This is a genomic window from Futiania mangrovi (genome assembly GCF_024158125.1).
In the GTDB taxonomy this organism is placed as follows: Bacteria; Pseudomonadota; Alphaproteobacteria; order Futianiales; family Futianiaceae; genus Futiania; species Futiania mangrovi.
Genome location: NZ_JAMZFT010000001.1, coordinates 1,406,302 through 1,448,022 on the forward strand (window position 1 = coordinate 1,406,302; position 41,721 = coordinate 1,448,022).

Annotated in this window: 43 protein-coding genes (1 of these 43 only partly in view); 18 read left to right on the forward strand and 25 right to left on the reverse strand. The window is 68.3% G+C overall.

Annotated features, from left to right (window positions below; translation table 11 throughout):
* Positions 1–126, forward strand: partial view of a hypothetical protein gene (locus NJQ99_RS06700; protein WP_269332003.1) — the 3' portion only. It extends 24 nt beyond the left edge of the window; the window shows 126 of its 150 coding nt (coding positions 25–150); the start codon falls outside the window, past its left edge; it ends in the stop codon at positions 124–126.
* A gap of 3 nt (positions 127–129) precedes the next feature.
* Here NJQ99_RS06700 and NJQ99_RS06705 read toward each other — a convergent pair whose 3' ends face one another.
* Positions 130–1,188, reverse strand: coding sequence for an enoyl-CoA hydratase/isomerase family protein (locus NJQ99_RS06705; protein ID WP_269332004.1), 1,059 nt, complete (start codon positions 1,186–1,188; stop codon positions 130–132).
* Between the two features lie 170 nt (positions 1,189–1,358).
* Between NJQ99_RS06705 and NJQ99_RS06710 the strand changes: the two genes are divergently transcribed.
* Entirely contained in the window at positions 1,359–1,589 is a 231-nt protein-coding gene (locus tag NJQ99_RS06710) for a hypothetical protein (RefSeq protein ID WP_269332005.1), read from the forward strand.
* On the opposite strand, the gene NJQ99_RS06715 is transcribed toward NJQ99_RS06710, so the two are convergent.
* Positions 1,586–2,734, reverse strand: coding sequence for an isobutyryl-CoA dehydrogenase (locus NJQ99_RS06715; RefSeq protein ID WP_269332006.1), 1,149 nt, complete (start codon positions 2,732–2,734; stop codon positions 1,586–1,588). The genes NJQ99_RS06710 and NJQ99_RS06715 overlap by 4 nt on opposite strands.
* Before the next feature lie 155 nt (positions 2,735–2,889).
* Between NJQ99_RS06715 and hemB the strand changes: the two genes are divergently transcribed.
* Positions 2,890–3,894: a porphobilinogen synthase gene (gene hemB / locus NJQ99_RS06720; protein WP_269332007.1), complete on the forward strand. Its 1,005-nt coding sequence runs from the start codon at positions 2,890–2,892 to the stop codon at positions 3,892–3,894.
* A 215-nt stretch (positions 3,895–4,109) separates the two neighbouring features.
* Positions 4,110–4,271, forward strand: a complete 162-nt coding sequence (locus tag NJQ99_RS06725; protein WP_269332008.1) for a DUF1328 domain-containing protein — start codon at positions 4,110–4,112, stop codon at positions 4,269–4,271.
* 22 nt (positions 4,272–4,293) lie between these two features.
* On the opposite strand, the gene NJQ99_RS06730 is transcribed toward NJQ99_RS06725, so the two are convergent.
* Complete coding sequence (locus NJQ99_RS06730; protein WP_269332009.1) at positions 4,294–5,187, reverse strand: NAD(P)-dependent oxidoreductase; 894 nt, start codon at positions 5,185–5,187, stop codon at positions 4,294–4,296.
* 118 nt (positions 5,188–5,305) lie between these two features.
* Here NJQ99_RS06730 and NJQ99_RS06735 point away from each other — a divergent pair, with 118 nt between their 5' ends.
* Positions 5,306–7,753 carry a penicillin acylase family protein gene (locus NJQ99_RS06735; RefSeq protein ID WP_269332010.1) on the forward strand — a complete coding sequence of 816 codons (2,448 nt, stop codon included), beginning with the start codon at positions 5,306–5,308 and terminating at the stop codon, positions 7,751–7,753.
* Between the two features lie 19 nt (positions 7,754–7,772).
* On the opposite strand, the gene NJQ99_RS06740 is transcribed toward NJQ99_RS06735, so the two are convergent.
* The gene (locus NJQ99_RS06740; RefSeq protein WP_269332011.1) at positions 7,773–8,255 is read right to left on the reverse strand and encodes a flavin reductase family protein; all 483 of its coding nucleotides are present in this window, start codon (positions 8,253–8,255) and stop codon (positions 7,773–7,775) included.
* A gap of 246 nt (positions 8,256–8,501) precedes the next feature.
* On the opposite strand from NJQ99_RS06740, the gene motA reads away from it, so the two are divergent.
* From motA to NJQ99_RS06755, 3 genes are read left to right on the forward strand one after another with little or no spacing between them, the layout of a single operon-like run.
* Positions 8,502–9,362 (forward strand): flagellar motor stator protein MotA, encoded by an 861-nt coding sequence (motA, locus tag NJQ99_RS06745; RefSeq protein WP_269332012.1) that lies wholly within the window; start codon positions 8,502–8,504, stop codon positions 9,360–9,362.
* Positions 9,359–10,228: a flagellar motor protein MotB gene (locus NJQ99_RS06750; protein WP_269332013.1), complete on the forward strand. Its 870-nt coding sequence runs from the start codon at positions 9,359–9,361 to the stop codon at positions 10,226–10,228. Before motA ends, NJQ99_RS06750 begins: the two co-directional genes overlap by 4 nt.
* A gap of 58 nt (positions 10,229–10,286) precedes the next feature.
* Positions 10,287–10,787 (forward strand): RDD family protein, encoded by a 501-nt coding sequence (locus tag NJQ99_RS06755; RefSeq protein WP_269332014.1) that lies wholly within the window; start codon positions 10,287–10,289, stop codon positions 10,785–10,787.
* A 3-nt stretch (positions 10,788–10,790) separates the two neighbouring features.
* On the opposite strand, the gene NJQ99_RS06760 is transcribed toward NJQ99_RS06755, so the two are convergent.
* A complete protein-coding gene (locus NJQ99_RS06760) occupies positions 10,791–12,074 on the reverse strand; it encodes an NAD(P)/FAD-dependent oxidoreductase (RefSeq protein WP_269332015.1) in 1,284 nt (427 codons plus the stop codon).
* A gap of 96 nt (positions 12,075–12,170) precedes the next feature.
* Here NJQ99_RS06760 and NJQ99_RS06765 point away from each other — a divergent pair, with 96 nt between their 5' ends.
* Both NJQ99_RS06765 and NJQ99_RS06770 read left to right on the forward strand, forming a co-directional pair.
* Positions 12,171–14,015, forward strand: coding sequence for an SLC13 family permease (locus NJQ99_RS06765; protein WP_269332097.1), 1,845 nt, complete (start codon positions 12,171–12,173; stop codon positions 14,013–14,015).
* 7 nt (positions 14,016–14,022) lie between these two features.
* Positions 14,023–14,781, forward strand: coding sequence for an arginyltransferase (locus NJQ99_RS06770; RefSeq protein ID WP_269332016.1), 759 nt, complete (start codon positions 14,023–14,025; stop codon positions 14,779–14,781).
* A 7-nt stretch (positions 14,782–14,788) separates the two neighbouring features.
* Here NJQ99_RS06770 and NJQ99_RS06775 read toward each other — a convergent pair whose 3' ends face one another.
* The 13 genes from NJQ99_RS06775 to folK all read right to left on the reverse strand — a co-directional run bounded on the left by NJQ99_RS06775 (position 14,789) and on the right by folK (position 27,007).
* Positions 14,789–15,565 (reverse strand): 2-keto-4-pentenoate hydratase, encoded by a 777-nt coding sequence (locus NJQ99_RS06775; RefSeq protein WP_269332017.1) that lies wholly within the window; start codon positions 15,563–15,565, stop codon positions 14,789–14,791.
* Between the two features lie 124 nt (positions 15,566–15,689).
* On the reverse strand, positions 15,690–17,918 hold the full coding sequence (parC, locus tag NJQ99_RS06780; protein ID WP_269332018.1) for a DNA topoisomerase IV subunit A: 2,229 nt from the start codon (positions 17,916–17,918) through the stop codon (positions 15,690–15,692).
* Positions 17,915–18,658: a DNA repair protein RecO gene (gene recO / locus NJQ99_RS06785; RefSeq protein WP_269332019.1), complete on the reverse strand. Its 744-nt coding sequence runs from the start codon at positions 18,656–18,658 to the stop codon at positions 17,915–17,917. Before recO ends, parC begins: the two co-directional genes overlap by 4 nt.
* A gap of 16 nt (positions 18,659–18,674) precedes the next feature.
* Positions 18,675–19,595 (reverse strand): GTPase Era, encoded by a 921-nt coding sequence (gene era / locus NJQ99_RS06790; protein ID WP_269332020.1) that lies wholly within the window; start codon positions 19,593–19,595, stop codon positions 18,675–18,677.
* Positions 19,592–20,299, reverse strand: coding sequence for a ribonuclease III (rnc, locus tag NJQ99_RS06795; RefSeq protein WP_269332021.1), 708 nt, complete (start codon positions 20,297–20,299; stop codon positions 19,592–19,594). Before rnc ends, era begins: the two co-directional genes overlap by 4 nt.
* Positions 20,296–21,093, reverse strand: coding sequence for a signal peptidase I (gene lepB, locus NJQ99_RS06800; protein ID WP_269332022.1), 798 nt, complete (start codon positions 21,091–21,093; stop codon positions 20,296–20,298). The genes rnc and lepB overlap by 4 nt, the downstream gene beginning before the upstream one ends.
* 70 nt (positions 21,094–21,163) lie before the next feature.
* On the reverse strand, positions 21,164–21,577 hold the full coding sequence (gene acpS / locus NJQ99_RS06805) for a holo-ACP synthase (protein WP_269332098.1): 414 nt from the start codon (positions 21,575–21,577) through the stop codon (positions 21,164–21,166).
* An 8-nt stretch (positions 21,578–21,585) separates the two neighbouring features.
* Entirely contained in the window at positions 21,586–22,359 is a 774-nt protein-coding gene (locus NJQ99_RS06810; RefSeq protein ID WP_269332023.1) for a pyridoxine 5'-phosphate synthase, read from the reverse strand.
* A gap of 66 nt (positions 22,360–22,425) precedes the next feature.
* Entirely contained in the window at positions 22,426–22,920 is a 495-nt protein-coding gene (locus tag NJQ99_RS06815; RefSeq protein ID WP_269332024.1) for a DUF2062 domain-containing protein, read from the reverse strand.
* 88 nt (positions 22,921–23,008) lie between these two features.
* A complete protein-coding gene (pyrE, locus tag NJQ99_RS06820) occupies positions 23,009–23,593 on the reverse strand; it encodes an orotate phosphoribosyltransferase (RefSeq protein WP_269332025.1) in 585 nt (194 codons plus the stop codon).
* On the reverse strand, positions 23,590–25,788 hold the full coding sequence (locus NJQ99_RS06825; protein WP_269332026.1) for a RelA/SpoT family protein: 2,199 nt from the start codon (positions 25,786–25,788) through the stop codon (positions 23,590–23,592). The genes pyrE and NJQ99_RS06825 overlap by 4 nt, the downstream gene beginning before the upstream one ends.
* Positions 25,789–25,872: 84 nt before the next feature.
* A complete protein-coding gene (gene rpoZ, locus NJQ99_RS16360) occupies positions 25,873–26,298 on the reverse strand; it encodes a DNA-directed RNA polymerase subunit omega (protein WP_269332027.1) in 426 nt (141 codons plus the stop codon).
* A 106-nt stretch (positions 26,299–26,404) separates the two neighbouring features.
* Positions 26,405–27,007 (reverse strand): 2-amino-4-hydroxy-6-hydroxymethyldihydropteridine diphosphokinase, encoded by a 603-nt coding sequence (folK, locus tag NJQ99_RS06835; RefSeq protein WP_269332028.1) that lies wholly within the window; start codon positions 27,005–27,007, stop codon positions 26,405–26,407.
* A 99-nt stretch (positions 27,008–27,106) separates the two neighbouring features.
* Here folK and NJQ99_RS06840 point away from each other — a divergent pair, with 99 nt between their 5' ends.
* Together NJQ99_RS06840 and NJQ99_RS06845 are read left to right on the forward strand one after the other, a co-directional pair.
* Complete coding sequence (locus NJQ99_RS06840) at positions 27,107–27,733, forward strand: LabA-like NYN domain-containing protein (RefSeq protein ID WP_269332029.1); 627 nt, start codon at positions 27,107–27,109, stop codon at positions 27,731–27,733.
* Positions 27,733–28,389, forward strand: a complete 657-nt coding sequence (locus NJQ99_RS06845) for a uracil-DNA glycosylase (RefSeq protein ID WP_269332030.1) — start codon at positions 27,733–27,735, stop codon at positions 28,387–28,389. The genes NJQ99_RS06840 and NJQ99_RS06845 overlap by 1 nt, the downstream gene beginning before the upstream one ends.
* On the opposite strand, the gene NJQ99_RS06850 is transcribed toward NJQ99_RS06845, so the two are convergent.
* From NJQ99_RS06850 to dapA, 3 genes are read right to left on the reverse strand one after another with little or no spacing between them, the layout of a single operon-like run.
* Positions 28,379–29,149 carry a GNAT family N-acetyltransferase gene (locus NJQ99_RS06850; protein ID WP_269332031.1) on the reverse strand — a complete coding sequence of 257 codons (771 nt, stop codon included), beginning with the start codon at positions 29,147–29,149 and terminating at the stop codon, positions 28,379–28,381. The genes NJQ99_RS06845 and NJQ99_RS06850 overlap by 11 nt on opposite strands.
* A 10-nt stretch (positions 29,150–29,159) precedes the next feature.
* Positions 29,160–29,633, reverse strand: a complete 474-nt coding sequence (gene smpB / locus NJQ99_RS06855) for an SsrA-binding protein SmpB (protein WP_269332032.1) — start codon at positions 29,631–29,633, stop codon at positions 29,160–29,162.
* A 4-nt stretch (positions 29,634–29,637) separates the two neighbouring features.
* A complete protein-coding gene (dapA, locus tag NJQ99_RS06860) occupies positions 29,638–30,546 on the reverse strand; it encodes a 4-hydroxy-tetrahydrodipicolinate synthase (RefSeq protein WP_269332033.1) in 909 nt (302 codons plus the stop codon).
* A gap of 219 nt (positions 30,547–30,765) precedes the next feature.
* On the opposite strand from dapA, the gene NJQ99_RS06865 reads away from it, so the two are divergent.
* From NJQ99_RS06865 to NJQ99_RS06880, 4 genes are read left to right on the forward strand one after another with little or no spacing between them, the layout of a single operon-like run.
* The gene (locus NJQ99_RS06865; RefSeq protein WP_269332034.1) at positions 30,766–32,793 is read left to right on the forward strand and encodes a lytic transglycosylase domain-containing protein; all 2,028 of its coding nucleotides are present in this window, start codon (positions 30,766–30,768) and stop codon (positions 32,791–32,793) included.
* A 20-nt stretch (positions 32,794–32,813) separates the two neighbouring features.
* Complete coding sequence (locus NJQ99_RS06870) at positions 32,814–33,530, forward strand: haloacid dehalogenase type II (protein ID WP_407933349.1); 717 nt, start codon at positions 32,814–32,816, stop codon at positions 33,528–33,530.
* Positions 33,527–34,390 (forward strand): alpha/beta fold hydrolase, encoded by an 864-nt coding sequence (locus NJQ99_RS06875; protein ID WP_269332036.1) that lies wholly within the window; start codon positions 33,527–33,529, stop codon positions 34,388–34,390. The genes NJQ99_RS06870 and NJQ99_RS06875 overlap by 4 nt, the downstream gene beginning before the upstream one ends.
* 1 nt (position 34,391) lies before the next feature.
* Positions 34,392–35,390, forward strand: coding sequence for a threonine ammonia-lyase (locus NJQ99_RS06880; RefSeq protein ID WP_269332037.1), 999 nt, complete (start codon positions 34,392–34,394; stop codon positions 35,388–35,390).
* A 52-nt stretch (positions 35,391–35,442) separates the two neighbouring features.
* On the opposite strand, the gene NJQ99_RS06885 is transcribed toward NJQ99_RS06880, so the two are convergent.
* Positions 35,443–36,675 carry an acyl-CoA dehydrogenase gene (locus NJQ99_RS06885; RefSeq protein ID WP_269332038.1) on the reverse strand — a complete coding sequence of 411 codons (1,233 nt, stop codon included), beginning with the start codon at positions 36,673–36,675 and terminating at the stop codon, positions 35,443–35,445.
* A 206-nt stretch (positions 36,676–36,881) separates the two neighbouring features.
* On the opposite strand from NJQ99_RS06885, the gene NJQ99_RS06890 reads away from it, so the two are divergent.
* Complete coding sequence (locus tag NJQ99_RS06890; RefSeq protein WP_269332039.1) at positions 36,882–37,940, forward strand: NAD-dependent epimerase; 1,059 nt, start codon at positions 36,882–36,884, stop codon at positions 37,938–37,940.
* A 100-nt stretch (positions 37,941–38,040) separates the two neighbouring features.
* Entirely contained in the window at positions 38,041–38,727 is a 687-nt protein-coding gene (locus NJQ99_RS06895; protein ID WP_269332040.1) for a fumarylacetoacetate hydrolase family protein, read from the forward strand.
* Positions 38,728–38,739: 12 nt separating this feature from the next.
* Here the strand turns inward: NJQ99_RS06895 and metF are convergent, their stop codons facing one another.
* From metF to NJQ99_RS06910, 3 genes are all read right to left on the reverse strand, one after another.
* Complete coding sequence (gene metF / locus NJQ99_RS06900) at positions 38,740–39,699, reverse strand: methylenetetrahydrofolate reductase [NAD(P)H] (RefSeq protein WP_269332041.1); 960 nt, start codon at positions 39,697–39,699, stop codon at positions 38,740–38,742.
* The gene (locus NJQ99_RS06905) at positions 39,699–40,694 is read right to left on the reverse strand and encodes an ArsR/SmtB family transcription factor (RefSeq protein ID WP_269332099.1); all 996 of its coding nucleotides are present in this window, start codon (positions 40,692–40,694) and stop codon (positions 39,699–39,701) included. Before NJQ99_RS06905 ends, metF begins: the two co-directional genes overlap by 1 nt.
* A gap of 77 nt (positions 40,695–40,771) precedes the next feature.
* Positions 40,772–41,512 carry a hypothetical protein gene (locus tag NJQ99_RS06910; RefSeq protein WP_269332042.1) on the reverse strand — a complete coding sequence of 247 codons (741 nt, stop codon included), beginning with the start codon at positions 41,510–41,512 and terminating at the stop codon, positions 40,772–40,774.
* Positions 41,513–41,721: the final 209 nt, after the last annotated feature.

The following is a 41,721-nucleotide window of genomic DNA, read 5'->3' on the forward strand; positions in this document are numbered from 1 at the left end:
CTGTTCGGCGGCGGGATTGCCGTCGTGCTTCTCGTCATCCTGCGCGCCACCGGCACCGAAATCGGTTTCGGCGTCGGCTGGGACAACGACGGCGACTGCGGCGGCGACGGCGGCGGCGGCGACTGACCCTCAGCCGAAGCTGAGGTCGCGCCCCTCTCCCAGCGGCGCGAAGAACGCCTCGATCGCCGCGTCCTCGACCTCCGCCACGGTCGGCGGGTTCCACTTCGGCGCGTGGTCCTTGTCCACGACGACCGAGCGGATGCCTTCGGAGAAGTCGTGGCTGTCGAGACAGCGCACCGACATGCGCAGCTCCATCGTCAGCGCCGTCTCCAGCGACTGCGCCCGCGCGCGCCTCAGCCCCGCGAGCGTCAGCTTCAGCCCCGTAGGCGACTTCTGGCCGAGGGTCTTGAGCGTCTCGGCGGCGAATTCGCTCTCCTCCGTCTCCAGCGCGGCGAGGATGTCCTCCATCCGGTCGAAGGCGAAGCAGCGGTCGATCGCGGGCTTCACGTCGCCCAGCGGCGCAAGGCCCGGGTCGATGGCGTGCGCGTCGAGGATCGCGTCCACCTCCTCGTGCGCGGCCGCGGTGTAGGCCGCGGCGCACAGCTCGCCCGCCAGGGTCTCGATGGCGGCGGCGTCGACCATCGCGTCGGCCCCGCCCGCGTAGATCACGTCCGCGCCCTTCAGCCGCGCGCCCGTGAGCGCGAGATAGGTCCCCACCTCGCCCGGCTGGTGCGAGAGCAGGTGCGTGCCGCCCACGTCGGGAAAGAAGCCGATGCCCGTTTCCGGCATGGCGAACATCGTCCGCTCCGTCATCACCCGGTGCGAGCCGTGGGCCGAGACGCCCACGCCCCCGCCCATCGTGATCCCGTCGATCAGCGCGACATAGGGCTTGGGATAGCGCTTGATCGCGGCGTTGAGGATGTATTCCTCCCGCCAGAAGGTTTCCGCATGGCCGTCCTTGTCGCGCGCGCTTTCCCACAGGCGGCGGATGTCGCCGCCCGCGCAGAACGCCTTCTCGCCCGCCCCGTCGATCAGCACGATGCGAACCTCGGGATCGTCGCGCCAGGCGTCGAGCGCCTTCTGCATCCCGCGCACCATGTCGAGCGTCAGCGAGTTGAGCGCCTTCGGGCGGTTGAGCGTGATCCGTCCGGCCGCCCCCTCGCGCCGCACGATCAGGTCCTCGGTCATGCAATCCCTCCTTCGAAAAGCCGTGACGGGTCATTTTCCTGCCCGCCGTTCATCTTGTGTCAGGCCGCCGGACGCATACTTCCCTCGGGGAGCGCAGTGCCCAGAGAACCGAGGAAAGCGTCCAGATGCCCGGCCACCACCTGAAAGTCAGATGTGATTACTGCGCTTCGGTGGCCTATGTCGACCTCAAGCGGGTCAAGCGCTACGAGATGCGGTGCGAGGGGTGCAGCGCGCCGCTGCGTCCCCACCCCCACCCGGTCCAGCCGGTCACGGCCCCGCAGCCCGCACCCCACGCCGAGCGCCGGGAGCCCGAAGCACCCAGCCGCAAGACCCGCCGCCCGAAGCATTTCCTCAAGCGGCTCGAGGACCTGTTCGACGATCTCGAGGACCTGTTCGACTAGGCGGCGTTCCGGCCCAGCATCGCCCGCGCCACGATCACCCGCATGATCTCGTTGGTGCCTTCAAGGATCTGGTGCACGCGCAGGTCGCGGACGATCTTCTCCACGCCATAGTCCTTCAGATAGCCGTAGCCGCCGTGGATCTGCAGCGCCTCGTTGGCGACGCGGAAGCCGGTGTCGGTGACGAAGCGCTTGGCCATGGCGCAGAACTTGGTCGCGTCCGGCGTCTTGTTGTCGAGCTTCCACGCCGCCTGGTAGAGCAGCGTGCGCGCGGCCTGCAACTCCGTCTCCATGTCGGCGATCTTGAACTGAAGCGCCTGGAACGCCGTCAGCGGCTTTCCGAAGGCGTTGCGGTCGTGCATGTAGGCGACCGCCTTGTCGAGCGCGGACTGCGCCGCGCCCAGCGAGCACGCCGCGATGTTGAGCCGCCCGCCGTCGAGGCCCGCCATGGCGAACTTGAAGCCGTCGCCTTCCTTGCCGATGCGGTTCTTCAACGGCACGCGCGCGCCGTCGAAATTGACCTGCGCGGTCGGCTGCGCGTTCCAGCCCATCTTCTTCTCGTTCGCACCGAACGAGAGCCCCTCCGTCCCGTCCGGCACGATCACGGTGGAGACGCCCGACGGCCCCTCCCCGCCCGTGCGGCACATCACGACATAGACGTCAGACACGCCGCCCCCGGAGATGAAGGCCTTCGCCCCCTTCAGCACGTATTCGTCGCCGTCCCGCTCCGCCTTCGTCCTCAGCGCGGCGGCGTCCGACCCCGACCCCGGCTCGGTCAGGCAATAGCTCGCGATCTTCTCCATGGAGGTGAGTGCGGGCAGCCATTCCTGCCGCTGCTCCTCCTCCCCGAAGCGGTCGATCATCCAGGCGCACATGTTGTGGATCGAGATGAAGGCCGCGATCGACGGGTCGCCATAGGACAGCGCCTCGAAGATCAGCGCCGCGTCGAGGCGCCCCAGCCCCGACCCGCCCACGTCGTCGCGCACATAGATGCCCGCCATGCCGAGCGTCGCCGCCTCCCGCACCACGTCGGCGGGGAAGTGCCCGGTCTGGTCCCACTCCATCGCGTAGGGGGCAAGCTTCTCCTCGGCGAACGACCGGGCCATGTCCTGGATGGCCTGCTGCTCCTCGGAAAGTGCGAAATCCATGGCGTCCTCGTCCCTGCGTTGCGGTTCGCGCCCGCCCGGCGGGGCGCACCCATGCGTCGATTGGGCTTGAACCTATCGCCCGGGCATGCTTCCCGCAATTGGCAGAGCGCCGGCCCATCGTCTAGGCTGGCTCCCGCCGAGGACAGAGGGCAGACATGAAGACGTTCGTTTCGGGCTCCTACCCGACCGTGAGGATGCGGCGCAACCGTGCCGACGACTGGTCGCGCCGCCTGGTGCGCGAGGTGCGGCTGTCGGCCGACGACCTTATCTGGCCGCTGTTCGTTGTGGACGGCAAGGGCGTGTCGGAGCCGATTGCCTCCATGCCGGGCGTTGCGCGCCTCTCCGTCGACCGCGCGGTCGAGGCTGTCGCCGCCGCCCGCGACCTCGGCATCCCGTGCGTCGCGCTCTTCCCCTACACCGACCCCGCGGTGAAGGACGAGCAGGGTACCGAGGCCGTCAACGGCGACAATCTCGTCTGCCAGGCGACCCGCGCGATCAAGCGGGAGGTGCCGGACATCGGCGTGCTGACCGACGTCGCCCTCGACCCCTATACGAGCCACGGCCACGACGGCCTGATGCGCGGGGCGGAGATCGTGAACGACGAGACGGTCGAGGTGCTGGTCACCCAGGCCCTCGTGCAGGCCGCCGCCGGCTGCGACATCATCGCGCCCTCCGACATGATGGACGGGCGCGTGGGCGCGATCCGCGCCGCCCTCGACGAGGGCGGGTTCGCCCATGTCCGGATCATGTCCTATGCGGCGAAGTACGCCTCCGCCTTCTACGGCCCGTTCCGCGACGCCATCGGCACGCGCAAGGCGCTGATCGGCGACAAGCGCACCTACCAGATGGACCCCGGCAACACCGACGAGGCCCTGCGCGAGGTCGCCCTCGACCTGCAGGAGGGCGCCGACATGGTGATGGTGAAGCCCGGCATGCCCTATCTCGACGTCTGCCGCCGCGTGAAGGAGACGTTCGCCGTCCCCACCTACGCCTACCAGGTGTCGGGGGAGTACGCGATGCTCGCCGGCGCCATCGGGAACGGCTGGCTTGAGCGGGAGCGCACGATCCTCGAAAGCCTCACCGCCTTCCGGCGCGCGGGCTGCGACGGGATCCTCACCTATTTTGCGATCGAGGCTGCGCAACTCCTACGCAAGGGCTGAGGCCGCAGCCCCAACCGCACCCCCCATCCGTCTCCCTGGCCCTGTCTCCCGTCATCCCCGGGCTTGTCCCGGGGATCCATGAACACCGCCGCGCGCCGAGAGCGCACGGACCGCGCCTCCAGCGGCGCGCCCCGCTTCAGGAACCCGCCCGCTGCCCCGCGCGTTCTCCTGCCCGGACGGCACCTGCACGCCGTCGGTAACCCACGGAGGCACGCATGTTCGGATGGGCCCTGATGTTCCTGATCCTCGCGCTTGTCGCCATGGCGCTCGGCGCTGGCGGCGTCGCGGGACTCTCGATGCAGATCGCGTGGATCCTGTTCGTCGTCGGGATCGTGCTCGCGGTCGTGTTCGCGCTCTTCGGACGCCGACGCGTCTGATCCGGCGCCCGAAGCAGCGTCCCTACGCCTTGCCGCCCTTCGTCCGCATCGCTTCGAGGCGGGCGAAGAGCGACGAGGTATCCCACCGCCCGCCGCCCATGTTCTGCACGTCGCCGTAGAATTGGTCGACCGCCGCGGTCATCGGCAGCGTGGAGCCATTGCGCCGCGCTTCCGCCAGGCAGATGCCGAGGTCCTTGCGCATCCAGTCGACCGCGAAGCCGAAGTCGAACTTGTCCTGCAGCATCGTCTTGTAGCGGTTTTCCATCTGCCAGGACTGGGCCGCGCCCTTGGAGATCACCTCCACCACCTTCTCGCAGTCGAGCCCCGCGGCCCGCCCGAAGCTCAGCGCCTCCGACAGTCCCTGCACCACACCCGCGATGCAGATCTGGTTGACCATCTTGCACAGCTGGCCCGAGCCCGGCCCGCCCAGCAGCACGCAGGAGCGTGCGAAGCTGTCGATGGCCGGTTTCGCCCGGTCGAACGCAGCCTCGTCGCCGCCGCACATGACCGTCAGCACGCCGTTCTCGGCCCCCGCCTGCCCGCCGGAGACGGGCGCATCGATGAAATGCAGGCCCTTCTCCCGCGCCGCGGCGTGGCATTCGCGCGCCACGTCCGCGCTCGCCGTCGTGTGATCGACGAAGATCGCATCACCCTTCATTGCCTGGAACGCGCCGTCGGGACCTGTCGTGACCGCGCGCACGTCGTCGTCGGCGCCCACGCAGGCGAAGACGATATCCGCGCCCTCCGCGGCCTCGGCCGGGGTGCGGAAGGCCTTGCCGCCATATTCCGCCACCCACTTATCCCCGCGCGCATGGGTTCGGTTATAAACACGGACGTCGTACCCGCCCTTCCGGACGAGATGCCCCGCCATCGGATACCCCATGACGCCCAGACCGATGAAAGCTGCCGTTGCCATGCCGTCCCCTTCCGTGCCGCGTGCGCGTGGCTTATGCCCTGTTCTTGTGGTGTTATAGACGCCCTGCCACGATCCACCAACCGCCCCGACGCACGCTTCCCAGGAAAGCCCCAACCACATGCGCCTTCTTCTCCGCTGGATGTTCCGTATCGTCGGCCTGGTCCTCGTGCTCGCGGTGATCGTCGCGGGCGCGGGCTATCTGTGGCTGCGCCAGACGGTCCCGTCCTGGGAAGGCCGCTATGCTGCCGAGGCCGTGTCCGCCCCGGTGACCATCGTGCGCGACCGCGACGGCGTGCCCCACATCTCGGGGGAGAGCGACGCAGACGTCTTCTTTGCCCTCGGGTTCGCGCACGCGCAGGACCGGCTCTGGCAGATGGAACTGTCGCGGCGCGCAGGCCAGGGCCGCCTGTCGGAGATCTTCGGGGAGCGCACCGTCGCCGCGGACATCTATCTGCGCACGCTCGACCTTTACGGACATGCGACCCGCTCCATCGCCTTTCTTGAGCCGGAGACGCGGCGCATCCTCGATGCCTATGCCGCCGGCGTGAACGCCTGGATCGAGCGTCCGACGGGCCTGTTCGAGCCGCGCCTGCCGCCGGAATTCATCATCCTCCGCCATGTGCCGGAGCCGTGGACCCCCGCCGACAGCCTCGTGATCGTCAAGGCGATGGCCATCGGCCTGTCGAAGAACGTGTCGAGCGAGCTTCTGCGCTACGCGCTCGCCACGCGCTTCACGCCCGCCGAGGTCGAGGAGCTTCTGCCCCCCTATCCAGGCGACGAGCCCTTTGCCCTGCCCGACCTCGCCTCCCTCTACCCCCTTCCGCGCACGGTCGACGTCTCCGCCCTGCCCGATCTTGCGCGTTTCGAGGGGGCGTCGAACAACTGGGTCGTCTCGGGCGCGCGCAGCGTCACCGGCAAGCCACTGCTTGCGAACGACCCGCACCTGGGGCTGACTGCACCCGCGCTCTGGTACCTCGCGCACCTGACCTTCCCCGGCGGCGAGTACGGCCCCGCGGGCGAGGCCATCGGCGCCTCGCTCGCCGGCACGCCGCTGATCGTGCTGGGCCGGACCGACCGTGTTGCCTGGGGCTTCACGAACCACGGCGCGGACGTGCAGGACCTTTTCGTCGAGAAGGTGAACCCCGCCGATCCTTCGCAATACCTCACGCCGGACGGCTGGCGCGCGTTCGAGACCGACACCGTCCGCATCTCGGTGCGCGGGGGCGAGGACCGCCTGATAGAGCGTAAGCGCACCCGGCACGGCCCCGTGGTGCCGATTCTCGACCCGGAGATCGCGCGCCTTGCCCCGGAGGGGCATGTCTTCGCGCTCGCATGGACCGCGCTCGACGACGACGACCGCTCCATGGAGGCGGGGCTGGAGGCGATGCGCGCCCGCAACGCCGGCGACTTCGTGGCTGCCATGTCGAAGTTCCGCGCGCCGCCGCAGAACGTCGTCTACGCCGATGCCGAGGGCACCATCGGTCTCGTTTCTACCGGCCTCGTCCCGCGCCGCAACCCGGCCAACTCCGTCCGCGGCCGTGCGCCCGTGCCAGGGTGGGAGGCCGTCTACGACTGGCAGGGCATGATCCCGCGGCAAGCCATGCCGCAGGCCGTGAACCCGGCGTCGGGCGCCATCGCCACGGCGAACGAGAAGATCGTCAGCCCCTCCTTCGGCGCCTTCCTCGGCCACGACTGGGAGGCGCCCTGGCGGGCAGACCGCCTGCACGCGCTTCTGAACGGCCGCCCCATTCATTCGCTGGAGGCTTTCCAGTCCTACCAGATGGACGACGTTTCCCTGGCGCTCGCCCATCTCGTGCCGCTGATGATCGATGCAGCCGCCGCATCGGGGCAGTCGGGCGACCCCCGCGTGGCGGATGCGCTTGCCCGCCTTAGCGCCTGGGACGGACGGATGAGCGCGCAGGCCGCCGAACCGCTCATCGCCATGGCCTGGCTGCGCGAGGCGATGGCGGCTGTCTACGCAGACGATCTCGGCACGCTATACGATCTTTTCAGGGGTCCCAGGGTGGATGCCCTGTCTCTTTCCCTGCGCGGTGGCGGGGGCCGCGCCTGGTGCGACGATGACGCCACGCCCGTGACGGAAACCTGCGCGGACGCGCTGCGCACCGCCCTCGACCGGGCGCTCGAAGATATCGAGGCGCGCTATGGCGACGATCCGACCCGCTGGCAGTGGGGCGTGGCGCACGCGGCCTTTTCCGAGCACCGGCCCCTCGGCCTCCTGCCCTATGTCGGAGGCCTCTTCAACATCGCCGTGCCCTCGCCCGGTGGCCCCTTCACGCTGAACCGCGGCGACCTGCGCTTCGGGTCGGAGCGGCCGTTCGCGAACGTCCACGCAGCCAGCTACCGCTCGGTGTTCGACCTCGCCGATCTCGACCGGTCCCTGCACATGCAGACCACCGGGCAATCGGGCAACCCGTTCTCGGCCCATTACGATGATCTGGCCGCGCGCTGGGCGGCGGGCGAATATCTGCCGATGACGACCGACCCGGCGGTCTACCGCCCCGGCGCGCTGGGCGTCACCGTGATCGCCCCGCCCCCGCCGCAATAGCGGGGCGCGGGCAGCAGCCTTACGCGCCCTTGATGTGGCCGTAGCGTCCGCGGAAATAGAGCAGCGGCGGCGTGTCGCCTCGCGTCTCGAGTCTGAGGACGCGCCCGATATAGACCACGTGGTCGCCCGCATCGACGCGGGTCTCGATCCGGCAGTCGAGGCTTGCGAGCGTGTCCGTCAGGATCGGCGCGCCCGTCTCCCACGTCTCGACCGGCGTTTCGGGAAAGGCGTCGTGCTCGTAGCTTGCGAACGCGCTGGAGAGATCCTGCTGGTGTGCGCCCAGTACGTTGACCGCGAAATGATCCGCTGCATCGAAGCGCGCAAACCGCTCCGACCCCTTGTCCAGGCACCAGAGCACGAGCGGCGGCTCCAACGACACCGACGAGAACGAGTTGGCCGTGATCCCCACCGGCGTTCCGCCTGCGGACCGGGCCGTGATGACCGTCACACCGGTCGCAAAGCAGCCGAGCGCGCGGCGGAAATCCATCGCATCGAATGTCATGGGCGTCAGTATACTCCGGACAGGGGAAGGACGGGGCCGCGTCTCGCCCCTCCTTATAGGGCGCATACCCTCCGGGGCAATCTCCGCCGCAGCGTTAAGCCGACCTTAACGGGCGGGGCGCGAAACTTCGCCGAAAGGTTAACGGCCCGGCCGTGCACCTGCCCCTCGCTCATCCATCACGGCGGATGGCGGCGCAGGCACCGGCCGGGAACGCTCGCCAGAAGGTCGAAGGAACCGGATCGTCCCATGCTTCCGCTGATCGGCGCCGTCTTCGTGTTCGTCTGCGTGCTCGGCAGCTTCATGGCCATGGGCGGCAATCTCATGGTCCTCTGGCAGCCGTTCGAGGCGCTGATTGTCGTCGGCGCGGCCGTCGGCGCCTTCGTCATCGGCAACCCGTGGAGCGTGCTGCGCGCGATGCCCGCCGCGATCCGCACCCTCTTGCGCGGCCCCCGCCACGACAAGGACAGCTACCTCGAGTTGATGAGCCTGCTCTACGCCATCTTCCGGATGGCGCGGTCCAAGGGGCCGCTCGCGCTCGAACAGCACATCGAGCAGCCGGAGACATCCGACCTCTTCGCCCGCTTTCCCCACTTCCGCGACGATCCGGCCGCGCTGACCTTCCTCACCGACTATCTGCGCCTCGTCTCCCTCGGCTCGGCGCGCGCAGGCGAGATCGAGGCGCTGATGGACGAGGAACTCGACACCCACACGGCCGAGAACGAGCGCATCGTCAACGCCATCCAGACCGTCGCCGACGCCACGCCCGCACTCGGCATCGTCGCCGCCGTCCTCGGCGTCATCAAGACAATGGCCGCCATCGACCAGCCGCCGGAGGTGCTGGGCAGCCTCATCGGCGGTGCCCTCGTCGGCACCTTCCTCGGCGTTTTCCTCGCCTATGGCTTCATCGGCCCGGTCGCCTCGGCGCTGCGCACGACCTACGAGACCGAGGCCAAGTATCTCCACGCGATCCGCGCCGCCCTCGTCGCCCATGTGCAGGGCTATTCGCCCGCCATCGCGGTCGAGTTCGCGCGCAAGTCGCTGATGTCCGACGTCCGCCCGACCTTCCAGGAGGTCGAGGACGCGACCGCCCAGGTCCAGCCCGCATGACCGCCCGCGCCCGCGACCGCACCCCGCGCCGCGGCCGGATGCGGCGGCGCTATCATGCGGCAGTCTGGAAAATCGCCTATGCCGACTTCGTGACGGCGATGATGGCCTTCTTCCTTCTGCTCTGGCTCGTCCACTCCTCCAGCCCCGACCAGAAGCGCGGGATTGCGGACTATTTCGCCCCGCCGCAGATTTCCGCGACGCAAGGTGGCTATGGCGGCCTGCTGGCCGGCCGTTCCGCCACCTCCGAGGGTCCCGTCGCCGGCGATGGCCAGCCGCCGGTCGAGGTGCGCCCGCGCTTTCCCGTCGCCCCCGTGGGCGCGCCCGAGCGGGCAGACGGCGCACGGCCCGGCGAGGGTCCCGCGATGCGCGAGGCGCGGCTTGCCGAGACGACGCTCGCCGCGCTCTCGTCCGCGCTCGCCGACGTGCCCGAGATCGCGGGCGGAGATGGCACCATCTCCGTCGTCGAGCACGCACGCGGCGTCCGCCTCGACCTCGCGCCTCCGGACGGTGCGGCCATGTTTGCACCCGGCGCCTCCCAACCCACCGAAGCGGGCCGCAACCTGCTCACCCATCTAGCGGGCCTGCTGGGGCGCCTGCCGAACCGCATTGTCGTCATGGGTCATGCCGCTGCGGGAGAGCCGTCCGCCTGGGCGCTGTCCGCCATCCGCGCCGACCACGCCCGCCGCACGCTCGTTGCTGGCGGTCTTGCACCTGGCCGGATCGCGGAGGTTTCGGCGCTGGGCGATTCCAATCCTCGTCCATCCGGCACGCCCTCCGGCCAGAGGGACGCCCGCATCGCGATCCTGTTGCTGACCGAGCCGCCTGTGCTCCCCTCCGCCGCCGCCCTGTTCGCACCGCTCGACTGAAGCCCCACGGGCCGCGTTCGCCTTGCGGTGGTGCGCCGGGCACCCCATCTTGGCGTCCATGAGCGACTATTCCCATGCCTCCGGTCCCGGCTTCCGCGCGCGTCCCGCGGCGGAACTGACCGATGTCGACCTGCGCCCCGACCTCTACGATGGGGTCGTCACCAAGCGCATCGGCGCCTTCGTCGTCGACGTGGTGCTGATCTCGGTGCTGGTTCTGCTGGGCTATCTGGCGACCTTCGTGATGGGCTTTCTGACGCTCGGCCTCGCGTGGCTCGCCTTCGGGCTCGTCTTTCCGGCAATTGCCCTCGGCTACCACATGGTCTCGATCGGCGGCCCGTGGTCCGCCACCCCCGGCATGCGGCTCATGGGGCTGGAGATGTTCGAGACGACCGGCGGCCGCGCCACCTGGATCGTCGGCCTTGCGCATCCTCTCATCTTCTGGATTTCTGGCACGCTGACCGCGTTCCTCGTCGTCTTCATCGCGCTGTTCGACGCGCGCGGGCGGACGCTGCAGGACATGCTGACCGGCGTCGTCGTCGTGAACCGTCTTCCCGGCTGAGCCCTAGAGCAGGTCGCGCAGCCGCTGCCAGGTCGACACCGCGAGGAGGATCGGCAGCCGCATGAGCCGCCCGCCCGGAAAATCCGGCTGCGGCAGCTTCGCGAACACGTCGAACCGGCCCGCCGTTCCCAGCATGGCGTCGGCGGCCGCCTTTCCCGCGATGTTGGTCAGCGCCAGCCCGTGGCCCGAGAAGCCTTGCGCATAGTAGATCCCCTCGGGCGTCCGCCCGATGCTCGGCAGCCGGTTGACCGTGATCGCCAGCATCCCCGCCCACAGGTACTCCACCCGCGCCTCTTCAAGCTGCGGAAAGGTCTTCACCATCCGCCGGCGCAGCCGCTGCGGCATGCCCGCGGGCGTCGCGGTCGAGTAGCTGACCATCCCCCCGAACAGCAGCCGCCCATCCGCACTCGGCCGGAAGTAGTCCAGCACGAAGTTCGTGTCCGCGACGCACACGTTCGCCGGGATCACGGGTCCGAATCGCGCAGGGTCCAGCGGCTCCGTCGCCAGGATGAAATTCGCGCACGGCATGATCTTCGCCCGCGCCCGCGCGACCAGGTTTCCCTGATAGGCATTGCCGGCGAGCAGCACATGCTCCGCCTTCACGCGCGCGCCTGCCGTCTCGACAGTGAAGCCCCCGCCCTCGCGCCGTACCGCCGTCACCCGGCTTCCCTCGAAGATGCGCACGCCCAGCCCTTCCGCCGCGCGCGCATAGCCCTGCGTCAGTTTCAACGGGTGCAGGTGCCAACCGTCCCGGCAGGACAGCCCTCCATGGAACCTTGTGCTCGCGATCATGGCGCGCGTCTCCTCGCGGCCCAGGATCGCGAACCCGTCGTAGCCGTAGTCCGCAGCCATCTTCTGCGCGAAGGTCTCGAGGCCCTTCACATGGCCGGGTTTCGCCGCCGCCTCGACATAGCCCTGCGTCAGTTCGCACGCGATGCCATAGCGCTCCGCCCGCTCCCGCACCAGGTCGACCGCTTCGAGCGACATCTCCCACAGGCGCGCCGCCGCCTCGCGGCCTGCCAGCTTCTCCGCCTTGTCTACTCCGCAGGACACGCCCGGCAGGAGTTGTCCGCCATTGCGGCCCGACGCGCCCCATCCCACCCGTGCCGATTCGAGCAGGACCACGTCCATGCCCGCCTCGGCGAGCGTCAGGGCTGCAGACAGCCCGGTGAGCCCGCCTCCGATGATGCAGACGTCGGTGCGGCTTTCTCCAACCGCCTCCGGTCTTTCCGGGGATGGATTCACGCTCGCGGCGTAGTAGGAATCTGGATAGGGGGCAGCGGTCATGGTGCGTGACCGTACAGCGGCGTGCAAAGCGGTCAAGCGGGACACGCGCCGCGTGCGACAGGGACAGATCGGGGGCATAGCCGAAGCTTGGACCAGATGCCGTCATTTGCCGACGCGGCGCCGCAGATGTGGCTGTCGTTCGCGATCATTGCCGTCGCGGTCGTGTCCTATGCGTGGGAGCGGGTCTCGATCGAGCTGACGTCGATCGCGACCATCGTGGCGCTCGCCGTGTTGTTCCATCTCTACCCGCTCGCCGGGCCGGACGGTGCGCCGCTCGTCACGCCCGCCACCATGATCGAGGGGTTCGGCAATTCTGCCCTCGTGACGATTCTCAGCCTTCTTGTCGTCGGCCAGGGTCTCTTCCAGACCGGCGCCCTGAACGAGCCGGTACGCCGCCTCCTCGCCCTTGGCGGCGGGCGGCCGCGGACGTTGCTCTTCGGCGTGTTCGTCTGCGTGATGGTGGTCAGCGCCTTCCTGAACAACACGCCCGTCGCGATCATGTTCATTCCGGTGCTCGTGACGATCGTGGAGCGGCTGCGCCTGCCCACGAGCCGGGTGATGATTCCCCTCTCCTACGTCTGCGTCCTGGGCGGCATGACGACGCTCATCGGCTCATCGACCAACCTGCTGGTGGCCGACGCCGCCCGCAGCGCGGGGCTCGCCCCCATCGGCTTCTTCGACTTCACCTTTCCGGGCCTGGTGCTGGCGGCTGCGGGTTTCGTCTACGTGCTTTTCGTGACGCCCTACCTGTTGCCGGACCGGGCGACCATGGCCGGTGCGCTCGTCGCCCAGACCGGCAAGCAGTTCATCGCACAGATCGACCTGGTCCGCGGCCATCCACTCGTCGGGGCGGAGGCGGTTGCCGGCCTCTTCCCCAAGCTCCCCGACCTCACCGTCCGCCTGATCCAGCGGGGCGGGCGGACGCTGCTTCCCCCCTTCGACGACATCACGCTGAGCGAGGGGGACACGGTCATCGTGGCCGCCACCCGCAAGGCGCTGACGGACATCCTGACGACCCGGCCCAAGCTGCTCGTCGGGGACGGCCTCGAGGCCCCCGAGGAGGGCGACGTCGGCCGCGTCACCGCCGAACGGATGCTCACCGAAGCGATCGTCGCGCCCGGCTCGCGCCTCATCGGGCAGTCGCTTGCGCACGTCTCCTTCCCCGCCCGCACGGGCTGCCTCGTGCTCGGCATCCAGCGCCGGTCCCGGATGTTGCGGGCAAGCCTAGACGAGATCCGCCTGGAGGCCGGCGACGTCCTGCTGCTGGTGGGCTCCGAGCCGCAGCTGGACATCCTGCGCGCCGACCGCGACCTCGTGGTGCTCGAAACCTCCGCCACCGCCCTGCCCGCGCTCGAGAGTGCGCGGACCGCGCTCGCCATCTTCGCTGCCGTCGTCGTCGCCGCCTCGACAGGGCTGCTTCCCACCATGATCGCGGGTCTGTCAGGCGCCATGCTGATGATCGCCAGCGGCGCACTCAATCTCCGCCAGGCGGGCCGCGCTATCGACCGGCGCATCGTGCTGATCGTTGCGGCCTCCCTCGCCATGGGCAGCGCGCTGCAGGCGACGGGCGGCGCGGCGTTCCTCGGCACCGCTCTCGTCTCCGGCCTGTCGCAGTTCGGCCCAGCGGCGGTTCTTTCCGCGCTCTTCCTGCTGATTGCCCTGCTCACCAACGTGCTGTCGAACAATGCGACCGCCGTCCTGTTCGCGCCCATCGCGGTCAGTGCGGCGAACGCGCTGGGCGTACCGCCGGAGGTGTTCGTCTACGGGGTGGTCTTTGCCGCCAATTGCTCCTTCGCCACGCCGATGGCGTACCAGACGAACCTTTTGGTCATGGGACCGGGCCATTATCGCTTCAGCGACTTCGTGCGTGCGGGCGCCCCATTGATCGTGCTTCTATGGATCGTATTTTCAGTGTTTGCGCCCTGGTATTACGGAGTGTGAGGGGGCCATGCGACACGATCCGCGCCTGAAGATGCTGCGCTTCTACCTGACCGCCCCGGGTCCGTGCCCCTATATCGACGGCCGGCAGGAGCGGAAGGTGTTCACGCCGCTCATGGGCGACCTCGCCCCGGATTTACACGACGCGCTCTCGAACCTGGGCTTCCGGCGCAGCCAGAACATCGCCTACCGGCCTGCGTGCGAGGGATGCGACGCCTGCGTTTCCGTCCGCATCGTGGCGGAGCGGCACAGGACCACGCGCTCCCAGCGGCGCGTGCTGAACCGGAACGCCGGGCTCGTGCGTCACATCGCGCCGCCCTTTGCGACGGGGGAGCAGTTCGATCTTCTGCGCACCTATCTCGCGTGCCGCCACGCCGACGGCGGCATGGCCGACATGGACCGGCACGATTTCGCGACCATGGTGGAGGACAGCGCGATCGACACGGTGGTGGTGGAGTACCGGACGCCGCCGGAAGAGGGCAGCCGCCTCATGGCCTTCTGCCTGACCGACCGCCTGTCGGACGGTCTCAGCATGGTCTACAGCGCCTTCCATCCGGAGATCGGGGACACAAGCCCCGGAACCTACATGATCCTCGACCACATTGCACAGGCGCGCGAGGCGGGGTTTTCCTACGTCTATCTCGGCTACTGGGTGCGGGAGAGCCGAAAGATGGCCTACAAGGCGCGCTTCCACCCGCTGCAGGCGCTGGGCCCGCAGGGATGGGAACCGCTGAGCGAAGACGACGAGTTGCCAGTCCGCCTCGCCTGACGCCGCGTCAGGCCAGCCGCGCTTCGACCCGGCCCAGCGGGCCGAAGTCTCCCGCGACCGACATCCCCCGCGCCGCGGGCACGATCCCGACCGCGGACCCCGTGGTGACGAACTGTCCCGCATGCAGGCCGTGCCCGCGCGAGGACGCCTTGTTCGCCGCCCAGGTCAGCGCGTCGAGCGGATGGCCGAACACGTTCTTGCCGGTCCCCGTCGTCTTCGTCTCGCCGTTCACGATGGCCGCGATCTCCTGGCCCGTGTAGTCGACGTCCCGCCAGTCCTCAACCGGCGTTCCCGCCACGAAGCCGACATTCGTTCCGAAGTCCGAAATCATCTGGAAGACGTGCTGCGGCTTCTCCAGGTCCTGGCGCAGGCCGACGATCTCCAGCGCCGGGAAGACGTTGCGGATCGCCGCCTCGACGTCTGCGCGGGTGTAGGGCTCGGCCCGCACCGGCAGATCCCTCGCCAGCGTGAAGGCATATTCGCATTCGAGGCCCAGGATCCGCTCCGGCACCTGCACGTTCGCGCCGTTTTTCACGCAGAAGGGCGCGAGCAGACGGGCGTAGAACGGCTCGGTCGCGCCAATCGCCTCCCAGGCGGCGGGCGCCGTGCCGCCGACCTTCCAGCCGACGATGCTGACGCTCGCGCGTGCGTCGCAGGCATCGCGGATGTCATAGGCCGTATCGAGGCTGCCCACGGTCTGCGGGTCGAGCGGCGGGATCCTCCGGCCATGCGCCCGCGCGAGATAGAGCGCCTCTGCCGTGTCCTTGATGAAATCGCCGCTCATGGCCTCAATGTCTCCCTGCCTGTTGTTCCGAGGTCTTGCGCCCGCTTCGTCCGGACCCGCCCGACCATGCCCGCCGAGCCGCGCGCGCGCAAGCGCGCCGCCCGGCGGAACACCTTTTCCCGGATCAGCCGAAACGGTTGTTGCGCGGGAAGCCCTTGGGCGGCATCCGCCCCGCGCTCGCCCGTGCGCCAATCCACTCCGCGAGGTCCTGCACGGTCCACGTCCGCCCGGAACTGTCCTGCCACTGCAGCCCCGTCTCCGGGTCGAAGGTCGTGACGTCCGACAGCCCCCCGTCGCGGTATTTCTGCAGCCGCACGCCCTTGCCGCGCGCCATCTCCGGCAGCTCGGAGACGGGGAAGCACAGAAGCTTCCGGTTCTCCCCCACCACGGCGATCATGGCACCCGTCACCGGCTTGCACAGCTTAGCCTCGGCGCCCTTGTCCACCGAAAGGATCTGCCTGCCCGCGCGCGTCTGCGCGACCACCTCGTCCTCCGGCACGATGAAGCCGCGCCCTTCTGTGCTCGCAACCAGCAGCTTGCGCCCGCCCGCATAGGGGATCAGATCCAGCACGTCATGGTCGTTCGGCAGATCGATGATCAGGCGGATCGGCTCGCCATGCCCGCGCCCGCCCGGCAGCTTGTCGCACCCGATGGTGTAGAAGCGCCCGCTCGTCGCGAACAGCAGCAGCTTGTCCGTCGTCTGCGCGTGGATGCGGAAACGTTCCTGGTCGCCATCCTTGTATTTCACGTCCGCGTCGGGTGTCAGGTGGCCCTTCATGGCGCGAATCCAGCCCTTTTCGGACAGCAGGACGGTGATCGGCTCCTTCTCGATCATCGCCTCCATCGGCACCTCGACGATGGCCGGCGGGTCGGCGAAATCGGTCTTGCGCGCGCCGTTCGGGGCCCCTTCGCCGAAGCGCTTGCGGATATCCGCCACCTGCTCGGCGATGCGCTTCCACTGCTTCTTTTCCGAATCGAGCAGCGACAGCAGTTCGGCGCGTTCTGCTGTCAGCGCGTCGTGCTCCTTGCGGATTTCCATCTCCTCCAGCTTGCGCAGCGAGCGCAGCCGCATGTTGAGGATCGCTTCCGCCTGCGTGTCGGTGAGCGAGAACGCCACCATCATCTCCGCCTTCGGGTCGTCCTCCTCCCGGATGATGCGGATCACCTCGTCGAGGTTCAGGTAGGCGATGATGAAGCCTTCGAGGATTTCCAGCCGACGCTCGATCTTGCCGAGGCGGAAGCTCGACCGCCGGATCAGCACCTCGCGCCGGTGGTCGAGGAAGGCGCGCAGCACCTCCTTCAACGTCATCACCCGCGGCACGCGCCCGCCGTCGAGCACGTTCATGTTGAGCGGCACGCGCGTCTCGAGGTCGGAGAGCTTGAACAGGCTCTCCATCAGCAGGTCGGGGTCGACCGTGCGTGCGCGCGGCTCCAGCACGATGCGGATGTCCTCCGCGCTCTCGTCGCGCACGTCGGCGAGGATTGGCAGCTTCTTCGCCTCGATCAGCCCCGCGATCTGCTCGATCAGCTTCGACTTCTGCACCTGGTAGGGAATCTCGGTCACGACGATCTGGTAGGTGCCGCGCCCGGTCTCCTCCTTCTCCCAGCGCGCCCGCACGCGGAACCCGCCGCGGCCCGTCGCATAGGCCTCCAGGATGCTCTCGCGCGGTTCGACGATCACGCCGCCCGTGGGGAAGTCCGGCCCCGGCAGGCGCAGCATGATCTGGCTCTCGTCGGCGTCGGGGTGCTCGATCAGGTGGAGCAGAGCACCGCACACCTCCCCCGCATTGTGCGGCGGGATCGACGTCGCCATGCCGACCGCGATGCCCTGCGCGCCGTTGGCGAGCAGGTTGGGGAAACCCGCCGGCAGCACCTCCGGCTCCTCCTCCGACCCGTCGTAGGTCGGGCGGAAGTCGACCGTGTCCTCGTCGATGCCGTCGAGCATCGCCTCGGCGACCGCCGTCAGCCGCGCTTCGGTATAGCGCATGGCCGCCGCGTTATCGCCGTCGACGTTCCCGAAATTGCCCTGCCCGTCGACCAATGGATAGCGCGAGGAAAACTCCTGCGCGAGCCGCACCATCGCGTCGTAGACCGCCTGGTCACCGTGCGGGTGGAACTTGCCGATCACGTCGCCGACGACGCGCGCCGACTTCTTGTGCGGCCCGTTCGCGGCCAGCTTCAGCTCCCGCATCGCGTAGAGGATACGCCGGTGCACGGGCTTCAGCCCGTCGCGCACGTCGGGCAGCGCGCGGTTCAGGATCGTGGAGAGCGCATAGGCCAGGTACTTCTCGCCAAGCACCTGCGCCAGCGCCGCGTCCCGGATTTCGCCGGGTTCGAGAATCGGTGTGCTCATGTCGGAACTTTACCGGCCTTCAGCATGTCGATGAAACGTCCGCGCGCATCGGGCAGCCGTTTGCCGTGCGGCTCCAGGATGCGCCGTTCGAGGAAATGCCCTGTGAGCAAGAGGCCCGCCGCCGCCTCTTCCCGGTCGCCCGGACCGCCCTGCGCACCCAGCAGGAATGCCGGCAGCGGCAGCAGGCGCGCGGCGTAGGGCGCGCCCGGCCCCCGTCCCACCGCGCGGCCCGTGCGCGGGCTCACATAGGCGAGGTCGTCCGTCTCCCCCGTCGCTGCGCACCTGGCAAGGTCCAGGCCGTAGCCGAGCTCGCTCAGCAGCCCCAGCTCCCAGCGCGCGTAAAGCGCCGGCCAGATCTCCTCCTCGCCCAGCAGGTCCAACAGCGCAACGAGCCCCTCGTACACCGCCGGATAGGGCACGCGCTCGGGGATTGCCGCCTGCGCCGTCGCCATCGCCATGACGAGGCCCGCAAGCTGCCGCGGCCGCGCCATCGCAGGTCCCGCGTAGGAGCGGAGCGCCTCCACCTCCAGCGTGCCGAGGTGGGTGTCGAGGCGCGCCCGCCAGCGTGCCCTGACCAGCGTTCCGGGCTCCAGCGTACCCCGCATCCGCCGGCCGCGCCCGCCGCGGACGAGCCCGCTCTGCCGCCCGTGCGCCGCGGTCATCAGGTCGGCGATCGCGCCTGTCTCGCCGAAGGGCTTGGCCCCCAGCACCAGCGCATCGTCGCTCCAGTCGACCGCCATGGCCGTCCCTTCAGGTTCAGGCGCCGCCCTTGTAGTCGAGGCCCCAGTCGCGGTAGCGCTCCGGGTCGTCCTCCCAGTTCTCGCGCACCTTGACGAACAGGAACAGGTGCACCGGCCGGTCCAGCACTTCCGAAATCTCGATGCGGGCGCGCTTTCCGATGTCCTTGATCGTGGCCCCGCCCTTGCCGAGGAAGATGCCCTTGTGCCCATCCCGAGCGACATAGATCGTCTGCTCGATCCGTGCCGAGCCGTCGGGGCGCTCCTCGAACTTCTCCGTCTCCACCGTCGACTTGTATGGCAGTTCGTCGTGCAGCCGCTCGAAAATCTTCTCGCGCGTGATCTCCGCGGCGATCAGGCGTTCCGGCAGGTCCGTCAGGTGGTCTTCGGGGTAGAGATAGGGCCCCTCCGGCATCCGCCTTGCCACCTCGGCGATCAGGTCGCCGACACCGCTTCCCGTCTCCGCCGAGATCATGAACACCGCGTCGAAGAGGCCCGTGTCCGACAGCTTTTCCGCCAGCGGCAGCAGCACGTCGGGCTTCACGAGGTCGACCTTGTTGAGCGCCAGGATCGCGCCCTCCCGGCCCGACGCCTTCAGCCCGTCTAGGATGCGCTGCACCTCCTCCGTCACGCCCTTCTGCGCATCGACCAGCAGGACCACCGTGTCGGCGTCGTGCGCGCCCGACCAGGCCGCGTGCACCATCGCCCGGTCGAGGCGGCGCTTGGGCTGGAAGATGCCGGGCGTGTCCACGAACACGATCTGCGATGCCCCGTGCATCAGCACGCCACGCACCTGGATGCGCGTCGTCTGCACCTTGCGGCTGACGATGGAGATCTTCTGGCCCAGGATGCGGTTCAGCAACGTGGACTTGCCCGCGTTGGGCGCGCCGATCAGGGCGGCGAAGCCCGCGCGCGTCGTCTCTGCACTCGTTTCGGTCATGCGTCTCCGTTCGCCTCGATGGCTTCGAGCATCAGCTTGGCGGCCGCCTGTTCGCCTGCCCGGCGGGAGGGGCCGCTGGCCCTCGCCTCGGGGTATCCCCTGACCCGGACCGCGACCGTGAAGACCGGCGCGTGGTCCGGGCCTTCGCGGCCGACCACCTCGTAATCCGGAAAGCCCAGCCCGCGCCCTTGCGTCCATTCCTGCAGTGCGTTCTTCGGGTCGCGCGGCGGCTTCGCCACGCCGTCAAGATAGTCGGCCCAAAGCCCCAGCACCATCGCGCGCGCCGCCTCGAATCCCGCGTCCAGCAGCACCGCCGCGATCAGCGCCTCGCATGCATCGCCGAGGATCGCGGGTTTCTCGCGCCCGCCCGTTTCCTTCTCGCCCGGCGAGAGCCGCAAGACCGGGCCGATTCCGACCGCCTTTGCCACCTCCGCGCAGGTCTCCTTGCGCACCAGCGCATTGAGGCGCGTCGCAAGCCCGCCCTCTTCCTCGCGCTCGAAGCGGTGAAACAGCGCCTCGGCGATGACGAGATTCAGCACCCGGTCGCCCAGGAACTCCAGCCGCTCGTTCGACCGCTCGCCCTCCCGGCTCGAATGGGTCAGCGCGCGCGTCAGCAGCATCCGGTCTGAAAAGCTGTGGCCGATGGCGCTCTCCAGCGCCTGCGTCTGCTCCGGCGAAAGGGGTGACGTCTTTCTCCGCTTCATCCGACGCCGTCGAAGAAGCGCGAGAAGCGCAGGTTGAACGGCCACTTCCACACTTCCCAGAAGCGCGTCTCGCCGTCGAGCGAGAAGAAGATGATCTCCGCCCGCCCCACCAGGTTCTCGGCCGGGATGAAGCCCACCGCCGACAGGAAGCGGCTGTCCTGACTGTTGTCGCGATTGTCGCCCATCGCGAAATAGTGGCCCTCGGGCACCTCGTAGACCGGCGTGTTATCCGCCGGGCTCAAGCCCTCGTCGAGCGTCAGGTAGCTGCGGCCGTCGGGAAGCGTCTCCCGGAACATGGCGATCTGGCGCTGCTCCCCGAAGCGGCCCTTGTCGGCAAAGCTGCCCGCCGGCTCCCTCATGACGGCCTTGCCATTGATGTGCAGCACGCCGCCGATCACCTGCAGCCGGTCGCCGGGCAGGCCGACGATGCGCTTGATGTAGTCCTTGCTCGTGTCGGTCGGCAGGCGGAACACCGCAACGTCCCCGCGCTCCGGCGCACTCTCGAAGATGCGGCCATCGAACAGCTCCGGCCCCCACGGCAGGGAGAAACGGCTGTAGCCATAGGCGTACTTCGACACGAACACGTAGTCGCCGACGAGCAGCGTCGGCAGCATCGAGCCGGACGGGATGTTGAACGGCTGGAACAGGAACACCCGGATCAGCATCGCGATCAGCAGGGCGTAAAAGACGGTCTTGACCACCTCGCCGACGGAGTCGCCCGAGCGTGCCGGTTTGGCCGGCGCGCCATCCGGCGTCTCGACGCGGTCGTCCTTGTCCGTTTCGCCCTTGTCCATCTGGTCGTTTCCCGGCTGTCTGTTCCGATCGGGGGATCGGGCCGCATAAGGCCGCTCGCCCCCCGCCCTGTCAACCCGCCGATGATGGCGCGGGTATGGCCATGATGACGACCATGGCCTCAGCCAGCGGATACTCGTCCGTGATCGTGAGGTGGATGTCGGCCGCCATGCCGGCGGGTACCAGGCTGTCCAGCCTGACCTTTGCGCCGCCGGTCAACCGCATCGTCGGCCGCCCGCCCGGCAGGTTGACGACGCCCATGTCGCGCCAGAAGACCCCATGCCGCAGCCCCGTGCCGAGCGCCTTGGCGCACGCTTCCTTCGCCGCGAACCGCTTGGCATAGCTCGCGGCCCGCATCCGCCGCCGGTCCGATTTCGTCCGCTCCACGTCCGTGAAGACGCGCATCAGGAAGCGGTCGCCGAACCGGTCGATGGTCTGCTCGATCCGGCGGATATCGCAGAGGTCGTTGCCGATGCCCAGGATCATCGCGCCGGTCACGCGATCCGTGCGCCGGCGGCGCCCGCGCGCGCCTCGTCCATCAGGGCACGCATCCGCTTGATCGCGCTGTCGAGACCGGAAAAGATCGCCTCGCCGATGAGAAAATGCCCGATGTTCAGTTCCATCACCTGCGGCAAGGCTGCAACCGGCCCGACCGTGTCGAACGCCAGGCCGTGGCCGGCGTGGACCTCGAGGCCCTGCCGAGCCCCCTCCTCGGCGGCTGCGGCGATGCGCGCCAGTTCCGCCTTCGCGCGCTCCTTCTCGCCGGCGTTCCACGCCTCGCAATAGGCGCCCGTGTGCAGTTCGATCACCGGCGCGCCCAGCGCCTTGGCGACCGCGATCTGCACGGGGTCGGGATCGATGAAGAGCGAGACGCGGATGCCCGCCTTCTTCAGCTCCGAAATATAGGGCCGGAGCTGGCGATGCTCGGCCGCGACGTCGAGACCGCCCTCGGTCGTGCGCTCCTCGCGCTTTTCCGGCACGAGGCAGCTTGCGTGCGGCCGGTGCCGCAGAGCGATCTCCAGCATCTCCTCGGTCGCCGCCATCTCGAGGTTAAGCGGCAGGTCGATCTCGCGGGTCAGCCGCGTGATGTCCTCGTCGCCGATGTGGCGGCGGTCCTCGCGCAGGTGCGCGGTAATGCCGTCAGCGCCCGCCGCCGCGGCAGCGCGCGCCGCGCGCACGGGATCGGGGTGCGCCCCCCCGCGCGCATTGCGGATCGTCGCCACGTGATCGATGTTGACGCCGAGCCTCAGCTTGCCCGCCTGCGTCATGCGCCTCTCCCTTGTCTCGCGCCGTGGCCGCCGCCGTGCGGGCGACCAGCCTGCTCGCCGGCCAATCTATTCGCCTGGGTGCGCCCGCGTCGAGAGCAGCGCGCGCCGCCGCGCCTCCAGTTTCGCGCGCCTGCGCACCTGATAGACCCCGACAACATAGCGCACCGGCCAGTAGAGCAGCGCCGCGGCAGCCGTCCCCAGCACGATACCGCCGATGGTCATGGGCAGCAGCAGCGGCCCAAGAAGCTCCATCGGCCTGTGCATCAACACCTCGAACGAGGGGTGCACCGGCAGTTTCTCCACCGTTCCCCGGCCCAGCACGACGTTGCCCAGGTTGAAGCTGGCAAGCCAGATGAAGGGGAAGGTGAACGGGTTTCCGACCGCCGTGCCGAAGGCGGAGGCGAGCAGGCTCCCCCCCACCAGCCACGCCAGCACGCCCGCCAGGATGAAGTGGAACCCCATGTAGGGGGTAAAGGAGGCGAGCGCCCCGCACGCTACCCCGATCGCGACGCGGTGCGGCGTGTCCTGGATGCGCGAGACCCGGTGCCAGACATACCGCATCCACCGCTTCAGCCCGCCCTGCGGCCAGAGCCAACCAGCGATACGCTTGTGAAGTGGCGGTCGGTTTCTGCGTCCAAACATCCGGGGTTTACGACTTCAATGTGCGGCTGCCGGGCTTCTCGACCGGCAGCGCGGCCAGATCCACGGGAAGGTTATCGGCCTCATATGTGGGAATCTTTAAGGCCAGAAGCGAGACGTAAGGCACGCCAAGGTCGACCGCGCCGGCAGACCGGTCGACGAGAGAGGCGGCGCCCACGACCTCCCCGCCATAGGCGCGGATCGTGTCCATGCATTCGCGCGACGACAGGCCCGTGGTGACCACGTCTTCCACCATCAGGCAGCGCGTGCCGGGCGCGATGTCGAAGCCGCGGCGCAGCGCGAACTTTCCCTCGACCCGCTCGGTGAAGATCGCGGGCACCCCCAGTTGCCGGCCCATCTCGTAGCCGACGACGACGCCCCCCATCGCGGGCGAGACGACGAGCTCGATGCCCGGCAGTTCCGCGCGCACCTTCTGCGCCAGTGCCGCACACAGGCGTTCGGCCCGCATCGGATCCATCAGCACCCGCGCACACTGCATGTAGGTGGGGCTGTGCAGCCCCGAACTCAGGACAAAATGCCCCTCCAGCAGCGCCCCCGCCGCCCGGAATTCCGCCAGCACCTCGTCCTTCGTCATGGGATTGCACCCTCCCCCGCAAATAGTTCTTCCGGCGCCCGCGTGCCCGGCACCGTCCGTTCGCCGCGGTCGCGGCTAACCTTCGTGACAACCTGCATCGCCCTGAGCGCCGCCTTGATGTTTTCAAGGTGCTTCAGGCCGCGCACCTCGATGGCGATGGACATCGTGAAGACGTCCGCATTGCGGCGATCCACGTGCAGGTCGTCAATGTTGCCGTCATTGCGCGCGATGACGTTGGCCACTGCGCCCAGCGCGCCCTTCTCGTTCAGAACCTCGACCTCCAGCCGCCCTGCGAAGATCGCATTCTTCTCCTCTGCCTGGTCCCAGGCGAGGTCGAGCCAACGCTCTTCCTCGTCGAAATAATCCGGCAGGCGGGCGCAGTCGATGGTGTGAACGGTGACCCCTTCGCCCGGCGTGAAGATCCCGACGATCCGGTCGCCGGGGATCGGGCGGCAGCATGTGCCCAGGTGCAGTGCATGACCGGGCACGAGACCGCGAATCGGGATTGCAGGCAGCATCTGCCCCTCCACGCTCGCGCTGCCATTGCCCTCCTCCCGCGGCCGCCGGGTTTCCGGGTAGACGGTGCCGAGCACGTCGGCCTCTCCGACCATCCCCTGCCCGACCTGCAGGAACACCTCGTCCGCCGTCGGCACCTTGAGCCGGGGCAGCGCGCTTCCGATGGCCTTGTCGGAGAATTCCACACCCGCCTTCTCGAACGCCCGCTCCAGGATGCGGCGGCCGAGGCGGACGTATTGTTCCCGGCTCTTCATGCGGGCATAGCGGCGAATGGCGGAGCGCGCCTTGCCCGTGACCGCGAACGATTCCCACGTCGGCGAGGGCGATTGCGCGTCCGAAAGCAGGATCTCCACCTGGTCGCCGTTTTGCAGCACGGTCGGCAGCGGCACCCGCTGGCCGTTGACCTTGGCGCCGACGCACTTGTTGCCGACGTCGGTGTGAACGGCATAGGCGAAGTCGACGGGCGTCGCGCCACGCGGCAGGCCGATCAGGTCGCCCTTGGGCGTAAAGCAGAACACCTGGTCGTGGAACATCTCGAGCTTCGTGTGCTCGAGAAATTCCTCCGGCGTGTCGCCCTGCTCCAGCATGAAGACCAGCTCGCGCAGCCATTCATAGGCACGGATCTCGCGCGGGGCGGCCTTTGCGCCGTCCTTGTAGTTCCAATGCGCCGCCACGCCCCGCTCGGCGATGTCCTCCATCGCCTGCGTGCGGATCTGGATTTCGACGCGCTGCTTCTCCGGCCCGATCACCGTCGTGTGGAGCGAGCGGTAGCCATTGCGCTTCGGTGTCGAGATATAGTCCTTGAACCGGCCCGGCACGAAGGCCCACGCCCGGTGGATGTGGCCCAGCGCGTCGTAGCAGGTATCTACATCGTCCACGATCACGCGGAAGCCGATCAGGTCGGACAATTGCTCGAACGCGATGGTCTTGCGCTCCATCTTCTTCCAGATGGAATAGGGCCGCTTCTCCCGGCCCTTGACCTGCGCCTCGATCCCCTTCTCGGCCAGCAGTATGCGCAGCGCGTCGGCGATGCGGCTGACGACGCCGCCGTCCTGCTCCCGGTGGCGGGCCAGGCGGGCGAGGATCTGCTCGCGCCCGTCCGGGTTCACCTCCGCGAACGCAAGGTCCTCAAGCTCGTCGCGCATCCCCTGCATGCCGATGCGCCCGGCCAGCGGGGCATAGATCTCCACCGTTTCCTCGGCGATGCGGCGGCGCTTCTCCGGCTTGGCGATGAAGTGCAGCGTGCGCATGTTGTGCAGCCGGTCGGCAAGCTTCACCAGCAGCACCCGGATGTCGTTCGACATGGCCAGGATCAGCTTGCGGAAATTTTCCGCCTGCTTCGTGCGCTCCGAGGTCAGTTCCAGCTGCGAAAGCTTCGTCACCCCGTCCACCAGCGCCGCGATCTCGTCGCCGAAGACCCGCAGGATGTCCTCGTGCGTGGTCTCGGTATCCTCGATCGTGTCGTGCAGCAGTGCGGTCACGATGGTCGCGTCGTCGAGCCTGAGGTCGGTCAGGATCGCGGCGACTTCCAGGGGATGAGAGAAATAGGGGTCGCCGCTCGCACGCTTCTGCGACCCGTGCGCGCGCATGGCGAAGACGTAGGCGCGGTTGAGCAGGTTCTCGTCGACGTCCGAGTGATAGGCGCGGACGCGGTCGACTAGCTCGTACTGGCGGATCATGCGGTGCCCCCGGCCTGCGGGGCCGCACACGCCGCCCGCCTCTCAGCGGACGCCGCGCACGCTACCGCGCAAGGTACGATCCGTTCAGTCGTCGCCGTCTTCTCCGCTATCCTCATCGCCCTCGGTGTCCGCTTCGGCTTCGCCGCCGGCCGAGGGGGCCGCCATGACGCCGAGCTCTCCGCGCAGCGCCTTCAGCAGCATCTCTTCGGTCAGCCCATCTTCGTCGCTGCCGCCTTCTTCGCTCATCAGCAACGACAGCTCGTCGTCTTCCGGCTCGTCGACCTCGACGTGCTTCTGCAGGCTCTCGATCAGGCCGTTGCGCAGATCCTCGGGCGTCTTCGTCTCGTCGGCGATCTCGCGCAGCGCGACCACGGGGTTCTTGTCGTTGTCGCGGTCGATGGACAGCGGCGCGCCGGAGGAAATCTCGCGCGCACGATGCGCCGACAGAAGAACCAGTTCGAAGCGGTTGTCGACCTTGTCGATGCAATCTTCAACGGTAACGCGGGCCATGGGGGTCTGCCTCGTGCGTTCGGGGTCCGTGCCGTCCGGCAGGCGGGCGCGCGTCGCCTTCCTGCAGGACAAGACATAAGAGGCCGCCGTCCCGGGGACAAGCGGATCAAGAGGTGGCGTCTAGCGTGCCCGCGCCGGGGCTGTCAAGGACTTCGGGGGGCTCGTGTGGTCCCAGCGCGGCGATCATCTCGTCGGGGCTCGCGCCGGTGACCGGATGGCGCCAGCCGGGGGCTGCGTCGCGCAGCGGATACAGGACGAAGGCGCGTTCGTGCAGCCGTGGATGCGGCAGGGCCAGCGGCCGCGACAGCGCCGGTGCCCCCGGCTTGACCGTGGTGTCTCCGGGCCAGTCGGCGGGCTGCACCCGGCTGCCTGCGTCCAGCAGATCGAGGTCGAGCGTGCGCGCCTCCCACGTTACCCGGCGGGTGCGCCCGAACTTCCGCTCGATCTCGTGCAGCGCGTCGAGCACATCTTCGGGCCGCAGCGCCGCCGGCACCTCGACGCGCGCGACCGCGTTCACGAAATCCGGCTGCCCGGTCGGCGGGACGGGCGCGGTGCGGTAGAAGCGGGAAATCGCTACCACCCGCCAGCCCCGCACCCGCATGCCGTCCAGCGCACGGGCCAGCGTCACGCGCGGCACTCCGGCGGGGGACGGCAGGTTCGCGCCCAACGCGATCAGGCAAGAAACATTTCCTTCCGCTTGCACGATCATGTATCGAGACACCGTCTGTTTATGAGGGTGCCCCGGTCCTCTTGCGCGCGGCCCTCCCTCGAAAGCACTTTCTTTGATCTCCTTGCCACGGGTGACACCTTGAACATCTATCCCCACGAACGCATTGCGGTCTTCATCGACGGTTCGAACCTGTACGCTGCCGCACGCGCGCTCAACCTCGACATCGATTATCGCCGCCTGCGCGCGCACTTTGCTGCGCAAGGCCGCCTCGTGCGCGCCTTCTACTACACTGCAATCATGGAGGACACGGAGTATTCGCCGCTCCGTCCGCTCGTCGACTGGCTCGACTACAACGGCTACATGATGGTGACGAAGCCGACGAAGCGCTTCACCGACGCCCAGGGCCGCGAGAAGATCAAGGGCAACATGGACATCGAGCTTGCGATCGATGCCATGGAGATGGCGGAGCATCTCGACCACATCGTCATCTTTTCCGGCGACGGCGATTTCCGCAGCCTTGTCGAGGCGGTGCAGCGCAAGGGCGTGCGCGTGACGGTCGTATCCACCATCCGTACCCAGCCCTCGATGATCGCCGACGAACTGCGCCGCCAGGCCGACGTCTTCCTCGATCTCGAGGAGCTGCGCGAGCACATCTGCCGCGAGGGTCCGCCGCGGCCACGCCGGGAGCCGGGGGAACGCTATCCCCGCCGCGACGAGGATGACGGCGACGACGAAGGCCCGCTGGATCCCGCCGACATTCTCTGATGTCCCACCTGCCGCCGGAGCCGCCGCGCGATTGCGCGCTTTGCCCGCGTCTCGTCGCCTACCGGCGGGAGAACGCGGCAAGAGAGCCCGGCTGGTTCAACGGCGCGGTGCCGAGCTTTGCACCGCCGGACGGGGATGCGGCAGTGCGGCTGCTGATCGTCGGCCTCGCGCCCGGCGTCACGGGCGCGAACCGCACCGGCCGGCCCTTCACCGGCGACTATGCGGGCGACCTGCTCTACGCCACGCTGAAGGCGCATGGCCTTGCCGAGGGGGAGTATCTCCAGCATCCGGGCGACGGCCTGGCGCTGCGCGGCGCGATGATCACCAACGCCGTGCGCTGCGTCCCCCCGCAGAACAAGCCAACGACGGCCGAGATCCGCACCTGCGCGCGGTTTCTCAAGGCGCGGGTCGAGGCGCTGCCCGGGCTTCGCGCGATCGTCGCGCTGGGACGGATCGCGCATGACGCCGTCCTCGACGTGACGGCTACGCGCCGCGCCGCGCATCCCTTCGCACACGGGGCCCGGCACGTGCTGCCCTCCGGGACCGTCCTGCACGACAGCTACCATTGCTCCCGCTACAACACGAACACGCGGCGCCTCACGCCGGAAATGTTCGATGCCGTCTTCCGGGCGGTGCGCGCCGACCTCAGCGCCTGACGCGATAGGCGTAGCGGTACGCCTCCTCGAACCCCGCGGCGGCATAGAGTGCGTTGGCGGCGGCGTTCTCCACCTCGACCTGAAGCGCCATGCGCGCGGCCTCCATCGAAACCGCCCAGCGCCCGATCGCGGCGAGGACCGCGCGCCCCACACCGCGCCCGCGCGCGTCGGGCAGCGTCCGCATCCCCTGCACCACCGCCGTGTCGCCCCTCAGCACGCCCATGCCGAGACCCACCGGCGCCGCCCCCTCGCGCGCCAGCACATAGAGGCGCGGCACGGGCACGCGCCCCATGATCTCCGCCCGCACGGCAAGGTCTGCCGCGTTCGCATCGCGGGCATAGGCCTCCGCCCACTCCGCGCCCCGGTCGCTCGCAAGATCGATGGACACCGCATCCGGGGCCACCAGCGCCGCCACCCGTGCGGGGTCTCCCAGGCAAACGCGCGTCTCCTTGGCGCGCACATACCTGCGCGCCGCGAGCCGCCCATCGAGGTCCTTCGGCTGCGTCACCGGCATCATCATGAAGGTCGCGGGCAGCCCCCGTGCGGTGTAGAAGCCCTCCGCCGCGCCGATGGCGGCATCGAGGTCACCGCCGGTCCAGGCCGCCGCATAAACCGAGTTCGCACGGTCCGACACCCCGCGCGTCGCGCGCATCCGCCAGCCCTCGTGTTCCACAGTCTCGTCGGCGGGCCAGCAGGTGAAGAACTGCTCCTCCAGGCGGGCAATCTCCGCGGCATCGAGCGGGCCTGCTGGCGCGGCCATGGCGCGGTCCTCAGCCCCGGTCCTTGAGCAGGCGCGCCTGCTCCCGCTTCCAGTCCTTTTCCTTCTCGCTCGCGCGCTTGTCGTGCAGCTTCTTGCCGCGCGCGAGGCCCAGTTCGAGCTTCGCCCGCCCCTTCTCGTTGAAGTAGAGCGTCAGCGGCACGATGGTCATGCCCTGACGCTGCGTCGCGCCGGCCAGCCTGTTCACCTCACGCTTGTGCAGAAGCAGTTTCCGCGGCCGCCGCGTCTCGTGGTTGAAGCGGTTGGCGTGCCCGTATTCGGGGATATAGGCGTTGACGAGCCACAACTCCCCGCCCTCCGCGCTGGCATAGGCTTCGGTGATGTTGCCCTTGCCTTCGCGGAGCGCCTTCACCTCGGTCCCCTGGAGCACGATACCCGCCTCCACGGTATCCTCGATGAAGTATTCGTGGCGCGCCTTGCGGTTCTCCGCGACGACGCGCCGTTTGGACGCTGTCTTTACCGCCATTCTGTCAGTTGATCAGGCCGGCGTGCCGCATCGCGTCCCGCATCAACCCGCGCGTGGCGTCGGTCACGGACACGAGCGGAAGCCGCGCCTCCTCCTCGCACTTGCCCAGCACGGACAGGCCGAACTTCGCGGGCGTCGGGTTCGACTCCACGAACAGCGCGTTGTGCAGCGGCATCAGCTTGTCCTGGATGGTGAGCGCCGCCGCATAATCCCCGCGCAGCGTCGCCTCCTGGAACTCCGCGCAGAGCCTTGGCGCGATGTTCGCCGTCACGGAGATGCAGCCGATGCCGCCATGCGCGTTGAAGCCCAGCGCGGTCGCATCCTCGCCCGAAAGCTGGATGAAATCCGCGCCGCAGTGCTGACGTTGCAGGCTCACCCGTTCCATCTTCGCGGTCGCGTCCTTCACGCCGACGATGTTGGCGACCTCGCGGGCAAGCCGAGCCATGGTCTCCACGCTCATGTCGATCACCGACCGGCCGGGAATGTTGTAGATGAAGACCGGCAGTTGGGGTGCGCTGTCCGCCACCGCCTTGAAGTGCTGGAACAGCCCCTCCTGCGTCGGCTTGTTGTAATAGGGCGTCACCACCAGCGCCGCGTCCGCGCCGGCCTCCGCCGCGTGGATGGTGAAGTCCACCGCCTCGGTCGTGTTGTTCGAGCCCGTGCCCGCGATGATCGGCACGCGGCCCGCGGCCTGTTCGATGACGATCTCGATGACGGACTTGTGCTCCTCGTGGCTCAGCGTCGGGCTCTCGCCCGTCGTGCCCACGGGGACGATCCCGTGCGTGCCTTCCGCGACATGCCAGTCGACGAGGCCGCGCAGCGCTTTTTCGTCCACCTTGCCGTCCTTGAAGGGCGTCACGAGTGCAACGATGGAGCCACGGATGCGCGATGTGTCCTTGATCTGGTCTGGCATGGAAGTCCGGCCTTGCGGGTTGTGGTTCTGCTTCGCACCATGGAAGCGGTGCGTGACCCTAGCGGCGGTTCTGCCACGCGGCAAGCCGTGAGCGGGCACGCGCAGCCGGGAGCGGCGCCGCCGGGTTCGGATTGCTTCTAGCCCGAAAGCGGGCGACCGTCACCCGGTGTTGCGATTCGCCGTGCCTCGCGTTTCGTTCGCCAGGAAAGGGATTGCCCGATGCGTTCCGTCTTCGCCGCCCGTGTCCTGCTGCCGCTGGCGCTCGCGCTGGTTCCGGCGACGCTGACGTCCGCGCGCGAGATCAGTGCCGCGACCGTGCCCCTGTCCGTGCCGAAGCCCGGCTTCCGGACGGAGGCGTTCGCACGTGCCGCCGACGCCATCGCCGCCGCGCGGGAGGGTGACTGGCTGCGTGCGAAAGCCGCGGCGGCGCGCTCCGGCCTGCCGGTCGCCAACGACGTCGTTCGCTGGCTCGCCTTCACCGAGAACGGGGAGGCCTATGCGTTCAGCGAACTGCGGGCCTTTCTCGACTCCCACCCGCACTGGCCAGGGCAATGGCGCATCGTGCGTGCAGCGGAGAAGGCCGCACTCGAGCAGGCGACCCATGCCGAAGCCCTCGCCTGGTTCGAGCGCCATCCGCCGCGCACCGGCCCCGGCATGCAACGGCTGGGCGAGGCGCTGATCGCAACGGGCAAGCGGGCGGAGGGGCTGGCCACCATCCGGCGCGCCTGGAGGGAGGGGCATTTCTCGTCGACCGGCGAACGTGCCTTTCTCGACGCCCATGCCACGCATCTTCAGACCGCAGACCATGTGACCCGCCTCGACCGCCTGCTGTGGGAGGGAGAGCTTTCCCAGGCGGCCGACCTTCTGACCCTCGTACCGGGCGATGCGCGCGCGGTCGCCGAGGCCCGCATTGCGCAGCAGCGCCGGGCACGCGATGCAGACCGGCTTTGGTCGCGCCTGCCTGCCAGCGCGCAGGCCCAACCCGGCGCGGCATTCGACCGGGCGCGCCTGCTTCAGCGCAAGGGCGAATATCTCGAGGCGATCTCCGTTCTCGACCGTGTGAAGGACACGCCGCCCCCCTTCGGCGCAGAAGGGGCATGGCGGATCCGGCATTACCTCGCGCGCGAGGGGCTGGACCTCGACAACCCGCGCGCAGCCTACGCCGCCGCCAGCAATCACGGCCTGACCGAAGGCGTGGAGTTTGCCGAGGCCGAGTGGCTCCTCGGCTGGATCGCCCTGCGCTTCCTCGACGATCCCGCCCGCGCCCTGCCCCATTTCGTGCGCCTGTTCGAGGGCGTGTCGAGCCCGATCAGCCTGTCGCGCGGGGCTTATTGGGCGGGCCGTGCCGCGGAGGCTCAGGGCGATGCGTCCGCGGCGCGCGGCTGGTACGGGAAGGCCGCGGAGCACCTCTTCACCTACTACGGACAGCTGGCGGGGGAGAAGCTGGGCATCGGGCCGACGCGGCTTTCCGCCGTGCCTGTGCCGGCCGCAGAAGACCGCCGCGCGTTCGAGCGGCGCGACCTCGTGCAGGCCGCCCGCCTGCTTGTCGAGCTTGGCCTGCACGACATGGCCGACAGCGTGTTGTTCGCGCTCGCCCGGCAGCTGGAGACGGCCGTCGACCAGGTCCTTCTGGGAGAGATCGTCGGCGATCTCGACCGCGATCACCGCCGCGTCCTGCTCGGCAAGTTGGCGATCCGCGACGGTGTGCTCGTCCCCGACAACGCCTTTCCTCTCTACGGCTTCCCGACGTTCGCGGAGGCGCGGGAGCCGGAACTTGCCCTCGTCCACGCGCTCTCCCGCCAGGAAAGCGCCCTCAACCCCTTCGCGGTCAGCCCGGCGGGCGCACGCGGCCTGATGCAGCTTATGCCGGACACCGCCCGCGCGGTCGCAAGCACGCTCGACCTGAAGTTCGACGCCGACCTGCTGACCGCGGACCCGGCCTATAACGCCACGCTCGGCATGGCCCATCTGCGCGAACTGCTGGAGCGCTACAACGGCTCCTACATCCTCACCCTTGCCGCCTACAATGCCGGCCCCGCGCGGCCCGACGAGTGGATCCGCCGGTTCGGCGACCCCCGCGATCCGGCGGTCGACCCGGTGGACTGGGTGGAGCGGATACCCTTCTCCGAGACCCGCAACTATGTGCAGCGCATCATCGAGTCCCTTCAGGTCTATCGCGCGCGGCTCGACGATGGCACCTTGCGGCTCAACACGACGCGCGACCTGAGCCGGGGCAACCGGCCCTGAGTGCGCCACCTGTGGAGGGGATGCACACCATGACGGACACCGGCCCGGATACCCGTTTCGCCCGAACCCGCGTCGCCGTTTTCGACGCTTATGGCACGCTGTTCGACGTCGCGGCCGCGGCGCGCCATCTCGCGGATGAGATCGGCCCGCAGTGGCAGACCCTGTCGGCTGTCTGGCGGGAGAAGCAGCTTCAATACACCTGGCTGCGCGCGGTGATGAACCGCCATACGGACTTCTGGTCGGTGACGCGCGACGGTCTCGACTACGCGCTGGAGACCGCGGACCTCGGCGGCGACGCGGGGCTGCGCCAGCGCCTTCTCGACCTCTACTGGCAGCTCGACGCCTACCCCGAAGTGCCGGAGGTACTGCGCGCGCTGAAGCGCAAGGGAATCGCGACCGCAATCCTGTCGAACGGCTCGCCGGACATGCTGGCCGCCGCCGTGGAGAGTGCCGGCATCGGCCCTCTGCTCGACGACGTGATCTCGGTTGAGGATGCGGGCGTCTTCAAGCCCGATTTTTCCGTCTACCGTCTCGCCAGCGACCGGATGGCGGCCTTCCCGCCGGACATCGCGTTCTTCAGCTCCAACGGCTGGGATGCGGCGGGGGCTGCCGCCTTCGGCTTTGCGGTCTGCTGGGTGAACCGCGCGGGCGCACCGCAAGAGCGGCTGCCCTGGACGCCCGACCGCGTGGTGGCCGATCTCACACCCCTGCCGAGCTTTCTGGGAGACGCCGCATGACCGCCACCGTCCTGGACCGCCACATCGCCGCGCGCGACGGGCTTAAGCTTTACATCCGCGACAGCGCGCCGGACGCGGGCGGCACCCCGGTCGTGTGCCTGCCGGGGCTCACCCGCAATCATCGCGACTTCGCCGAATTCGCCGACCGTCTCGCGCCCGCGCGCCGCGTCGTGTCCATCGACATGCGCGGGCGCGGCTTCTCCGGCCACGATCCGGACTGGACCCATTACACGGTCCCGCAGGAGATCGACGACATCCTCGCCGTGCTGTCGGCCTTGCAGATCGGACGCGCGGTTTTTCTCGGCACCTCGCGCGGCGGCATCCAGACGATGGTGCTCGCCGCCACGCAGAAGGACCTCGTGGCGGGCGCGATACTCAACGACATCGGCCCTGCGCTCGACATGCGCGGGCTGAAGCGCATTGGCGGCTATGTGACGGCCAAGACCGTCTTCTCGAGTTGGGAGGAGGCGATTTCCGCCCTGAAGCAAAGCGACGCGAGCCAGATTGCCAACCTCGACGACGCGGGCTGGGAAGCCTATGCCCGCCGCCTGTTCGTGGAGAGCGAGGAGGGCAAGATCGCCAACGAATACGACCCCGGCCTCGGCCGCGCCTTCGCCCGCGACATGGAGAACGCCGGCGCCGCCGACCTCTGGCCCCTGTTCGACGCGCTGGGCACCTCGCCGCTGCTGATCCTGCGCGGCGAGAACTCCGACCTCTTCGCGCCCGAGACGGCGGAGGAAATGGCCCGCCGCCACCCGGATGCCGAACTGGTCACGGTGAAGGACCGCGGGCATGTCCCTTTCCTCGACGAGCCGGAATGCATTGCCTCCATCGACCGCTTCCTCGCCCGGATCCCCTGACATGACTGTACCGCTCGCCCACGACTTGCCCACCTTCGCCGACATTGCCGACGCTGCCCGCGCGCTCGAAGGCCACGCCGTGCGCACGCCGCTGATCGAGGCCGACCTGCTCAATGCGGAGGCGGGCCGCCGCATTCTCGTGAAGGCGGAAGCGCTGCAGCGTACCGGCTCCTTCAAGTTCCGCGGGGCCTACAACCGCATCCGCCTCATTCCGGAGGCCGACCGGACAAAGGGTGTGATCGCCTATTCCTCCGGCAACCACGCGCAAGGCGTGGCGCTCGCCGCCCGGCTGCTGGGCGCGCCCGCGACGATCATCATGCCGGCCGACGCCCCTGCCCTGAAGAAGGCCAATACGGAGGCCTATGGCGCGACCGTCGTGACCTACGACCGCTGGAACGAGAGCCGGGAGGAGATCGGGGAGCGCCTCGTGGCAGAGACCGGCGCGACGCTGGTGCGCCCCTATGACGACCGCCATGTGATCGCGGGCCAAGGCACATCGGGGCTGGAGATCGCTGAGGAATGCGCCGCGCGCGGTATCCGGCCCGACGCCGTGCTCGTCTGCTGCGGCGGCGGGGGGCTGACGAGCGGTATCGTGCTCGCGCTTGCCAAACGGATGCCCGGCGTCCCCGTCTATGCCGTGGAGCCCGCGGGCTTCGACGATTGGCGGCGCTCGCTGGAGGCCGGCGCGCGCGTTGCGAACGACCCCTCCGCCCGCTCCATCTGCGATGCCATCGTCACGCCGACGCCGGGCGAGATCACATGGGCGATCAGCGCCACCCGCCTTGCAGGGGCCGTCGCGGTCAGCGACGCGGAAGCCGAGGATGCCATGCGGGTCGCCTTCCGGCGGCTGAAGCTAGTGGTGGAGCCGGGGGGCGCGGTCGCGCTCGCCGCTGCCCTCTCGGACCGGCTGCCCGGCAATCCGCGGACCGTCGTCGCGGTCGCGTCGGGCGGCAATGTGGACGCCGATCTCTATGCCCGCGTGATAGGCGCAGACGCATGAGAAAAGGGCGGGACCGCAAGGCCCCGCCCCTTTAAATCGTTGCGATTGCCGCTCAGAAGAACGCCTGCAAACCCGTCTGCGCCCGGCCCAGGATGAGGGCGTGCACGTCGTGCGTGCCCTCGTAGGTGTTCACGGTCTCCAAATTCACCAGGTGGCGCATCACGTGATACTCCTCCTGGATGCCGTTGCCGCCGTGCATGTCGCGGGCGTGGCGGGAGATTTCCAGCGCCTTGCCGCAATTGTTGCGCTTGACGAGCGAGATCATCTCGGGCGCGGCACGCCCCTCGTCCATCAGGCGGCCGACGCGCAGGCTCGCCTGGAGCCCCAGCGCGATTTCCGTCTGCATGTCGGCAAGCTTCTTCTGGATCAGCTGGGTCTGCGCCAGCGGACGGCCGAACTGCTTGCGGTCGAGCGTGTACTGCCGCGCCGCTTGCCAGCAAGCCTCCGCCGCGCCCATCGCGCCCCAGGAGATGCCGTAGCGCGCCCGGTTGAGGCAACCGAACGGACCGCGCAGGCCCGACACGTTCGGCAACTGGTTCTCGGTGGGCACAAACACCTTGTCCATCACGATCTCGCCCGTGATCGAGGAACGCAGCGACAGCTTGCCGCCGATCTTCGGCGCCGACAGCCCCTCCATCCCCTTCTCCAGGATGAAGCCGCGGATCGTGTCGGTCTCGTCCTTTGCCCAGACGACGAAGACGTCGGCCACGGGTGAGTTGGAGATCCACATCTTGGAGCCGCTGAGCGTCCAGCCGCCGTCGGCCGGCGTCGCGCGCGTCTTCATGCCGCCGGGGTCGGAGCCGTGGTCGGGCTCGGTCAGACCGAAGGCGCCGATGAACTCCCCCGTCGCGAGCTTCGGCAGGTATTTCTTGCGTTGCTCGTCGCTGCCATAGGCGTAGATCGGATGCATCACCAGCGAGGACTGCACGCTCATCATCGAGCGGTAGCCGGAATCGACCCGCTCCACCTCGCGCGCGATCAGGCCGTAGGAGACATAGGACGCCCCCACCCCGCCATAGGCTTCGGGGATCGTCGCGCCGAGCAGGCCCAGTTCGCCCATCTGCGTGAAGATCTCGCGGCGGAAGCGTTCCTCACGTGCGTCCTGGATGACGTTCGGCAGCAGCTCGCCCTGCGCGTACTCCCGCGCCGTGTCGCGGATCATCCGCTCCTCTTCCGTCAGCTGGTCGTCGAGCAGCAGCGGATCGTCCCACTGGAAGGGGCCGAGGCGGTCGCCGGAAAGCTCCGTCTTGGCGGGCTTCGCGCTGGCGGTGGCTGTGTTGGGCATCGCATCCCTCATTGATGTTGGCATCGGCCTCGACGGGCCGTTTGTGAAAACTTCACCGGACTTTCGGACATTCGGGGTGGCATCGCAAGCCGGGGCGGAAGCCCATCTCCGTTGCGCATGCCAATCGAATCTCGCCGGGGTTGCATACGTCATGTAGAACGATCCCGTCACCCCAAAGTCCGCAAGGATCGGAGGCTCGTGTCCCTGTGTCGCAGTCCGAAGTGAAGTCCGCCGCAACGCCGCCTGCAGATGATCGCCCGACCGTCCTCGTGACAGGCGTCGCGGGGTTCATCGGCTATCACCTGGTGAAGCGGCTGCTGGCGTTGGGCTACCCGGTTGTCGGCATCGACAACGTCAACGACTATTACGACCCCGCGCTGAAGGAGGCCCGCCTCGCCGACATCGGCAGCGGCAACGGTTTCACCTTCCTGCGCGCCGACATCTCCGACCTTGCCGCCACGACCCGCGCGTTCGAGGAGTTCCGCCCGGCCTACGTCCTGCACATGGCGGCGCAGGCGGGCGTGCGCTACTCCATCGAGAACCCGCACACCTATGCGGAGACGAACCTCGCGGGATTCCTGAACATTCTCGAGGGGTGCCGCCACAACGGCGTGCGCCACCTCGTCTACGCCTCCTCCAGTTCCGTCTATGGCGCGAACGAGGAGATGCCCTTCTCCGAGCATCACACGGTCGACCACCCGGTCAGCCTCTATGCCGCGACGAAGAAGGCGAACGAGCTGATGGCGCACACCTACAGCCATCTCTTCGCGCTGCCGACCACGGGCTTGCGCTTCTTCACGGTCTACGGGCCCTGGGGCCGGCCGGACATGGCGATCTTCAAGTTCGTGAAGGCCATCGGCGAGGGGCGGCCCATCGACGTCTACAATCACGGCCGGATGCAGCGCGACTTCACCTACATCGACGACATCGTCGAGGGCGTGATCCGCACCATGCTCAAGATTGCGGAGCCGAACCCGGACTGGTCGGGCCTGGCGCCCGACCCTGCGACGTCCTACGCGCCCTGGCGGGTCTACAACATCGGCAACAGCGACGCGGTCGAGCTGATGCACCTCATCCGCGTGATCGAGGCTGAGGTGGGCAAGCCCGCGACGCTCAACATACTGCCCATGCAGCCGGGCGATGTACCCGCGACCTATGCGGACATCTCGCTCCTGGACGAGGCGGTGGGTTTTCGCCCCTCGACGTCCATCGAGGCCGGGGTGAAGCGCTTCGTCGACTGGTACCGGGGCCACTACGGCCTTTGACACGCATCTGACCGGCATCTGGCCAGACCCCTCCGGCCCGGTTATCGTCTGCGACGGTTCCGACCCAAGACCGATAGCCGCCAAGGATAAGGATGCGCCCATGGCCGACGCCGTTCCCGCCCCCGTGCCTGTATCGCTGCCGATCGCGCGCAGCGACGACCGCTTTCCGGTCCGCCGGATCTATTGCGTCGGCCGGAACTACGCTGCGCACGCACGCGAGATGGGCAAGGACCCGGACCGGGAGCCGCCGTTCTTCTTCATGAAGCCTGCCGACACGCTGCTGCCGAACGGCACGGACCTGCCCTATCCGCCCGCGACTTCCGACCTGCACCACGAGATCGAGCTCGTGGTGGCCCTGGGCAAGGGCGGCCGCGACATTCCAGAGGCGCAGGCGCTCAACCTCGTGTTCGGCTACGCCATCGGCCTCGATATGACGCGCCGCGACCTTCAGGGAGAAGCCAAGGCCGCCGGCCGGCCCTGGGAAGTGGGGAAGGCGTTCGACCATTCCGCGCCCTGCACCATGATCCACCGGGCCGAGGATACAGGCCACCTCGCCAAGGGCGCGATCTGGCTGCAGGTCAATGGCAAGGAGCGTCAGCGTGGCGATCTCGCCGACCTGATCTGGTCGGTGCCGGAGACGATCTCCTACCTCTCCCGCCTGTTCGAGCTGCACCCCGGCGACCTCATCTTCACCGGCACGCCCGCGGGCGTCGGCGCCGTCGTTCCGGGCGACGAGATGGTGGGCGGCATCGACGGCCTGGGCGAGTTGCGCACCCGCGTCGTCTGAGACCCGAGCCGTCTACCAGCTCGCCTTGTTGTCGCTCGCGATCTGTAGCGTCGCGTCGCCGTCCTCTGTACCTTCCGCGGGCGTGCGGCGGGTGCGCGTCCGCTCACCCGGCGCGCGGGCGCCCAGCATGTGGCAGATCGCATAGGTGAGATCGGCCTTGTTGAGCGTGTAGAAGTGGAAGTCGCGCACGCCTTGCGCCTTGAGGTCGAGGCAGAGTTCCACCGCCAGGCTCGCGGCGATCAGCTGGCGGGTGTTCGGATCGTCTTCCAGGCCCTCGAAAGCGCGCTCCATCCATTTCGGAACGTGCGTGCCGCATGCTTCGGCGAATTTCCGCGCCGTCTTGAAGTTCACGACCGGCAGGATGCCCGGCACGATCGGCGCGGTGATCCCGGCCTTCCGCGCACGCTCCACGAAGCGCAGATAGGTATCGGCCTCGAAGAAGAACTGCGTGATCGCGCGGCGCGCGCCGGCGTCGATCTTGCGCTTGAGGTTGTCGAGGTCGGCGTCCGCCGACGCCGCGTCCGGATGCACTTCCGGATAGGCAGCGACCGAGACGTCGAAGTCGTGGACCTCCATCAGCCCTTCGACGAGTTCGGCCGCGCACGAGTACCCTTGGGGATGCGGCACGAACTTGCCGCCATCCGGCGTATCCCCCCTCAATGCCACGATCCGCGTGACACCCGCATCGCGGTAGGCGCGTGCGATGTCATCCACTTCCTCGCGGCTCGCGCCCACGCATGTCAGGTGGCCCGCCGCCTTGAGCGAGGTCCGGCGCGCCATCCGCGCGACCAGCCCCAGCGTACGGTCGCGGGTCGAACCGCCGGCGCCGTAGGTTACCGAAACGAAATCCGGGTCGAGCGGGGCAAGCCGCTCGACCGCATGCCACAGATCGACCTCGGTCTCCCGTGTCTTCGGCGGAAAGAATTCGAACGAAACCCGGAGATTATCTGCCAAAGGTGTCACCACGCTCATCAAACGCTTCCCTGTTCCGCCTTCGCCCGGCCGCGAAAGCCCTGCGCTTCCAGCCCCTTCTCTGCCAGCCACAGGACAACGGTCAGTTCCCCCCGCCCGTTCGCCGTCCGCGGCGGCAACTTGCGAGTCGCCGTCACTGTCAGGCCTGCAGCCCGGCACCATCCGGCTACCTCTTCCGGTGTGAACCCGAGCCTCCGGTGCGCATGGGACTCGCGGAGAAATTCCAGGTCATGTGGCGCAAAATCGACGACCAGAAGCCGCCCGCCCGGCTTCAGAAGCCGGGCTGCCTCGAACACCGCGGCCGCCGGGTCGTTCAGATAGTGAAGCACCAGGTGTACGACGGCGAGATCGAAGCTCCCCGGCTCGACATCCAGGTTGAAGAGATCGCCGTAACGCACCTGAACATGACGGAATTCCGGCTTATCCAGCCGGGCGCGCGCGATGCTGAGCATCTCCCGAGACATATCCACGCCAACCGCGCGTACCGCACGCGGCGCCAGAACCTCCAGGACACGACCGGTCCCGGTTCCAAGGTCGATGACCTCACCCACGGACCCAGCCCCGATCGCCTCGATCATGGCAGCTTCCACGTCCGCTTCCGGAATATGAAGCGCTCGGATCTCGTGCCACTTGGCGGCCTGCTCGCGAAAATACTGGGAGGCCTGCTCCGTCCGCGCCGCGCGTACCCCCTCCAGCCGCTCCAGGTCGCGGGCAAGCGTCGGATCGTCGGCCTTGAGCGTGTCGCCGACGAAGCGCGCCAGACGCGCTCCCTCGCCCCGATCTGCCATGCGGTAGAAGACCCAGCTTCCTTCCTGAAAACGGTTGAGCAGCCCCGCCTCGCACATCAGCTTGAGATGCCGGCTGATGCGTGGCTGGCTTTGGCCGAGGATCTGCGTCAGTTCGCTCACCGTCAACTCGGCACGCGAAAGCAACGACAACAGCCGAAGCCGTGTCGGATCTGCCGCCGCCCTCATGCCCGCGAGTACACGTTCCATTCCCGCCTCGTCATCCTCCAAGGCGGCCAAAATGACATAAGGATATCTTTATGTCACCTTTTTCCTCGCATTGCAGGTCAGGTCCCGCGGCCTCCCATCTGTCCAAGCATCCGTGCTGTGGGAACGCCTTCCTTGAGAGCACGGAGATCGTGGTAACAAATCGTCGCCGTGATCGATCCGAACGCCCCCACAAGCCCCTGCGACAGCCCGAGAATGACAATCGGGAAAATTCGCGCACCAGCCTCGGCACTTGCCCCTACGATCACGGAACTCGCCAGAACCACGCTCAGGACCAGAACCGACACCGCAATCAGCAGCGCGAAGACTTGCCAGCGAAACCCTTCCGTGAGCAGGACGCTCCGCCGCAGCGCCCCGATGCCTGGCAACCGCTCGACGACAGCAGACGGAATGGCGACGTACCAGAGGGTTGCCAGAAAAAGCCCCGGCAACACGAACACCGAAAGGCCAGCCAACACACCAAGCGCCATCAGAACCGCCGGCGCCAGGGCACTCGCCATGGCTAGAGGCGCTATCCCAAGCACAGAATTGAAAGTAGGCTTCTGACCCGAGAGATCGATCAACGTCGCGGAAACCAGGACGGCTGTCGCCAGGTAGCTGATTGTCAGGTTCACCAGGGCGCCGACGACATTTGACGCTATGGCACTCTCTTCCGAGCCGAGCACCGCATCCACGAACATCCGTGACAGTATCGACATGACCACGAACGTCGCCGAGACGCCGAGGAACACGGTGAGGTTGCGGCGAAGCGTCAGGACGCTCTGCCAGATGATGCCCCCGATGGAAAATGATCCCGCCATACCACCCAACCGCTGCCGAACGCTTGTGTCAGCCGGCATACTTCCTGCCAGCGACCCAGAACGCAAGCAGCCGACCGTTACCGAAACGAAAAAGCCCCGGCGCCAGAAGCGCCGGGGCTTTCAGATCTTCGAGAGAGGTTTGTTTTTCTTGACTGTTTAGGCTTGGCGGTTACCGACTTTCCCGTGTCTTTTGACACAGTATCATTGGC

Bases quoted from the DNA above. Each gene is read 5' to 3' on its own strand.
- NJQ99_RS06705 (WP_269332004.1), bottom strand. From the start codon at position 1,188: ATGACCGAGGACCTGATCGTGCGGCGCGAGGGGGCGGCCGGACGGATC.
- NJQ99_RS06715 (WP_269332006.1), bottom strand. From the start codon at position 2,734: ATGGATTTCGCACTTTCCGAGGAGCAGCAGGCCATCCAGGACATGGCC.
- hemB (WP_269332007.1), top strand. From the start codon at position 2,890: ATGAAGACGTTCGTTTCGGGCTCCTACCCGACCGTGAGGATGCGGCGC.
- NJQ99_RS06725 (WP_269332008.1), top strand. From the start codon at position 4,110: ATGTTCGGATGGGCCCTGATGTTCCTGATCCTCGCGCTTGTCGCCATG.
- NJQ99_RS06730 (WP_269332009.1), bottom strand. From the start codon at position 5,187: ATGGCAACGGCAGCTTTCATCGGTCTGGGCGTCATGGGGTATCCGATG.
- NJQ99_RS06735 (WP_269332010.1), top strand. From the start codon at position 5,306: ATGCGCCTTCTTCTCCGCTGGATGTTCCGTATCGTCGGCCTGGTCCTC.
- NJQ99_RS06740 (WP_269332011.1), bottom strand. From the start codon at position 8,255: ATGACATTCGATGCGATGGATTTCCGCCGCGCGCTCGGCTGCTTTGCG.
- motA (WP_269332012.1), top strand. From the start codon at position 8,502: ATGCTTCCGCTGATCGGCGCCGTCTTCGTGTTCGTCTGCGTGCTCGGC.
- NJQ99_RS06750 (WP_269332013.1), top strand. From the start codon at position 9,359: ATGACCGCCCGCGCCCGCGACCGCACCCCGCGCCGCGGCCGGATGCGG.
- NJQ99_RS06755 (WP_269332014.1), top strand. From the start codon at position 10,287: ATGAGCGACTATTCCCATGCCTCCGGTCCCGGCTTCCGCGCGCGTCCC.
- NJQ99_RS06760 (WP_269332015.1), bottom strand. From the start codon at position 12,074: ATGACCGCTGCCCCCTATCCAGATTCCTACTACGCCGCGAGCGTGAAT.
- NJQ99_RS06765 (WP_269332097.1), top strand. From the start codon at position 12,171: ATGCCGTCATTTGCCGACGCGGCGCCGCAGATGTGGCTGTCGTTCGCG.
- NJQ99_RS06770 (WP_269332016.1), top strand. From the start codon at position 14,023: ATGCGACACGATCCGCGCCTGAAGATGCTGCGCTTCTACCTGACCGCC.
- NJQ99_RS06775 (WP_269332017.1), bottom strand. From the start codon at position 15,565: ATGAGCGGCGATTTCATCAAGGACACGGCAGAGGCGCTCTATCTCGCG.
- parC (WP_269332018.1), bottom strand. From the start codon at position 17,918: ATGAGCACACCGATTCTCGAACCCGGCGAAATCCGGGACGCGGCGCTG.
- recO (WP_269332019.1), bottom strand. From the start codon at position 18,658: ATGGCGGTCGACTGGAGCGACGATGCGCTGGTGCTGGGGGCCAAGCCC.
- era (WP_269332020.1), bottom strand. From the start codon at position 19,595: ATGACCGAAACGAGTGCAGAGACGACGCGCGCGGGCTTCGCCGCCCTG.
- rnc (WP_269332021.1), bottom strand. From the start codon at position 20,299: ATGAAGCGGAGAAAGACGTCACCCCTTTCGCCGGAGCAGACGCAGGCG.
- lepB (WP_269332022.1), bottom strand. From the start codon at position 21,093: ATGGACAAGGGCGAAACGGACAAGGACGACCGCGTCGAGACGCCGGAT.
- acpS (WP_269332098.1), bottom strand. From the start codon at position 21,577: ATGATCCTGGGCATCGGCAACGACCTCTGCGATATCCGCCGGATCGAG.
- NJQ99_RS06810 (WP_269332023.1), bottom strand. From the start codon at position 22,359: ATGACGCAGGCGGGCAAGCTGAGGCTCGGCGTCAACATCGATCACGTG.
- NJQ99_RS06815 (WP_269332024.1), bottom strand. From the start codon at position 22,920: ATGCGGTATGTCTGGCACCGGGTCTCGCGCATCCAGGACACGCCGCAC.
- pyrE (WP_269332025.1), bottom strand. From the start codon at position 23,593: ATGACGAAGGACGAGGTGCTGGCGGAATTCCGGGCGGCGGGGGCGCTG.
- NJQ99_RS06825 (WP_269332026.1), bottom strand. From the start codon at position 25,788: ATGATCCGCCAGTACGAGCTAGTCGACCGCGTCCGCGCCTATCACTCG.
- rpoZ (WP_269332027.1), bottom strand. From the start codon at position 26,298: ATGGCCCGCGTTACCGTTGAAGATTGCATCGACAAGGTCGACAACCGC.
- folK (WP_269332028.1), bottom strand. From the start codon at position 27,007: ATGATCGTGCAAGCGGAAGGAAATGTTTCTTGCCTGATCGCGTTGGGC.
- NJQ99_RS06845 (WP_269332030.1), top strand. From the start codon at position 27,733: ATGTCCCACCTGCCGCCGGAGCCGCCGCGCGATTGCGCGCTTTGCCCG.
- NJQ99_RS06850 (WP_269332031.1), bottom strand. From the start codon at position 29,149: ATGGCCGCGCCAGCAGGCCCGCTCGATGCCGCGGAGATTGCCCGCCTG.
- smpB (WP_269332032.1), bottom strand. From the start codon at position 29,633: ATGGCGGTAAAGACAGCGTCCAAACGGCGCGTCGTCGCGGAGAACCGC.
- dapA (WP_269332033.1), bottom strand. From the start codon at position 30,546: ATGCCAGACCAGATCAAGGACACATCGCGCATCCGTGGCTCCATCGTT.
- NJQ99_RS06865 (WP_269332034.1), top strand. From the start codon at position 30,766: ATGCGTTCCGTCTTCGCCGCCCGTGTCCTGCTGCCGCTGGCGCTCGCG.
- NJQ99_RS06870 (WP_407933349.1), top strand. From the start codon at position 32,814: ATGCACACCATGACGGACACCGGCCCGGATACCCGTTTCGCCCGAACC.
- NJQ99_RS06875 (WP_269332036.1), top strand. From the start codon at position 33,527: ATGACCGCCACCGTCCTGGACCGCCACATCGCCGCGCGCGACGGGCTT.
- NJQ99_RS06880 (WP_269332037.1), top strand. From the start codon at position 34,392: ATGACTGTACCGCTCGCCCACGACTTGCCCACCTTCGCCGACATTGCC.
- NJQ99_RS06885 (WP_269332038.1), bottom strand. From the start codon at position 36,675: ATGCCCAACACAGCCACCGCCAGCGCGAAGCCCGCCAAGACGGAGCTT.
- NJQ99_RS06895 (WP_269332040.1), top strand. From the start codon at position 38,041: ATGGCCGACGCCGTTCCCGCCCCCGTGCCTGTATCGCTGCCGATCGCG.
- metF (WP_269332041.1), bottom strand. From the start codon at position 39,699: ATGAGCGTGGTGACACCTTTGGCAGATAATCTCCGGGTTTCGTTCGAA.
- NJQ99_RS06905 (WP_269332099.1), bottom strand. From the start codon at position 40,694: ATGGAACGTGTACTCGCGGGCATGAGGGCGGCGGCAGATCCGACACGG.
- NJQ99_RS06910 (WP_269332042.1), bottom strand. From the start codon at position 41,512: ATGGCGGGATCATTTTCCATCGGGGGCATCATCTGGCAGAGCGTCCTG.